This is a genomic window from Halomonas sp. BC2, from assembly GCF_002078115.1.
Lineage (GTDB): Bacteria > Pseudomonadota > Gammaproteobacteria > Pseudomonadales > Halomonadaceae > Vreelandella > Vreelandella stevensii.
Genome location: NZ_LFGT01000003.1, coordinates 1 through 55,945, shown reverse-complemented (window position 1 = coordinate 55,945; position 55,945 = coordinate 1). Strand labels below are relative to the sequence as shown.

Sequence of the window (55,945 nt, the reverse complement as noted above, 5' to 3'; positions counted from 1 at the left end):
TCGAGCAGACCGTGCCAAGCGACATTCGCTTGGGCCGCGAACTGGCACTGGACGCCCCCCGTAGTGAAGCAGAAGCCCTGGATTACCTGAGCCAGCTGGCACGCCAGAACCGCGTGGCCAAAAGCTACATTGGCCAAGGTTATTACAATACCCACATGCCCGCCGTGATTCAGCGCAACGTGCTGGAAAACCCCGGCTGGTACACCGCCTACACGCCTTACCAGCCCGAGATTTCTCAGGGGCGCCTGGAAGGTCTGCTGAATTTCCAGCAGGTGGTCATGGATCTCACCGGGATGGAGCTTGCCAACGCCTCCCTGCTCGATGAGGCCACCGCCGCCGCCGAGGCCATGGCACTGTGCAAGCGCGGCAACAAGAAGAGCAAGTCCAACACCTTTTTCGTTGCTGAAGACGTCTTCCCGCAAACCCTGGACGTCATCAAGACCCGCGCGGAATTCTTTGGCTTCGAACTGAAGATTGCACCGGCGGAGCAACTGGCAGACGAGGAGGTGTTCGGCGCGCTGGTTCAGTACCCGTCCGCCAGCGGCAACATCACCGACCTCGCGCCGCTGCTCGCCAAGGCCCAGGAAAAGGGCGTCATGACCTGCGTGGCCACGGATCTGCTGAGCCTGGTACTGCTGAAAGAGCCCGGTATCTTTGGTGCCGACATCGTGGTGGGCAGCTCGCAGCGCTTTGGCGTACCCATGGGCTTCGGTGGCCCACATGCAGCGTTTTTTGCCACCTCCGACAAGCTCAAGCGCTCCATTCCGGGCCGCATCATCGGCGTTTCAAAAGACAGCCGTGGCAAGACCGCGCTGCGCATGGCCATGCAGACCCGCGAACAGCACATTCGTCGCGAGAAGGCCACCTCCAACATTTGTACCGCCCAGGCGCTGCTGGCCAACATTGCCGGTTTCTATGCCACTTATCACGGTGCCGAGGGGCTGCGCAAAATCGCTGGCCGCGTTCACCGTCTGACCACCCTGCTGGCCACCGGGCTGCAACAGGTGGGTGTGCAGCTGGCCAACGATAGCTGGTTCGATACGCTGCGCCTTACCCAGGTCGATGCAGGCAAGATCCATGGCCGCGCCATGACCCATGACATCAACCTGCACTATTTCGCCAATGGCGATGTCGGCATCAGCCTCGACGAAACCACGACGGCCCATGACGTCGCGACCCTGTTCGATGTGCTGCTCGGCGATGAGCACGGTCTTTCCGTCGCCGCCCTCGACGAGCAAGTGGTGGAAGGCAAGCTGGCAGGCATTCCGGCCGAGTACCAGCGGGAAAGCGACTTCCTGAGCCATCCGACGTTCACGCGCTACCGCAGCGAAACCGAAATGCTGCGCTACCTGAAACGCCTGGAGAACAAGGACCTCTCACTGGCCCATGCCATGATTCCGCTGGGCTCATGCACCATGAAGCTCAACGCCACCAGCGAGATGATTCCGGTCTCCTGGCCTGCCTTCGCGCACCTGCACCCCTTCGCACCTCGCGACCAGGTGGCGGGCTATCATCAGATGATCGACGAGCTGGCCGCTTTCCTGGTGGAAGTGACCGGCTATGATCATATCTCCATGCAGCCCAACTCTGGTGCTCAGGGCGAATATGCCGGCCTGCTGGCCATTCGCCGCTACCAGGCCGCCCAAGGGGAAGCCCACCGGGATGTGTGCCTGATTCCCAGCTCTGCCCACGGCACCAACCCGGCATCTGCCGCCATGCTGAGCATGGAGGTGGTGGTGGTCGAGTGCGACGCCAACGGCAACATCGACCTGGCCGACCTGACCCAGAAGGCCGAGCAGTACAGCGAGCGGCTCTCGGCGGTGATGATCACCTACCCGTCTACCCACGGCGTATTCGAGTCCCACGTTCGTCAGGTGTGTAAGGTGATTCACCAGCACGGTGGCCAGGTCTACGTGGACGGCGCCAACATGAACGCCCAAGTGGGGCTGACACGCCCAGGCGACTTCGGCGGGGATGTATCGCACCTCAACCTGCACAAGACCTTCTGCATTCCTCACGGGGGTGGCGGTCCGGGCATGGGCCCCATTGGCGTCAAGGCGCATCTGGCTCCTTACGTTTCCAACCATGTGGTCACGCCCATCGATGGCGTACAGCCCGGTGGCGCAGTGTCTGCTGCCGCCTTTGGCAGCGCCTCGATCCTGCCCATCTCCTGGGCGTACATCAAAATGATGGGCGCGCGGGGGCTGCGCGAGGCAACGGAGATCGCCATTCTCAACGCCAACTACATCGCCAAACGGCTGGCGCCGTCCTACCCGATTCTCTATCGCGGCCAGAACGGCTATGTGGCCCACGAGTGCATCATCGACATCCGCCCGCTCAAGAGCGCCTCGGGTATCAGTGAAGAAGATATCGCCAAGCGACTGATGGACTATGGCTTCCATGCGCCGACCATGTCGTTCCCGGTACCCGGCACGCTGATGATCGAGCCTACCGAGTCCGAATCACTCTACGAGATCGACCGCTTCTGCGACGCGATGATTGCCATTCGTGAAGAGATCGCGCGCGTCGAGAATGGAGAGTGGCCGCTGGACAACAACCCGCTGGTCAATGCGCCGCATACCCAGGCCGACGTCATGGACAGCGACTGGCAGCGCCCCTATGACCGCCAATTGGGGGCTTTCCCCAGCGAAGCCGTCGCCGCCGCCAAGTACTGGCCATCGGTCAACCGAGTGGATAACGTCTTTGGTGATCGCCAACTGGTGTGCTCGTGCCCCAGCATTGACGAATATCGCCTCTAGGTAAGCCTCCCCTCGCGCCTCTGGGGCCCTGTTCAGGGTTCCAGAGGCGTCGTTTCTTGTAGCCGCTGGTCATGGAAACCCTTGAGCAGCTTCTCGTAACGCTTGGGCAACACGGAATCCTTGCGCCGCAGCAGATAGAGCACTTCGTGAATGACCTGCGGCAGTGCCAGCGGCTTCACCTGGCGCTGCCAGGGAGAAGTTTCCAATACCAGCCGTGACACAACGGTAAAGCCCAACCCCCGAGCCACAGCGTCCAGCACCATGCTGACTTCGTTGGTAAACCCCTGGTGGCGAAAATGCGTCATGGAGCGGAACTCGTCGGGGAAATTGGCCCGTAGCAGCGCGTTGGCATGGTTAATGCCATCGTAGTAATTGATGAAGCCCAACCCCATCAGTTCGGCCAAGGAACTGCCCGCGAAGTCGGCGGGCACCACCAGGCACAGGGGCTCCTTGTGCCAGACGGTGCAGGCAAGCTCGGTATGGTTGACCTGCTCGGTGACGATGCCAATATCGTAACGCCCTTCCAACAGGTCGTTGACGATCTCATGATTGAAGGCAAAGCTGTAGTTGACGGTCAGGCTGGGGTGCATCTGCTGCTGCCCCAGGATATACGGGTAGAACATCAGCCCAACGCTGCCCGGGGAGGCAATGCGGCACTCGCCGCTATCCAGCGAATCATCGTCCAGCCCATGCCTGAACTGTTCATGCTCGGCAAACAGCTTCAGCGCGTAGTCATAGGCGCGACGACCAGACTCGGTCAGCGTGAAACTGCGCCCGTGACGCTCGATCAGCGCTTTATCCAGATAGGTTTCCAGCTTTCTGACATGCTGGCTGACGCCTGGCTGCGTCATTTCAAGGCGTCGTGCGGTGCGCGTGAAACTGCCCGTCTCCACCAGCGTGATAAAGGTACGAAAGTATTGAGCGTTGAACATGGATTCCCGGCAACTTCATCATTAACGGTCACTGTCACAGTGAGGATCACCAGGGCGCCTGGAATGGATGCCTACCGGCGCCAAGCCTCTAGCCTAGCATAAAAAACGACCGCCTCGGGCACGGGTGCCCGTAGCAGGGCAAGGCAGCTGAACGTGAGAGAGCAGCATGCTAGTATGCCGATTGGTCATGATCATACTCAGGGATAGTCCATACAATGACGCAACCTTCAGCACCCCGCGCCACCATTTCCAGCATCATTTCTCCCGAAGGCAGCCTGGAAGTGCTGTCCCAGCACGAGGTCAATCGCCTCAAGAGCACCTCGAAAAGCGGGTTACATGATTTGTTGCGCCGCTGCGCCCTCGCCGTGCTCAACTGCGGCAGCCCCACCGATGACAGCCTGGCCCTCCTCGAAGCCTACAAGGATTTCGACATCGAAGTGCTGCAGCAGGATCGCGGGATACGTCTGAAGCTTACCAACGCGCCAGCGGAAGCCTTCGTTGACGGACGCATGATACGCGGCATTCGTGAGCACCTGTCGTCGATCATCCGTGACATCGTCTACGTCTATAACGAGATCCAGCACCACAATCGTTTCGACCTCAGCACTGGCGAAGGCACCACCAATGCCGTGTTCCACATTCTGCGCAAAGCGGGCACGCTGAAGCCGGGCCGCGACCCGAGCCTGGTAGTATGCTGGGGCGGCCACTCGATTTCCCGTGAAGAGTACGAATACACCAAGGACGTCGGCTATCACCTGGGGCTCCGCGACCTGGACATCTGCACCGGCTGCGGCCCAGGGGCCATGAAAGGCCCCATGAAAGGGGCCAATGTCGCGCATGCCAAGCAGCGCCGCAAGGAGGGCCGCTACCTGGGCATTTCCGAGCCAGGCATCATTGCCGCGGAAGCCCCCAACCCGATCGTCAATGAACTGGTGGTCATGCCGGATATCGAAAAGCGCCTGGAAGCCTTCGTGCGCCTGGGCCACGGCATCATCGTGTTCCCCGGCGGCGTGGGCACCGCCGAAGAGATTCTCTACCTGCTGGGCATTCTGCTGCACCCCAGCAACCAGGACATTCCCTTCCCGCTGGTCTTCACCGGCCCCGCCAGTTCCGCCGAGTATTTCGAGAAAATCGACGAGTTTCTGGTCTACACCCTGGGTGAAGAGATCCGCCGCTTCTACACCATCATCACCGGCGACCCGACGGCCGTGGCACGCACCATGCGCGATGGCATCCAGCAGATCAGCGAGTTCCGCCGCCAGCACCAGGATGCGTTCTACTACAATTGGCGTCTGACCATTGCCCGCGAGTTCCAGGCCCCCTTCGAGCCTACCCATGAGGCCATGCGCAGCCTGGCACTGCACCGCCAGCAGCCCACCCACGAGCTGGCAGCCAATCTGCGCCGTGCTTTTTCAGGCATCGTGGCAGGCAACGTGAAAGAGCCTGGCATTCGGGCCATCGAGGCCCACGGGCCTTTCGAGCTGACGGCAGAGCCCGAGCTGATGCAGCGGCTGGACGCTCTGCTCAGCTCCTTCGTGGCCCAGGGCCGCATGAAACTGGATGGGCAGCCCTACACGCCCTGCTATGTGCTCAAGTAAGCCCATGTACTCAAGTAATCTGAGTAACGCCGCATGATCGTTGCCTTTCTGACGCTGATGGCCGCGGGAATCATCAAGGGTGCCATCGGCTCTGGCGTACCGGTCATCGTCATTCCCGTGCTGACCATGCTGTACGACGTCAAGCTGGCCATTGCCGTGCTGGTGGCGCCGAACCTGTTCAGCAATGCCCTACAGGTCTGGCAGTACCGCCACCACCTGCTGCCGCATCGCTTCCTGCTCTGGTTCGGCCTCTCCGGCGGGCTGGGCATCGTGATCGGCACCTGGGGGCTGGTGGTGCTGTCGCCCACGCTGCTGTCGCTGGGCGTGGCGGCGGCCATCGTGCTCTATCTGGCCATCAAGCTGGCCAACCGCAGCTTCACACTGCCTTTCCCGCTGGCCCAGCGCATCGTGTTGCCGGTGGGGCTGGTGGCAGGCGTGCTGCAAGGCGCGGCGGGCATGTCCGCCCCGGCGTCGGTGACCTTTCTGAACGCGATGCGTCTGGAGCGCCCGGTGTTCATCGGCTCGATATCGGTGTTCTTCGTGGCGATCACCCTGGTGCAGATTCCGGCCCTGCTCAGCGCGGGGATTCTCACCTGGGAGCGCTCGCTGTACAGTCTGGCGGCCCTGCTGGTCATTCTGGCGGCCATGCCGCTGGGCGCCCGGCTGGGCAAACGCCTGCCCCATCGCTGGTTCGACAGGCTCATCATGTGCCTGCTGGCCACGATTGCCGTCAAGATCGTCGTGGATGCATTGATGGCCTGAGGCTATACTGACGGCTGTCCGTTGCCGGGCTGCGCTCGGCATCAGGTACTTATTACCTCTTACTTCAGCACCAGGGAAAGGAGCGACCCATGGAAATGATCAATCAACTGAGCGATGGCAAGGCCAAGGCGTTTGCCAAGCACTGTTTTGAAAGCTACTCCCCGGAAGAGCTGAATGCAGCAGCGGCCGGCAATCCTGACAAGGAGCAGGCCGACCACTGGGGCATTACCGAAGGGCAGTGGCAAGAGGCCGTAGCAGCGGCACTTGCCGACCACAAAGCCCAGGGCAACTAAGCACCCACGTCGCGCTAACGTTTCTGCCGCCTGCCCTTGGCAAGCGGCAGTACTCAACTCCTCCGGCGAAGGATACTTTTCTCCACCTCGACCACGCCATACACGGCCACGCTCCCCGCCAGGATGGCAAGCCAGTGGTGAGCAGCCAGCCCCTCGCTGACCAGCACGAACTGCATGAAGGGTAAATAGGTGAACCCCAGTTGCAGCAGCAGGACCAACCCGATGGCAAGCCACACCGGCCGACTGCCAAACACGCCTTTCCAGGTCAGCGTGCTGTTGAGCAAGTAGCGGCTGTTGATCAGGTAAGCGGCACTGCCCGCCACCAGCATGTTGACCGCCCCCGTGCGAGCCAGCGCTTCGCTACCCCCCTGCCCCAGAATCCAGTTGAACATGCCGAATACGCCAATCAGCAGCAGTAGCGATACGAACACCACCCGCCAAAGCAAAAAGAGGTCCAGCAGCGGCGCTTTGGGGTCCCGGGGCGGTCGCTGCATCAGGTCCTTCTCACCGGATTCGAATGCCAGCGCCAGGCCCAGCGTAATGGCCACTACCATGTTCACCCAGAGCGCCTGCAGCGGAGTCACCGGCAGGCTCGTGCCCGCCAGCACGGCCAGCATGATGGCCAGCCCTTGGGCACCGTTGGTAGGCAGGATGAAGGTAATCGTCTTGCGAATGTTGTCGTAAACCTTACGCCCCTCTTCGATGGCGTGGACGATGGTGGCGAAATTGTCATCGGCCAGCACCATTTGCGAGGCATCCTTGGCCGCTTCCGTTCCTTGAATGCCCATGGCGACACCCACATCTGCCCGCTTGAGCGCCGGGCCATCGTTGACCCCATCACCCGTCATGGCACACACGCCTCCACGCGCCTGCATGGCCTTGACCAACCGCAGCTTGTGCTCTGGTGACGCCCGAGCAAACACATCCACCTCCAGAATGATCGCTTCGAGCTGCTCATCCGACATGGCCTCCATTTCACGCCCGGTCAAGGCCCGTTCGGTGTGCTGAAATCCCAACTGGCGGGCAATGGCCAGGGCGGTGGCAGCATGGTCTCCGGTGATCATCACCGGGCGAATACCGGCGCGCTGGCAGCGTTTCACCGCCTCGATGGCCTCTTCACGGGGCGGGTCCAACAGCCCTATCAACCCCAGCAGGCGCAACCCCGACTGCACGTGAGGGTGGTCGAGCTCAGCGTCTTCTTCCATTGCCTTCTCGGCAATCGCCAGCACCCGCAAGCCTTTCGAGGACAGCGCTTCGATATGCGCCTCCCACTCGCTGGCTACCAGCGGGGCTTCGCCTTCATCGGTGATCACATGGCTGCTCATTTCGATAATGCGATCCGGCGCGCCCTTGACCAGCAGCCGCCGCCCACCCTCAAGGTCATGCAGCGTGGCCATGTACTTGTGCTCTGATTCAAAAGGAATCGCATCGAGACGCGGGTACTGCTGGCGCAACGCCAGGTGATCAAGCCCCGCTTTCTCGGCAGCCACCACCAGCGCCCCTTCGGTGGGGTCGCCAAAGATGCGATAGCGTTCATCTTCCTGGTGCAGCTCGGCATCGTTGCATAGTACGCTGGCCAACAGGCAACGTTGCAAGGCAGGTTCATGGGCCCGTCCATTGCACTGCGCCTCGGTGGCCGCTCCTTCCCGGCATAGCTTGCCATGCGGGGCAAAGCCGATACCCTCGAGCGTGAAACGGGCATCCTGCAGCCAGATTGCCTGGGCAGTCATCTCATTACGGGTCAGAGTGCCGGTCTTATCGGAGAAAATGGTGGAAATCGAACCCAGCGTTTCCACGGCGGGCAGCCGCCGGATAATGGCCCGCCGCTTGGCCATGCGCTGAACGCCCAGCGCCAGGCCAATGGTCACAATCGCAGGCAGGCCCTCGGGAATGGCCGCTACCGCCAGGCCCACGGCCGCCATGAACATCTCACCCAAGGGCTGCTGATGCAGCCAGGTACCCAGCAGCGCCGTGATCCCAGCGGCCAGCAGGATAAACACCGCCAGTACTCGGCCAGCTCTATCCAACTGCTGTAGCAATGGCGTCTTGATCTGCTCGACACTGCGCAGCAATTCGGAAATCTTGCCAATTTCCGAGCGCCCTCCGGTCGCCACCACCAGGCCCCGGGCATTCCCCTGCACGACCAGCGTGCTGGCAAACGCCATGTTCGAACGCTCGGCAAGCTCGGTATCGCGGGCCAGCGGTTCGGGCTGCTTATCGACGGGTACCGATTCACCGGTCAGGGCAGCCTCATCGGTTTTCAAGCGCCGTACTTCCAGCAACCGAACATCCGCAGGCACGCGATCCCCGCTCTCGAACAGCACGATGTCCCCGGGCACCAGCGCTTCGGCGGGCACCGTGGTGCGCTGGCCATCGCGCAGCACGTTTGCCTGGGGAGAGAGCATGTTGCGAATACTGTCCAGCGCCTGCTCGGCCTTGCCTTCCTGGAAAAAGCCGATCAAGGCAATAATCAACACCACGCCCACGATGGCGGCCGCATCAATCACGTGGCCCAGCAGAAAGCTGGCCACCGCCGCGACCACCAGAATCAGCATCAGAATATTGGCAAACTGCGCCAGCAGCCGCTTGTACCAGGGGCGCCCTTGGGCCTGCTCCAGGCGGTTTTCACCATACTGAGCCAAACGCGCCTCTGCTTCTTCGCGGCTCAGACCTTCACGGGTCGCCGACTGTTGCGCCAACGCCTCGTCTACCGACAGCCCATGCCATGCCTCGGGCGTTGCAGACTGCTTGCCTGTGCGACTCATCCTTGCCTCCTGATCGATGCGCTTGAGTAGACCTTCCACCTGCCCAAGAGCATACCGTACCCGGCTGCACAGAATGATTCCCACCGCTCAAAACTTGACGCATATCAAGAGACACCAACATGAGCCAACGAAAAAAAAGCCGCTGCAATAAATGCAGCGGCTTTTTCGATATTGGTCGGAGTGACAGGATTCGAACCTGCGACCTTTGCAACCCCATTGCGTTTACCCGGTATATTAGCAGAAACAAGCATCAACAAACGAAAGCAAATATACCCAATAAATATAGCCACTTATAATCCAACCATTAGTTTATGCTTGTTGCTGAATGTGCCTAGATATATCCTCTAAGTGTCACCTATTTGTCACCTAGAAAATGAGGCGCACCATGGCAGGCACGGAAACCCGTATAAAGCTGACCGCCAAAAGCATTGAAAAGCTGGCGCGAGAACAGCCTTCTGGTGATGTATGGGATACCGAGCTAGGCGGCTTTCATGTGCGCTCTGGTAAACGCGGCCTTACCTTTCGACTCTACTACCGCACCAAGACTGGCAAGCGCCGTATGATGACGCTAGGCACTTATGGCGCATTGACGCTGGCCCAGGCTCGTCGTGATGCTGCCGAAGCGTTGGGTATCGTGGCACAAGGTGGCGACCCCCGCGCCGCGATTGAAGCCGCCAAAGTAGAAAGCCAACGCCAGCAGCAGCAAACGCTCCGCGCCTACCTTCATGGCCCCTACACTGCCTACCAGAAGCGCCGCAAGGATGGTGCGGGCACCTTGCGCCGTATCGAGAAGGATTTTTCTAGCTGGCTGGCAAAGCCAATGGGCGATATTACCCGTGCAGATGTAGAGCGCTGGCAGGCCGAGCAGGAGAGCGCCGACAAGCCACGCGCATTTAGTACGCTTAAGCGCTCCTTTGATGCGTTGTGCGGCCTTCTCGCCCATGCCGCTGAACGTGACGTGATTCCCACCAACCCGCTGGCGCGTGTGAACTTACAGCGCCCAGCCCTGAATGATGACGACTTAGCCGAGCAGGCAAGCCAACGCCGCTACTTAGAACCGGATGAAGTCAAAGCGCTGTTTGCTGGCCTTGAAGCCTATCAACAGGAAAAGAGAGAGCAGCGCCGCAACAGCCGCGCCCACGGCAAAGCCTACCTGCCCGACCTGGATCACGTTACCTATGTGGATCATGTGATGCCTTGGGTGCTGACCATGTACTACACCGGGTTTCGACCGGGTGATATTACGGGCCTGCGTTGGGAGCACGTCAACTTGGCGTTTAAGACGGTCCGCAAGACCATAGAAAAAACCGCGCACCACCACGCCGAGCCTATGACCTTTCCGCTTTCTAGCGCTGCCGCTGATGTGCTGCGTGCGTGGCATGAACAGCAAGGCAAGCCCAAGAGCGGCTTAGTATTCCCCAACCCGCAAACAGGAAAGCGCTTTGATAGAACAGCCATGCAGAAGCCATGGGCCAGAGTGCGCACGCTTGCCGGTCTACCTGATGAATTGGTGCTTTATACCCTGCGCCACAACTTCGCTTCTCAACTGGTGATGGCGGGAGCTGACTTACTCGCCGTTTCCAAACTGATGGCTCACAGCGATATACAGACCACCATTCAGCATTACGCTCACCTGCGCCCGGATCACACCCGCGACATTGTAGAAACACTGGTGAAGCAGACGCCGAACGCTACACAAGAAACGCTGCCGACGCTTGCCGTTGTCTCAACCAACGCCTAAACTTATGAAACCTTATGACCTATCAAGTGCAATGGACGCTCAAAGCGGCCAAACAAGCCAAGAAGCTACATGCGTCTGACCGCGCCATGGTCATTAAACGGGTGGGCAACCTAGCCACTTGGCCAGAGTGTAAAGAGACTCACGACATTAAGCCCCTCACCCACCACCAGTACCAATACCGCCTACGTGTAGGCCGCTATCGGGTGCTGTTCGATGTGGAAACGGGCCTACAAGTGGTCTCTATCGAGGAGGTGAAAAAGCGCGATGAACGCACCTATTGATTACCAGATTAGCGAACAGGCAGGCCGCCGCTATGCCGTGCTGCCGTTAGAACAATTTACTGCCCTGGTAGAGCGTGCCGGGGAAGTGGATGCGTTGACGCTGCCTCACGAAATTGTCAGCCGCCACTTGGTCGATGATGTACCGCTCACCCGCTGCTGGCGCGAGTACCTTGGCGTCACACAAGCCGAGCTAGCAAGACGCTTGAACGTATCCCAGGCACAAGTTGCCCAGTGGGAAAGCGCCAGCGCCAAGCCTCGCCATACCACCTTGAAGAAGCTGGCCACAGCCATGGGTATTCATATTCGTCAGCTCACGCTAGAAGATTAACGCGACCACAGTCGCACGCTTTGGCTGGCTAGGGCCGATCACCTGAAAGCGCGGATAACTCCACCGCGTTAGCCAGCCAACCTACTTGGAGTGCGTTAGGAGTAGCGCGATGGCGTTGCAGAAACTGTTGAGAGAGCTGAAGCCCTGGTTGACGCTGGAGGAGGCCGCATCGAGGCTCGCCAACTTGGCCAGCGAAGAGGTTAGGTCCGTTGATCTCTTGAAACTTGGCATTAACGGCAAGCTACCGCTGTTCGTGGAGCTGCGCGGCTCTGTCAATGCCAGGACGGCAACCATTGAGCCCAGCGAGTCCGAATATCTCAGCGACCGACTGGTGTACGAGCCGCCCTTTCTCGGTGGGCTGCGGGGCATCTTCGAGCTCTGGGACCATGGCGGCATGCCTTGGCATTTCATCAATGTGCATGGCGAGCTGGAGTGTGAGATGGGCGGCATTCACATCTGGTCCCCAGAAACGGGAAAGGTGATTGAGCTCCTTGGGCAAGATGACTCCGGGGCCAAGACCCTGCCAAATGGGTGCAGCATCCTCGTTCGAGCTGATGACATCGACGCCCTGGTCGAAGAGCCCCAGAAGCCTGCCAGTAGCGGCGCAAGTGGTGCTGAGGAGCTGCGAGCACTGGAGGTACTGGGGCTGCTAGCCGAGGCGCTTTCGCAGCAACATCCTGGCCCGTATGCAGCAGCAGGGAGACCCAACAGGTCTGGGATCATCAGTATCATGCGAGGAGTGGTGGAGGGCTATGAGAAGCCGTCCGATCCTGATGCCGACCCAATAAACCTATATGGGTTTGGCAAAAGTACGCTCGACGAGGTTTTGAAGGCTGCCATCGGAGCCTGGGAGGCAAAGAAGGATAGCTAGTCCTGATTTTTCCAATTGGAATCTGATTTTTCCAGTTGAACCAAACCCACCAAAAGCACGTTCACCATTGTCAGCGTCAACTAGGAACAGAGAGACGCTGCAATGACTGACAGAACGCAAACCCCTACCACCCTGCTAGATAGCGCCCTTGAACGCTACCGTGCAGGTTTCGACCCTGCATTGATCGAGCTACCCGAACGCGCTGTATTCCCCCACCTGATACCTGCTCAGCCAGGCACAGCACGCAAGAGCCGTATCACTGGCTTATTGCTTGGCCGACCAGCGCCAAAATTTGTGCGTCGTGGTCGTAGTATCCGCTATCGCCTAATCGATGTGCTGGAATGGTTACGCGATGGTGACGCCGTGAGCAGCATCGCTGAGGAAAACGTAAAGCGTCGGGAGGTGGCTTAATGTTGACCTCTGCTACCAACCCCGGCTATGCTTCAAGGGCTGGCGCAAAATCGTCAGCCGACCTTGGCCGGTCGAATAAATCAAGGCGCACTAGCGCCACCAACATAGCAGGCGCTTTTTTTGTGCCCGCTAGTTATGGCGGCTGTGCGTGGGACGCTTTCGAGCGTGCCGGTTCCCTTGATTACCGGTCGGCCAACCCGCGTACAGTCGCCCCCATCCGATGCTTGGCCGCATCCGGGGACGGCTCCAATAATCAAGGAGTCACACCCATGGCACAACTACGCCTATCCAACCTCATTACCCGCAGCCTTAAAGGTCGCGCCGCTGCCCATCGTGCAATGGCGAAAGCCGCCTTGTTCGCTGATTCCAGCGCCAGCGTTCGCCTCCGCAAGTACAACCGCCACATCGAAAAAGCCCAACAGATAGAAGCGCGTGCCCTCAATGCCGTTTCCGGCAAGGGAGGTGCATCGTGAGCGACTTTCAAGCCTACGACGAAGCAAGTCAGCATCTTCATATTCTGCGTAACACCGTCGCGCTAGTGGAGATCGCGCTTAACGATGCCGCTGAAGGTGATAAGCAGGTTGCGCCCCACATCTTGGCGGCTGCTCTGCATGGAACCCAGCACCACCTTGATACGTTAGAGCGGCTTACCACCCGTCTCTTTCAAACCACTGCACACAAGCCCCAGCCAGTCCCCGACCCCGGTACCAAGCTCACTGGCCTACTTCGCACGATGCGCGAAGAGGCAGCCGATGCCGAGGAAAAGGGCCGCGAGATAATGCCCAGCGCGCTTGAGCACTACGCAAGCATGTTTGAAGAAGCCCTTGCAGCTAGCCAGATGCAATCGGAGGTATCCCATGGATAAGGCAGCCATTCAGCACATTATGCTCGACGTCGAGATTGCAGAGATTCGCTTTGAGCACGCTAGCGCGCTGTTTGACGCCATCGCAAAGATGCTTGAAAGCGGTGAACACAAGACGGCGGCACGCCTAGCCAAACTTGGGCATGAAATCACCCGGGAAGGTGCTGACGATGTAAGTGAGCTAGGCGGTTCGATTGAGCTGGAAGGGGGCAAACAATGACCACCACCGATATTACTCTGCACGCTAAAGACAGCCTCGAACTGGTAGCCCAGTTGCGCGCCATGGCTGACCAGATTGAGCAAAACGGTAGCGTCGAACTGCCTAGTGCTGGCGCTTCGAAGCGGATTTACCACGAGGGCGAATTGGCCGGCGAAATGAGCGCGCCAGCCGTTGTAAGCGTTAATGAAGCCGCTGAGTCAGCCATCATTGAGTGCGAATTAAGCGCCGATTTTATGGAGATGGCCGCAAGCGCCCAAGCCACGCTCAATCACTTTATCCGAATCAGTGAGCCTGAGTTCTTAGGCGGCCTGCTGGATGCAAGCGACCTGATCGCGATAGAGATGACCAAGCGCGCCCATGCCTTGGGCAGCCTGGTGGCTGGGGGTGAGTGATGACAGCCACAAAGCAACAAGCCCCGGCCCTCAATAGAGGAGCCGAGGCCCGTGCAAGCGTCCTGCCAACGCAAAACCAGTATAGCAGCATTGAGCAGGCGCTAGTCGATGCCTTAGCCGCTTATGGCGTTACCGGGCTGGCAATCCGCGCAGATGGTGCCCTGCACCGTTTTGATAGTGCCGACAAGCCTAAAGGCAACCGTAACGGCTGGTATGTGTGCCCTTCGCTGGAAGTGGGCGTTTATGGCTTCTGGCATACCGGAGAGCAGCACACTATCGGCATTGGCGGCGAGATTGACCCCACAGCCGCCGCTGAGGCGCGTCTAGCGGCACAGCATGCAAGGGAGCAACGCGAGGTCGAACGCCGTCAACAGCAAGACAAGACAGCTACGCAAGCCCGCCGCTGGTGGGCTGCTGCTCGTGCCGCTGATTCTGGCCACCCTTACCTAGCTAAGAAGCGACTACATCCGCATGGTCTACGCCAGCGCGGCAACGTGCTGCTGGTACCGCTGTACTTCAATGGCGAGCTAGTCAACCTGGAGCGCATCTTTCCTGACGGCAGCAAACGCCCCTTGCAGGGAGGTCGCGTCAAAGGCGTGGCGAGCCTGATAGGCCGCCTAGAGGGCGCCGAGCGCGTGCTGGTGGCCGAGGGCTGGTCAACGGCTGCCGCCTTGCATGAGGCCATGGGCTGCCCGGTCGTGGTCGCCCGCAACGCCGACAACCTGGCCCTAGTTGCCCGTCGCCTGCGCCAGCGGCTCCCCGAGGTGGGCATCACCATCTGCGGTGACGATGACCGGCATCTACCGGCCCAGGGGCTCGCCAACAAAGGGCGAGTCGCTGCCCGCCACGCTGCCCTGGCTATCGACGCCACGCTGCTGATGCCGAGCTTCTGCGAGGGCTGCGAGACCTGCACCGACTTCGCCGATATACGCCTTTGCCGGCAGGGAGGTGGCCGTGACTAGCCCAGCACACACCTTACTTGATGTGTCCCATGTGTCCCACCTGTCCCAGCCCAGCAACCACGCGCCTTCCAGCAGGGACAGCATCGAGACACCACCTGTCCCGATGTGTCCCATCGGACACGAAGTGGACCCTGCGCAACAGGCCCATGACAGCGAGCCAGAAGAAGCAAGGGAGCCGCGCCGCCCAGCCTTTGCCACCTACCTGACACTCACCCGCTACGGGCCGCCTGGCCTTTACTACCACGGCCAGCGACAGCCAAGGGGTGACGACGATCCCGAGTCGTTCGACGTATGGGTGTGCAGCCCCATTGAGTGCCTGGCTGCCACTCACGATGAGCGCGGCGACAACCATGGTCTGTTGTTGCGGTTCAAGCCGCCGTATGGAGGCTGGCGCCAGTGGGCAATGCCACTACGTTTGCTCAAGGGTAGCGGCGAGGAGTTGCGCGGCGAGCTGTTGGACATGGGGGTCAGGATCAATCCCGACGCCCACAAGTGGCTGAACAAGTGGCTGGCTCAGTCTGCACCCGAGGACAAGGTGATAGCGGCAACCCGTGTTGGCTGGCACACCCTGGAGGGAGGTCGGGCGTTTGTCATGCCGCGGCGCACCATCGCCCGGGGTGAGATGGCCCGCCGGGTCTCTTTCCAGTCCGAGTTCGCCTCTCATGACGACTACGCCACAGCCGGCACTCTGGAGGGCTGGCGCGACAACATTGGCCAGCTATGCAGCGGCAATCCACTAATGGTTCTCGCTGTGTCCACCGCCCTGGCCGGCCCGCTGCTGTACTTGACCCACCGGCAGGCCGCCGGCATCCACCTGGTGGGCGATAGCAGCAACGGTAAGACTACGTTACTGGAAGTCGCGTCCAGCGTTTGGGGCGCGCCCGACTTCAAGCGAACCTGGCGAGCCACCGGCAATGGACTAGAAGGCATCGCTGCGGCACTAAGCGACACGGCGCTGGTGCTGGATGAGATCGGCGAGGCCGATGGCCGGGAGATCGGCGCCACCGTCTACGCATTGGGAAATGGCGTCGGTAAAGCCCGCGCCAGCCGCAACGGCACCGCCCGTCGCCCCCATCGCTGGCGCATCGCAGTGCTGAGCAGCGGCGAGCGCACCTTAGCCGCCCACATGAGCGCGGCAGGCAAGCGCCCCCACGCTGGGCAGGCTGTCCGACTGCTGGACATACCCGCCAAGCGCAAGCATGGCGCTTTCGACCACCTGCACCGCTTGGACGATGGCCGCGCCTTCGCAGACCACCTGAAGAGCGAGGTCACGCGCCACTATGGTCGCGTTGGTCCTGCCTTCATCGAAAAGCTGGTGAGCGAGGAGCGAGACCTGGCCGGCGAGGTGGACCGCTTCGCTCAGATTCCTGGCTTTGAAGCGACCCGCCCGCTGCAAGGCCGGGCTGCCAAGGCACTAGCACTGATAGGGCTGGCCGGGGAGTTGGCAGCCGAGTATGGGCTGGTCGGCTGGAAGCAAGGCGAAGCCATGGCCGCAGCTGTTGACGCCTTCCAAGCGTGGGCTGCCGAGCAAGGCGGAGCGCGGACCGAGCATGAGCAAATCTTGGCCAATGTGTTCGGCTTCATCGAGCGTCACGGCGATGCCCGCTTCAGCAACGTAGATGCAGACCCAGCCCACGGCCCTGTAGTTCACAACCGTGCCGGCTGGTGGCGTGACGATGCCGATGGACGAGCCTTCCTGTTCAACAGGGAGGGGCTGAATGAGGCGCTAGGTGGCTTCGACCTGAAGCGCGGCACCGAAGCCCTGGAGGTCGCTGGTTGGATAGTCGGACGAGAGAGCGCGGCTCGCTCCATTCGAATCTACATCAACGGCACCCGCCGCCGTGTCTACGTAATCCGCCCTGCTGAAAGCGAGGAGATCCAAGCATGAGCCTGGATGACGTTTACCGTGCCTTCGCCGGGACACCACAGGACACCACCTGTCCCGAAGGTGTCCCGCCGCAAACCCGCATGGTTGAGCCATTGGGACACATGGGACATGTAGGACACCATAAAGATGAGGGACAGCAAGAAGAGGCCGGACCACTTCGCGAAATAGACACCCTGCTGGCCGCCCTGTCCGAGGCAGGCCACAACCTTGGGCACGACCTGGAGGCCAGGCTACGTCGCGCCATGGACAAGATGAGCCGCCAGGCACGAGCAGAGCTGGCCGCCGCCATCGACGATGCCTTCGAGGCTGGCGCCAGCATCGAGCAGGCCCGGCTGAGCATCAGCCGGCACCTGTCGGGAGGAGGCGACCTTGGCCCCGCTTCAGCCGAGCGGTGGGTGGAATGGATCGCGACACGCTGCCCGATCAACCGCGATGACCGCCGCTTCATCGGCGACCTGCTGCGTCTGTTGCCCGCCCGTCGACGGGCTACGGCGGCATGCTGGTACTCACGAGCCTGGCTTCAAGCTGCTGATGCCGAGCCCCTACCCACCGCCGCAACAATGTCGGCAGGAGAGCCGCCAACGCCACGCTGCGGCCCGTTCGGCGAGGGGGTGGCCAGTGATCGCGATAGCCGCTAACAACGAACTACGGGGAGGTAGCCGCCATGCTGGATGAAGCCACTACCGAAGCACGACGCCTTGCAGCCAGCCTGCACGGTATCGACCGCGACATAGCAGAGAGCGCCTACATGGTATGGATCTCACTGGGATCTGACCCCGACGAAGAAACGCTGATGGGCTGCGCGGCCACACTGGAAACTATCGAGCAGCGACTACCGCCGGGAACACTGGCCGCCCTGGTACGTGTACGCCTGGCCAGCCTGCAAAAGCTGGTGAACGCCATGCTTGATGATGACCTACCCCCACCCGCCGCGTAAGGAGCCGACACTATGACCATCACACGCGAATCACTGAACCAAGCCGCTACCCATGGGCAACCGCTGGATCACTTAACCGCCGGGCAGGTATGGGCCGCGCATAAGCTGGCAATCCCACCTGAGCGCCTGCAACGGCCACTGGCCAGCCATATCGGCACTCTACTGGAGAGCGTCGAGCGTAAGGCCCAGCGCCGATTCTTCGGCGACGTGGCCCCGGGCGATGCCGAGGCGATGATCCACCGCGCCCATGACGAGGATCACCCCATGTTCCTGCGCCTGCCGATCCTGGAGACACTACGGGAGGGGATGAACGAACTCTTCCCCGATCTGAAGCCGTCAGGCGTTGATGAAGAGGGCCGGCAGTTATTCAACCTAGCCGATCTTGCCGAGGCGCTGGGTGCAAGTGAGGAGGACTTGCTGGCCCATGCCGAGGAAGCCGGCTTTGCCGTTCAACTACGCACCACGCCACCCAAGCCGCTGCACTGACAACATCGCTTGCTTGGCCCTTACACCCCGCTTCGGCGGGGTTTTTCATGCCCGGAAAACTCGCCAAGAACCGGAAACCCAAGGCGCTAAGCTGAAGGCTCCACCAACCGGAGATACCTGATGCGCCAAGACGAAGTGGCAGAGATTGCCGAGGACCTGGAGGAGCTGCGGGATGCCCTGTGCGATGTGGCAGAGGGCGAGACTATGCCTGCCGACGCCGCGATGCGCGGCCATGCCGCCCTGGATCTGCTGATCAACCACCTGGAGAACCTGGCCGATGACTGATACCAACCTGGTAGCGCGAGCGCGCCGACTGGATGACTTCAACTCCCCCGAGTTCAAGGAGTGGCTTGGGCTGACCCGCCAGGCTGACCGCCTGCGCCGCGACCTGAGCAACGTCCGCACCTTGGGCCGATTCACCGCCGCCGTCGCCCGGCACGGCAGCCCCGCGGAGGCGCTGCGCGCCCTCCAGTTCGAGGTCGAGGCACTGGCCGAACGGCTGGAAGAGGCCGCTGCTGCCGACATGGAGGTCGGGCAGGATCGCGGCGAGCTCGATGCGCTGCTGAATCCCATCACCTCCGCGTTGATCTCCAAGGGTCGCCAGCTGCGTGAGCGCAAGTTCGCCCTGGAGGGTGACCGGGGTGAGATCGAGCGCAGCCGTCGTCGGCGCGAACAGGCCATCAACGACCTGATGGAGGCGGGCCTTCCGCGCCGCATGGCGGACCGCCAGGCCAAGCCCAACCTCGCCGACATTGAGGCCCTGGAGCACGAGCTGGCCGAGATCCCGGGCGAGATCGAGCGCAACGGCACCCTGCTGACCAGCTACGCGGGCCGGGTGGAGCTGTACCTGGCCGAGACCACCCACGAAGAGGAGGCCGCGTAAGCGGCCCCAGACACGGGAGACGGGACATGGCCAACAACGTGACGCCACTGCCGGTCGAGCTCCACGCCGCCGCCAGTCGTGCCGTGGATGATGCCCTGGCCGAGCTGGCCAGCATGCCGGCAACAGCACGCTATCAGGTCGACCTGGAGCGGTTCGGCACGCCGGAGAAGGCGCTCAAGGCGGTGGCGATGCGCGCCCGCGATGCGCAGGCCCTGCTGGAAGCCGCCAAGGACATAGTGAAGCAGGAGGGAAAGTGACATGACTATGGTAGTCACTGGTGCCGCGCCGGGTGAGGTAGGCCCGAAAATGGACGGCATCAACGAAACGCTGGTCGCCTCAATCTACGAAGTGGACCACCACGGGGAAAAACTGTACGAGAACGGTGCCGTCCTGCGCTGCCTGTTCGTCGACGACGCCAACCTGGAAGCGACCTTCAACTGGCAGTCGCCGTTCGAAAGCGCCGGAGCGGGTGGCCTGACACCCACCCTTAGCGCGATGTTGCAGTCCGGCATGATTCAGCCAGTCGTTGAAAGCGTTCGCGGCATGCTGTCCAGCGAAGAGCGCAAGAAGTTCGACCGCTCCACGCCGGGTGGCTGGGCAGACAGAACCGCCGGGGCCGTCGAACACGCACGTGGCCGTACGGGTATTACCAAGCTCAACAGCACGCAGGTATTCACCGGCATGGCGCCGATCAAACTCACGGTCAACATCATGTTGCGTGCCTGGCAGGATCCGGAGGCCGAGGTGGAGGACGCCATCAATCTGCTGATGGACTGGGCACTGCCGCGCCACCTGGCCGCCGAGGGAACACTGCTGACTGCAGCGCTCGACTGGGCGGGATCGAACAATAGAACGGCGGAGTCCCTGGTCGAAGCCGCGTTGCCTTCCGAAGTGCCCGCCCTGCTGGCGATCCAGTACAAGAAGCGAACCTTCGCCCCACTGGTCATCGAGAGCATCGGTATTCCCCTCAACTCGCCGTCCGACCATCACGGGCGCTTCGTCCAGCTCCAGATTCCCGTCACGTTCAGCACCTTGACCGCGTGGGACGGCGCGAGCTGGGAAGGGGCGCAGCCACCGAACGGCTTCTAAAAGACACAGACACGCTTAGCGCAGGTGATGATATGGCAGCGAAGATGACCACGAGGCAGTGGCAGAAAGCCCGCAAGCTGTGGGAGGCGGATTCCCGCGAGGGCTTCGCCTGGTTGGTTCGAGAGCTATCGCTACCTGTATCGCGGGTGGCTGTTAGCAGGCGTGCCAAAGCGGATGAATGGCAAAAGCGGGCACAGCCTACAGACCCTGCCAGCAACACAGAGGAGGAGGTTACGCACGGGGTTACGGTTACGCCCCAGGTTACGCAAGAGGTTACGCCCGTAACCAAGGGGCGTGGCCGGCCTAGCGAGTACCGCCCGGAGTATGCCGAGCAAGCCGAGCGCTTGATGCTGCTGGGCTTCACGCGGGAGAAGCTGGCCAAGTTCTACGAGGTGGACGAGCGAACCATCTACCGCTGGCAGCAGCAGCACGAGGACTTTCGTCATGCCATATGGCGGGGCGGCGCCCTGGCCGATGCCGAGGTGGCTCATGCGCTGTTCCATCGAGCAAAGGGGGCCGTGGTACCAGAGACGCACGTGGCCCAGCACCAAGGCCAGGTGATCCTGACGGACATGGAGCGCCACTACCCGCCCGAGACCGCCGCCGCGCGGCTGTGGCTGAAGAACCGTCAGCCGGAGTTCTGGAAGGACAAGGTGGAGCTCGAGGAGAAGCCAGCCATTGCGCTGGTAGACAAGGAGGCCATGAGAGGGCGCATCGAGGCCGCGCTGGAGAAGGCTGCGCAGGTCGAGCGAGAGATGAAGGGGCGCGCCGAGCGGCTGGGGCTAATGTTGGACGATGGTACGTATCCCGACACCGGCAGCACCTACGTCGCCGACTACATACGGAGCCAGGACGATGAGTGATATTTCTACCAACCGCCATGTGCTGGCGCGGGAAACTGCCCGAACGCTGGCGCTGTCGGTTGAAGGTGCGCTGATGCAGCGCCTTGCCGAAGGCGACGTTGATGTCGAGCGGCTAAAAACCTCGCTGCTGGCTGTTGCCTCCGGCATCGCACCAACCCGGCGTCGCCTCATCAACTGTGGGATGAGCAAGGAGTTTTGGCAGGAGGTTCGCAGGCGCTGGGAGGCCGACCCCCGCGACGGCTATGCCTGGCTGTCGAAGGAGCTAAACGGCAAGGTGAGCAATACAGCGATCCGCAAACATGCCATCGAGGAGGGGTGGGCCAAGGCTTGAGGAGCCTGGCTGGGTGGCGTCCGCCGTGTCTGTGGTAGGCATCTATTCCTGTGAAACCTATGAGAGCGATTATACGGAGCTAAGCGGGAATGATGCAGAGATGGAGCAATGAGGATGCTCTCCGTTGGGGGTATCGTCACACTGAAGTGCTGTGTTCGACGTGGCCCTTCTCTTGTTCTGGAGAGCTTAGAAAAGCCGAAAATTTCAGACGGGTGTCACCTATATGTCACCTAGAACGCTAGGCAATAAAAAACGGCCACTGCATGATTCGCTAAGTGGCCGTTTTATATGTCTTTTTTGGTCGGAGTGACAGGATTCGAACCTGCGACCTTTGCAACCCCATTGCAACGCGCTACCAAGCTGCGCCACACTCCGATGCCCGTTGGCTTTCGCTTCAGGACGGTGCGTATACTAGCGCTTTATTAGCCAAATGAAAAGCCCTTTTTGCGCTTTCTTTTCAAATGCTTGCCGTGTTGCGTTGAAAAGCACCCATCAGGCTAGCGATCCGCGTTTGCCAGCAGCGTCGCCATGGCATCGTAAACGCCGGGGGCGGTTACCAACAGCTGCTCTGGGAAAAGGTCGGCAGGAATGCCTTCCGGCACCTCGACCAAATGCCCCACGCGTGCCCCGGCTTCCCGGGCGATCACCCAGCCTGCCACAAAATCCCAGGGGGATACGCTTTCGTAATAGGCATCCAGGCGCCCACAGGCAATGTCGCAGATATCCAGCGCCGCGGCACCGTTGCGCCGGATGTCCTGGCAGTGGGTCAGGACGGCTTCGAGCCGTGGCAGCAGGGCCTTGCGGGCCTGCTTGTCGTAGGGAAACCCGGTACCGACCAGCGTGCTGGCCAGCGATTCGGCACCGCTGGGCTGAATACGCCGCTGGTTGCAGTAAGCCCCCAGCCCCTGGGCTGCGCTGAAGGTCTCATTCAGGAACGGTGCATGAACGACGCCTACCTTGCCCACGCCCTGCTCGATCCAGCCAATGGACACCGCCACATGACGCTGGCCCTGGGCAAAGTTCACCGTGCCATCGATAGGGTCCACGACCCATAGCTGTTCGGCGGGATGGTAGAGCGCCTGTTCAGGGCTCAGCTCTTCGCTCAGCCGAGCCTCACCGGGAAAATGCTCTTCCAGCCGCTGACTGATTCGCTGGTCGACGGCGACATCGACATCGGTGACCAGCTCAACGCCCTCTTTCAAGCGTTGGGCGAAGTTCTGCTGCTCACGCGCCTCGCGGATCATCTGCCCCGCCTCTTCGGCGATGGTGATTGCCAGCGCCAGGCGCGCTTCCAGGGTATACGCTGCCATCAAGTTGCCTCTTCTAACTAACAATGGATGAGTGACAATGGGTGAATTAATAATGAATAGAGCAGCATAAGCGTTAGCCGATGGCATTACCATGACAGCCCAAGGCGCTACCGACAGCACTGGCGAAAGGGCATGTATTTAACGTAGGGCGTCTACCAATACATCGACGACCACCCGCGTAGCGGCTTCGATGAGCACCACATCTGCCCCGACGCGCTCCCACTCATAGCCCGGGTAGCGTGGCAGCTGCTGTGCAATGGGGCCATCGAAGCGCTTGGCAATCCCCGGCGGTAGCGGCTTGCCCCGCTCCAGGCGGCGCTGTATGCCGGGCGGCAGCGGCTCGGCGCGGGGGGCTTCGTACTGGCGCAGCAGGCCAAGTAGCTCCCGCTCGTTGATACGCGGCAGATCGATATAGCGCTCCGAGCGCTGCTCACGATCACGGCGATATTCGTGGCGATGTTCCCGCTGATATTCCTGGCGATGCTCGCGACCATTCTGGCCCGCCTGATGCTCCTGGTGGCCACGGGCACCATGGGCGGGTGCATGCGCAGGCTGAGCACTTGCCAGGCCGTGCCAGCACAGCGTGCCAAGGAGCACTGCAAGCGAAAGTGATTTCATGATGGGCTCCCGGAAGTATTGTTGCCTGAAGAAGCCACTAGTGTATGAGGGAATTACGCAGGGAGTGTGTAAAATTCGCGAACTTGTATGAAGAGCCAGCTTGGTAACGCACCTTCATAATCAAGGTGTGACGACGCGCTCGACCATGCCTTGGCTCGTGATGCGAGCCTGAACGCCTGAGCGCTGGGTATCCAGCACAAGCTCCGTGGCCTCGCCCTCGAATACGCCGCGTAAAGCATTCGCAACGGCTAACTGGGTAGGTTGGTTGCTTTCACCCACGAGCGGTATGGCTCAAGGGCATCATCCAGGTGATCCGTCGCCAATACGCGAGCATTAGCTCTTACTGACAGGCGCTGAAGGCGGAACGGTCCAGGTAAGCCAAGTACGCGGGCCGACTCATTCCTGACAAAAGGGCTATCACCGCTATCATGATTAACAGCTCGATCAGGCTAAAACCGCTGGCTAGAGTTCGCATACAGTACTTCACATGATACAGTGAAAAGGCCGCTCTTGAAGAAGCGGCCTAGTGCGTAATATATCGCCTATCAACTATTAGTTAACCATCACCACCAGTGCCCGCAACAATACGTCCAGTCTCTGTGACCGTTACAACTACTTCACGGCTCCCAGTTGTGACTGTTATTGGGCCGGGGTTCTCTTCTGAAGTACTTGTAAATCGGTCGACAAGTGCTGTCTTATTTGTGCCCTCTTCACACGACTGAAAATTAAAGGCCTCAATTTGTGAATTATCAGCATCGACGGATGAGGCAACAGCCAACGATCGGAAAGAGTTTAGTTCTGCAATACAGGCACTTTGCTCAGAACGATCCAAATAATTTCCGTACTGCGGCACACCCACCGCCGCCAAAATACCAATAATCGCCACCACAATCAGCAGCTCGATGAGGGTGAAGCCCGGCTGCTTGAAGCGGCGGGGTTGGTTGGGTTGGGTCGTTTGCATTGCGGAGTTCCCTTGCGGTGTAAGAGTCATCGTCAGGCCAAATCTTACTGAACATCAGCCTTGATTGCTGATTAAATTAGCTTAACCACCCCCCATTGGCAACCAGCTTTATCTTCCTGACATGCCCCGATAATCGGCCTATTTCACGGTATGGAGCCTGTACGTGGCTGGTACCTCGGGAACAGTAAATATGGTACAACCCTCAGCATTACATTCCGTTTCATTTGCCCGCTGCCGAGTATGCCATGAGCCAACCTGCCCCTGAGTCTACGCTGAGCCATGCTGCCCTGAACGGGGGGCTGCGCGGCATCGCCAAACGGTTGGTCAAGCACGGCCTGCTCACGGATGCCCAGGCCGCCATTGCGGAAAACACTGCCACTCAGCTGGAAATATCGCTACTGCAACACGTGGTGGACAGCGGCCTGGTGTCTACCGATGAGGCGGCGGTGGCGGCTGCCTGGGAGTACGGCCTGCCGGTAGTAGACCTGGAAGCCATACGAGTGGCCGCCCTGCCTGCTGCCAGTGACTATCCGGTCAAGATTCTTGAGCGACTGGGTATTTTGCCTTTGGCGCGCCATGGCCACCGACTGACCGTGGCGGTCCCTTACCCCGCCACGCTGACCCAGCTGGACGAGCTGCAGTTTGCTACCGGGCTGAGCGTGGACGGCGTGCTGGCCCCTGCCGATCAGCTGCGTGACACGTTAGTACAGTACCTGGCGCAAAACGAACGCAGCATGCTGGATGACCTGGACAACATTGACGATGCGGTCAGCGCATTGAATATCGTTCAGCATGCTGACGGCGATGAGGCCTCTATTGAAAAGGCCGAGCAAAATAGCGAAGACGCGCCAGTCGTCAAATTTGTCAATAAAATTCTGCTGGATGCCATTGGCAAGGGAGCGTCGGATATTCACTTCGAACCCTACGAAACACAGTACCGGGTGCGGTTTCGTATCGATGGCATGCTGGTGGAGATCGCTCGCCCACCGTTTGCCCTGCGTGACCGCATAGCCGCTCGCCTGAAGATCATGTCGCGGCTCGATATCTCCGAGCGTCGACTGCCCCAGGATGGCGCCTTGAAGCTGCAGCTGTCACGCACCCGCTCGATCGACTTCCGCGTCAACTCGCTGCCCACGGTGTGGGGCGAAAAGGTCGTGCTGCGTATTCTCGACCCCACGTCTGCTCAGTTGGGCATCGACCAGTTGGGGTTCACCCCTGAGCAGCAAGCCGCCTACGAAAGCGCCCTCAAGAAGCCCCAAGGCATGATTCTGGTCACGGGCCCCACCGGTAGCGGTAAAACCGTGACCCTGTATACCGGCATCAATATCCTCAATCAGGTGCAGCGCAATATCTGTACAGCGGAAGACCCGGTGGAAATCAAGGTGTCCGGCATTAGTCAGGTCAACGTATTGCCCAAAATCGGGCTCAATTTCGCCAGCGCCCTGCGTGCCTTCCTGCGCCAGGATCCGGACGTGGTGATGGTCGGCGAGATCCGCGATCTGGAAACGGCGGAAATTGCCGTCAAGGCAGCGCAAACCGGGCACCTGGTACTCTCCACCGTGCATACCAACTCCGCCGCCGAAACCCTGACACGCCTCTCGAACATGGGGGTGGCTACCTATAACATTGCCAGCTCCGTCAGCCTGATCATCGCCCAGCGGCTGGCGCGTAAGCTTTGCCACCTGTGCAAAGCACCTGCCGACATTCCCGCCGAGGCGCTGCGCAAGGCGGGCTTTAGCCAGCAGGAGATTCGCAATGCCACCATTTATCAGGCAGTAGGCTGCAAGCAGTGTACTCAAGGCTACAAGGGCCGGATTGGGGTATACGAAGTCGTGCCCATCAGCGACGACATGCGCCAGTTGATCATGCGTGACGGCAACGCCATCGAGATCGACCAGCAGGCCAGACGTGAAGGCCACCCCAGCCTCTATCAAAGTTGCCTTGGCCGTGTGCTGGATGGCAGCACTAGTCTCGACGAAGTTAACCGTATCAGCAAGGAGTGACCCCTCGCATGGCCAAAGCCAAGGCGCGCAGCGCCAAACCGGCCCCGTTGCACCGCTGGAAGTGGTCGGGGAAAGGCCCCCAGGACCGCCCAATGAAGGGGGAGCTGATCGGCAGAACCAAGGCCGATATCGTCGATCAGCTCGCCAGGCAACGGATCGTCGCCGGCAAGATCCAAAAACGCAGCAGCTTTAGCGGCCGGGGCAAGGTCAACAATGTCGATATCATGGTGTTTGCACGGCAAATGGCTACCATGGTACGCGCAGGCATCCCCATCCTTCAGGCCCTTCAAGCGGTCTCCGAGAGCCTCAAGAAGCCCGCCATGGTGGCGCTGACTCAGCAGATCATGGAAGACGTCTCTTCCGGCGACAGCCTCTCCACGGCCATGGCCAAGCATCCAAAGCAGTTCGACCGTCTGTTCGTCAACCTGGTGGATGCTGGTGAACAGGCCGGTGCGCTGGACCAGATGCTGGAGCGTATTGCCAGCTACAAGGAAAAGGTCGAATCGCTGAAAAATCGTGTCAAGAAAGCGCTCTGGTATCCCACGGCGGTCATGGCCATTGGGGTTGGGGTGACCATGTTGCTGCTGATCAAGGTGGTTCCCGAGTTCGAGAGCATGTTCCAGGGGTTTGGTGCCGAGTTGCCAGCGCTGACGCAGTTTACCGTCAATCTCTCCGATATGGCCCAGCGCTACTGGCTGCATGCCATCGGCGGCCTGGTGGGCAGTGTGATGCTGCTCAAGGCGGCAGCCCGGCGCTCTCCAAAACTCGCCTATCGGCTGGATGGCCTGCTGCTCAAGCTGCCGGTGATCGGGGACATCATGCACAAGTCCGCGGTGTCTCGTTTTACCCGGACGCTGGCAACGACCTTTGCTTCCGGGGTGCCGCTGGTAGAAGGGCTGGAAACGGCGGCGGGTGCCGCCGATAATCGTGTTTACATAAAGGCCATCAACGAAGTGCGTCAGGACGTGACTACCGGCCAGCAGCTGCACTTTGCCATGCGCATGACCAATCGCTTCCCTGCGCTGGCAGTGCAGATGGTGAGCATTGGTGAAGAGGCGGGCTCACTGGATGCCATGCTCAACCGAGTGGCCGACTATTATGAAGAAGAAGTCGATAACAAGGTCGATGCACTGACATCGCTGATGGAGCCGCTTATCATCGTGGTCCTGGGCGCCCTGGTAGGCGGTGTCGTGGTCTCCATGTATCTGCCCATTTTCGAAATCGGCACGGCGCTTTAATCGCTCGGCCATCGACACGCTTATTTCACTTCAGGATCTCCATGGGTTTATCGCCAACCTTACTGCTCGCTATCTCGCTGATGCTGGGGCTGTGCTTCGGCAGCTTCTTGAACGTCGTCATCACCCGGCTGCCCGTCATGCTGATGCGCCAGTGGCGCAACGAAGCCCTGGTCGCGCTGGAACAGCCAGCCGAAGCGCACCCCCGCTTCAACCTGGCATACCCTGCTTCACTGTGCCCTTCATGCCAGCACGCCATTGCCTGGCATGATAACCTGCCCCTGCTGGGCTGGTTGAAACGCCGTGGACGCTGCGCCAACTGCCGCACACGAATCAGCCCCCAGTACCCGGTCGTGGAACTCATGGGTGGGCTGCTGGCGGTAGCCGTCATGCAGCTGCATGGCCCAACGCTGACCAGCCTGTTTCTGTACGCGGCCTGCTTGACGCTGCTGGTACTGGCGGTCATCGACCTGCGTACCTATCTGCTGCCGGACATTCTCACCCTACCCCTGCTGTGGATGGGGCTACTGTATCAGCTGCTGTTTCAACCGCTGATGCTGCCCAGTGCCGTGATTGGCGCCATGGCGGGTTACTTGATCCTTTGGAGCTTCTACTGGCTGTTCAAACTACTCACCGGCAAGGAAGGCATGGGGTTTGGCGACTTCAAACTACTGGCAGCGCTGGGTGCCTGGCTGGGTTGGGAAATGCTGCCACTACTACTGATCGTCTCAGCTGGCCTGGGCGCGATCATCGGGCTGACGCTTCAAGCGACGATGCCCAGGCTGCGTGGTCAACCGATGCCCTTCGGGCCTTTTCTCGCCCTGGCGGGCTGGTTAGGGCTTTTGGCGGGCAATGAGCTGATGGCCCTTTATCTCTCACTCTTCTGACCGGAGGCGATGATGATCATCGGATTGACAGGCGGTATCGGCTCCGGCAAGTCGACCGTGGCACGCGCATTTGGCGAACTAGGGGTGGGCTGGGTAGATGCCGACGATATCGCCCGCGAAGTGGTCATGCCCGGAGAGCCAGCGCTGGCGGCGATTGCGCAACGTTTTGGCCAACAGGTGCTCGATGCCGATGGTGGCCTGAACCGCGCCGCGCTGCGTCAGATCGTTTTCAGCGACCCCGAGCAGCGCCGCTGGCTGGAAAGCGAAACCCACCCGCGCATTCGTGAGCGCCTGCAGTTGCGGCTAAAGGCGCTTGCCCTGAACTCGCCTTATGTTCTGTTGGTATCGCCACTGCTGTTCGAGTCGGGCCAGGATGCGCTGGTGCAACGCACACTGGTGGTCGATGTAACGGAGGAGCTGCAGCGATCGCGCACTTTAGCGCGCGACGGGGTGAGTGAAGCCCAAGTGCGTGCTATCCTCGCCGCCCAGCTATCGCGCCAGGAACGGCTCAGCCGTGCCCATGACGTGATCGATAACAGCGGCAGCCTGGAACACCTGCAGCATCAGGTCGTCACGCTGCATCGACGCTACTGCACGATAGCGCACGATTGAGTAATGCACGATTGAGTCATGAGAGGAGAGATGCATGAAGAGCGCTGCTAATGACGCCCCCCTGGAAGTCGCCTGCCCACAGTGTGCCGCGCCGGTGGTGTGGAGCACACAGAGCACCTATCGACCGTTTTGCAGCCAGCGCTGCCAACTACTCGACCTGGGTGCCTGGGCCGATGAGTCACACCGTATTTCCGGCGAGTCGGCCATGGATGAAGCGGATATGGACGCTCTGCTGGCACAGGCGGATCGCGATGCCCCACTCTCCTGAGGCCTGACCCACGATGTCGTCCTCGCCCGCCTACCGCCTGCTGCATGAACTGGATGACCGTTTCGATCGGTTGATGCAAGCCATTGAACAAGCCGTTTCGCTTTATGAAACCCAGCCGTTGCCCATGTGGCGCTTCGATGGCCTCAGCGACCCCGGCTGGCTACGCCATGCGCTGCTGGACATGTGGCATCAGCAAGCCCAGGATGGGCGCGAAACGCGCAATTACATTGGAGTCATCGCGGCGGACGAAGCACTACTGGAGGCCTTTCATGACGTCAATCATGCCAAGCAGGCGATCAGTGACTGGCTCAGGCACATCAAACAGGCTCACCCTACTGCATTGAGCGAAGCCAGGCAGCGGCTCCCTCGCCGTCACCCTGACCTGGACAGCGTGCTGCGTCAAAGCGGGTTGGCCAGGCTACATTTGAAGCAGTGCTGGCGACTGATCCCTCTCGCCGAAGCCCCCGTCGCCAGAATTCGCTTTGCCTGGTATACCAGCGGCCGCTCCATCAAACGCATAAGCGTTCAGGAAGCGGAGCAGAAGCTACTGCAACTGGACACCGACGCGCCTCATGTACGCATCCAGTTGCGCAAGTTAGCCAGCCTACCCAGTCAGGAAGTGCTGGCCCAGGTACAGAATCAGGCACCGCTGATGCGCGCCAACCTTTTCTACACCGAACCGCTGGCAGATGGCCACACGCGTCGAGCGCTCAACGTGGCCATGCCCCTTGTGGTCCCTGCGCCAGAGGGGCGTCTACCCGATATCAAAACGCCACCACAAATAGCGCCCATAGCCCGCACCCGCGCAAAGCGACGGGATGAAAAGCTGGAGAGCGAGGTGTTTCTGCCCAGCCTGCGGGTCTTCCGCTACCGTTAGCAGCCCCCTTCACTCACCGGGTATTTCCTCCAACGCCCACACATTGTACTTGAGCAACGTATCGATCAACTCGCGCAACGCCCCTGCCGATTGGTCGTACTCGGCCATCAGCGCATGCAGGCGCTCGCCGAACAGCTCATCACGCCGCTTCTGTTGGTCCGCCTGATCTTCTGCCTCTAGCTCTGCCAGAGAGCGCACTGGCGGCCCGGTGGGAATATCGAAATCACTGTCAGGGTCTTCCAATTGACGCAGCGCCTGGGCAAAGGCGTCATCCAGCTCACGAAACTTGCGTAGCTTTTCACGCTCATCCAGCTGTTTAGAAACCTTGTGATATTTCATTGATGTTTCATCTACACCCTACTGAAAATGGTCGACATGCCTGAGCAACAGGCCATTTTAATCAAAAACTGTGCACAAACGCGTATTCTTCAGGAGCAAACTTGCCTTTGCTACCGCTTGGAAGCATAAAGACAGCAACGCGATGATCTCACCATCGGTAACAATGACTAACCGAACAGGTGATTTATGCTAATACCTTTTACGTCATCGCTGGCAAGGTACGGCCACTCTGTCTCTTTCCATGCCCCGGCACGCACTGCCACCAGAGATGGCCTACCAAGTCATGAGTCACCAAACGCACCGGGAGAGTGCACAGGCAGGTCAGTCGCAAGCTACCTGTTGAACCCGCATAGGAGGCCAGATAGTGTTCAATGCAATGTCACGAGCTGAAATCTGGCTACAAGATTCGCTTGATCAACCGCTGAGTATCGAAGATCTCGCCAGGCAGTTGGGATATTCAGCCTCACAGGTACGGCGACAGTTCCGCCAGTGCTTTAACATGTCACCCCGAGCATACCGGGAGCAGCGCAGACTGGAGCGTGCCGCTGTACTGCTATCGCTGACCCAGCAAAATATAGCGCATATCGCCGCGCAGTGCGGCTATGTAAATCACTCATCCTTTTCACGCGCCTTCCAGCGACGCTACCAGCTGTCGCCCAGGCATTATCGCCAGGCTCTCAACGATAGGCATCAACTGAAGCCGCCACTAAAGTCATTTACCACGGATATAAAGCAAGGCGGCCCCCGCCAAGCCGTCTATATGCGTATCTACAAGGCGGCACACGCCATCAGCGGCTTGGGTAATCATAAGCGCCATACCAACCATCTTCCATGTCTGGAAGCTCAACTCGGCGGTTCTACCCCCGCCGTGGCCCTCCCTGACCTGCTAGCAGACAAAGTATTGGCACTCGACAGCACGACCAAGCAGTATAAACTACGCACCGATATCGGGCTGCATATCGAAAACCAGGCGAGCACCGACAGTGTGGCTTTACCGGTTGAATATCGGCGTATCGACATTCCCTCACAACACTATGCGGTAACGCTGTTTGATGACTTTAGCGAGCTCTCGGATGCGCTGACGGCAACACTGTGCCAACTGCACTACCACCAGAGCCTTTATCACGTTAGCGGGGACACACCCCATGTGCTGTGGCGCAAGGGACGTCTGGAACTCAAAGTACCGTTGCAACGCCTGACATAATCACTGCTCAATACAGGGAGAAGGCTGGGAAATTGTGGAGAGCATTACCTGGCCGGGGTGGCAACACTTCGATACTGCTAAAACAAAACCGGCACTTCTGGGGAGAAATGCCGGTTGTTAACTTAATCTTCCAGGCGCACGAGCCAGGATTCGACGGTGTCATCGCCGTGCTCGTCTTTCCAGCTACGCAGGCCTTTGTGGTTACCACCGCGGGTTTCGATCACTTCACCCGTGTTCGGGTTCTTGTAGATCTTCAGGCGACGCTTGCGGCGAGTAGCGGCAGCGGCTGCCTTGGGTGCGCTACGCTGATCGGCAGCAGGATCCAGCAATGCAATGACGTCGGACGGGCGCTTGCCAAACTCGGTCATTAACGCTTCCAGTTTAGCTTTAAATTCAAGCTCACTTTTCAGACGCTGGTCATTTTCCAAACGCTGCAGCTCTTCCTGGAGCTGCTTAAGCTGCTGTTCTTTTTGGATGTAATCATTTAACAGAGACATGGGAGGTCCTTTTAGAAAAAAGATAACTGCATTGGCACTGAGCCGGGAAACTCAACACCGACTACTTCAGGATACGGGCACATTATTGCCTTAAATCCACTGATTGACAATAGTCTAGTTGATTTTAGCGCCTTTACTAAACAATTTTATACACTCTAACGCCATTAAAGGCGATGTGACAATTGCGCATACCACTTATAGCAACGCTTGCACCCCCTTAACAACAACCTATTTCAAGCAGACAGAAACAAAAACGCCGCCCCAAAGGGCGGCGTTTTCCGAGACAAGACTGGTATTAGTCTTGGCCCATCTGCTGCTTGATCAGATCACCGATCGTGGTCGGACCACCGGCAGTTTCCGGCTCTTGCTCACGCAGTTTCTTCAGGTTCTGACGCGTGTCGTCCTGCTCTTTGGCCTTGACGGACAGAGCAATCTGACGGCTCTTGCGGTCAACGCTGACGATACGCGCTTCGACGCTGTCGCCTTCGCTCAGTACGTTACGTGCATCTTCAACACGGTCAGCACTGATTTCAGAAGCCTTCAGAACCGCGATGACGTCAGTGGCCAGCTCGATGTGAGCTTCCTTGGCGTCAACTTCTACGACGCGACCCGTCACGATGCTGCCCTTGTCGTTGACAGACAGGTATTCGGCAACCGGATCGGAATCCATCTGCTTGATGCCCAGAGAGATGCGCTCGCGCTCAGGGTCGATAGACAGGATAACGGCTTCTGCCTCGTCGCCTTTCTTGAAGTTGCGAACCGCTTCTTCACCGGTTTCCGTCCAGGAGATGTCGGACAGGTGAACCAGACCGTCGATACCGCCTTCCAGGCCGATGAAGATACCGAAGTCCGTGATGGACTTGATGGTACCAGAAACGCGGTCGCCCTTGTTGTACTCGGCGTTGAAGGTTTCCCACGGGTTAGCAGTGCACTGCTTGATACCCAGGGAGATACGACGACGCTCTTCGTCGATATCGAGCACCATGACGTCAACATCGTCGCCCACTTGAACGACTTTAGACGGATGGATGTTCTTGTTGGTCCAGTCCATTTCAGACACGTGAACCAGACCTTCGACACCCTCTTCCAGCTCAGCGAAGCAGCCGTAATCGGTCAGGTTAGTAACCACAGCCTGCACTTTCATGCCTTCCGGGTAACGGTCTTTGATGTTGACCCACGGATCTTCACCCAGCTGCTTCAGACCCAGAGAAACGCGGTTGCGCTCACGGTCGAATTTCAGCACTTTGACGTTGATCTCGTCGCCAACGGCAACGATTTCAGACGGATGCTTGATACGCTTCCACGCCATGTCGGTGATGTGCAGCAGGCCATCGACACCGCCCAGATCTACGAAAGCACCGTAGTCGGTCAGGTTCTTGACGATACCCTTGATTTGCTGACCTTCTTGCAGCGTGGCCAGCAGCGCTTCACGCTCGGCGCTGTTTTCAGCTTCAAGCACGGCACGACGCGATACAACGACGTTGTTACGCTTCGGATCCAGCTTGATGACTTTGAAGTCCAGCTCTTTGTTTTCCAGGTGCGCAGTGTCGCGAACCGGACGAACGTCAACCAGAGAGCCCGGCAGGAAGGCACGGATGGAGTCGACGTCGACAGTGAAGCCGCCTTTGACTTTACCGTTGATCACGCCTTTGATGATTTCGTCTTTCTCGAAGGCCGCTTCCAGAATCTTCCAAGCTTCTGCGCGCTTGGCTTTTTCACGGGACAGGCGAGTTTCGCCGAAGCCATCTTCTACGGCTTCCAGCGCAACGTGCACATCGTCACCGATCGCGATGGTCAGCTCACCATTCTCGTCACGGAATTGTGCCGCAGGGATCTGACCTTCGGATTTCAGACCAGCGTTAACGGTAACCCAGTCACCGTCGATGTCGACAACTTGAGCCGCAACGATGGCGCCCGGCTCCATGTTGATGTCGTTAAGGGACTGTTCAAACAGTTCAGCAAAGCTTTCGCTCATGGTTTTCCTACGTGATCAACGTTGTTGAGGCATAACTGCCTTCTCCGTACCACCAGCGAGTACGGGCCTAATGTCATTCAGCTTCTGGAGGTGTTAGCGCTGGTTGGACCTGACCGGGCTCACTAAGATATTACTGTCGCCCTGCCACGTCGTGACACCTTTCCAAAAACGCCGCAAGGGAGAATCAAGCGCCGTCAAACATGCCCCGTTGGGCAAGCAGCTCGGTTAGCCGATCAACCACTTCCGGTATACTCAGGCGCGTGGTGTCAAGCGTGATGGCATCATCTGCCGGCTTGAGCGGAGCCACACTGCGCTGCGTGTCGCGTGCATCGCGTGCCTGAATCTCCTTCAAAAGACTCGACAGACTAGCATCCACCCCTGCTTCCTGCAACTGCAGATGCCGTCTACGCGCCCTTTCCTCGGCACTGGCAGTCAAAAAAATCTTCAGCGGCGCCTCTGGAAACACCACTGTGCCCATATCGCGTCCATCCGCCACCAGGCCAGGGAACTGGCAAAAATCACGCTGTCGCTGCAGCAGCGCAGCGCGTACCTTTGGCAATGCGGCCACCTGGGAAGCACGCTCGCCCGCTTGCTCGGTACGAATGAGCCGACTGACGTCTTCGCCTTCCAGCAGCGTGCGTGGCTGACCCTCTTCCACCGGGAAAGCAACGTCCAGGGTTGCTGCGATATCGGCCAGCGCCGCTTCGTCATCCAACGCCACGTGATGCTTGACGGCCGCCTGGGCCGTCAACCGATAGAGCGCACCGCTATCCAGCAAATGCCAGCCCAGTCGTTCAGCCACCAGGCTGCTGATCGTGCCTTTACCGGCACCGCCGGGGCCATCGATGGTCAGCACAGGAGCGTTAGCGGTCATGGACGCCCTCCACATCGACACGCATACCGATACGCTGAGCCAGCGTCACGAAGTCAGGGAAGGACGTTGCCACGTTGGCGCAATCGTCGATGACGATCTCAGCACCCGCGCGCAGGGAGGCAATCGCAAACGCCATGGCAATGCGGTGATCGCCGAGGCTATCGATGCGGCCACCGCCGTAACTCGGCACGCTCTCGTCACCGTTACCGATGATGTCGATGCCGTCTTCCACGACCGTATGCTCGACCCCCAGAATCGCCAAACCATCTGCCATGGCCTGAATACGGTCCGACTCTTTGACGCGCAGCTCTTCAGCTCCGCGCAGCCGCGTGGTGCCTTGTGCATTGGCCGCCGCAATGAACAGCGCCGGGAATTCATCGATGGCGAGCGGCACTTGATCGACAGGAATATCGATACCCTTCAGCGGCGCATAGCGAATACGGATGTCCGCCACGGGCTCACCGCCTACCTCGCGCTGGTTTTCAAGCGTCAGGTCAGCGCCCATCAGGGTCAGAATATTGATGACACCGATACGCGTCGGATTGATACCCACGTGCTCCAGCGTGATGTCGGAACCTGGGGTAATGGCCGCGGCGACCAGGAAGAAGGTAGCCGAAGAGATATCGGAGGGCACGTCAATCGGCCCCGCCGTCAGTTGACCGCCTCCCTGCAGCCAGCAGGTGTCGCCCTCGCGAGAAACGGCGTAGCCAAACCCGTTGAGCATCCGCTCGGTATGATCGCGAGTCGGCGCTGGCTCGCGCACGCGGGTCTCTCCCTCTGCGTAGAGCCCTGCCAGCAGCAGGCACGACTTCACCTGAGCACTGGCCATGGGCATATCATAATGAATGCCTTTCAGCGCAGCGCCGCCATGAATCCTCAATGGCGGACGACCACCCTCTGCCGTATCGATGGTCGCTCCCATCAGTCGCAGCGGGTCTGCCACACGCCCCATGGGGCGCTTGGTGAGTGACTCATCACCGGTCAATTCGCTATCGAACGCCTGACCCGCCAGCAGCCCGGCAAACAGGCGCATGGCAGTGCCAGAGTTACCTACATACAGCGGGCCTGCCGGCGCCTTGAGGCCGTGCATGCCAACCCCATGAATGGTCACACGCCCCTGGTGCGGGCCTTCGATGGCTACCCCCATTTCACGAAAGGCCTGCAAGGTGGCCAGACTATCTTCGCCCTCCAGGAAGCCTTTGACCTCGGTCACCCCTTCGGCCAACGCGCCAAGCATGATCGAGCGGTGAGACATGGATTTATCGCCCGGCACCCGCAAACGCCCCTGCGCCTGGCCGCCTGGCTGCACGCGATAAGTCACTTGACCGTGTGGTTGCATATGATATTCCGCCTGATAACTGGTTTTATTCAATAACGTATCAAAATAGTGGCGAGCATGACTGGCCCGATCGAAGGTGGCAATCATCGCATCGCTGTCGGCACTTTCTACCGCTTGGCGCAGCCGCTTGAGCCCCGCTTCGAAATCATCCAGAGAAGAAAGCACGGCGTCACGATTGGCCACGAAAATATCGCGCCACATGACCGGGTCGCTGCCTGCAATACGGGTAAAATCACGAAACCCGCCCGCGGCATAGCGGAAGATATCCAGCCGCTCGTCCTGCCGCGCCAGCGTGTCCACCAGTGAAAATGCCAACAAGTGGGGCAAGTGACTGGTGCGCGCCAGCACCTGATCATGGCGCTCGACGCTCATTTGCAGCACGTCGGCGCCACAGGCTCTCCACAAGGTTTCTACTCGCGCCAGCGCTACCGGGTCGACATCCGGCTCCGGCGTCAGGATCACCTTGTGATTAACGTACAGCGATGGATTGGCGGCTGCCACACCGCTTTTCTCGGAGCCCGCAATAGGATGACCCAGCACGATATTGGGCATGACACGGCCGAATACGCGCTCGGCACAATCACGTATGGTGGCCTTGGTACTGCCTACGTCGGTGATCACGACATCGGGAGCCGCCTGATCGAGAGAACGCGACAGCGTGCTCATCACGCTTTCCATGGCCAGCACCGGCACCGCCAGCACGACCATGGAAACGTCTTTCAAGCAGTTGGCAAGCTCGACACCGCCGGCATCCACCAGCCCCAGCTCGATGCCCAATGCCACTTCCTGCTCATTGGGGTCGCAGGCGATGATCTGGCCAGCGTAGCCCGAGGCACGCAATGCGGCAGCCAAGGAGCTGCCGATCAGACCAAGGCCGACAATCAGAATGCGCGGTTCGACACACGCCACCCGAGGTGCAAGAGAAGGTGAAACCGTCACAGCACACCCTGAGGGTAGGAACCCAGCACCCGCAGTTCAGAGGCGCGCAGGCGAACTTCTTCCAGCACCGCAGCCACCTGGGGCTCGTCACGGTGGCCCTTGAAGTCGATGAAGAAGACGTAGTTCCACACACCGGTGCGCGAGGGCCGCGTTTCGATACGCGTCAGATCGATCTTGTGGCGGTGGAAGGGCTCCAACAAATCGTGCAGCGCACCGGGCTGGTTACGCATTGCCACGACGATGGAGGTCTTGTCTTCGCCCGACATGGGCACGTCCTGATTGCCAATGATCAGGAAGCGCGTGGAGTTGTCCGGCCGATCTTCGATTTTGTCGGCAATGCGCTCCAGGCCATAAAGCTTGGCGGCCATGTCGCCGGCAATCGCGGCGCTGTGCCACTCGGTTTTCACCAGCTTGGCGGCTTCGGCGTTGGAAGAGACCGGCACCCGCTCGGCATGAGGGTAGTGAGCATCCAGCCACTTGCGGCACTGACCGAACGACTGAGGGTGCGAATAGATGCGTGACACCTTCTCTTTACGCGTGGTTTCACTGATCAAGAGATGGTGGTGAATGCGCAGCACCACTTCACCACAAATCCTGATAGAGGAGTCCATGAACGTGTCGAGGGTGTGATTGACCACCCCTTCGGTGGAGTTCTCGACGGGAACGACGCCATAGTTGACGGCCCCCGCCTCCACTTCCCGAAACACTTCATCGATGGCCGCCATGGGCAGGCTGACGGCGCTTTCACCGAAATGCTTCAACGCGGCCTGCTGGGTGAAGGTGCCTTCAGGCCCGAGATAAGCCACCTTGACCGGCTGCTCAAGCGCCAGGCAGGCAGACATGATTTCGCGAAACAGCCGCGCCATTTCTTCGGAGTCCAAAGGCCCCTTGTTCAACGCCATGATACGACGCAGCACCTGGGCTTCGCGCTCCGGACGGTAGAACACCGCATCCTTGTCCTGAGCCAGCTTGACGTGAGCCACCTGCTGGGCACAGTTGGCCCGCTCACTGATCAAACGCAGAATATCGCCATCCAGCTGGTCGATACGTTGACGCAAGTCGTCGAGATTGATCGGCGTATCGGACATGGGGGTTAGCCTCTTCGTTGTTCGAAATCTGCCATGAAGGCAATTAACGCATCCACCGCATCTTCCGGCACCGCGTTATACAAGCTGGCACGCATGCCGCCGACGCTGCGGTGACCCTTGAGATTCAGCAGTCCGGCCTCGTCGGCCTCCTTGAGGAAGGCACCATCCAGCCGGTCATCCGCCAGCACGAACGGCACGTTCATGCGCGACCGATTGGCTGTGGCGATAGGATTGCTGTAGAAGTCACTGCCATCGATGGCCGCGTAAAGTTTTTGCGCCTTGCGCTGGTTCATGCGGTCCATGGCGTCCAGCCCGCCAATGTCGTTTTTCAACCACTGAAACACCAGGCCCGAGAGGTACCAGGCGTAGGTAGGCGGGGTATTCACCATCGAGCCTGCGTCAGCCAGCATCTGGTAGTCGAACAGCGAAGGGACGCTTGCAGGCGCCTTGCCCAGCAGATCATCGCGGACGATCACGATGGTCAATCCCGCCGGACCGATGTTCTTCTGCGCCCCGGCATAAATCACCCCGAAGTCGCTGACATCGACAGGCCCCGACAGGATATTGGAGGACATGTCGCAGACCAGGGGCACGTCGCTGCCATCGGCACGGGTGACGTCTGGCACGTAGTCGAACTCAAGCCCTCCAATGGTTTCATTGGAGGTGTAATGCAGGTAGGCCGCGTCGCTGCTGAGCGACAGGGAGGCTTCGTCAGGCACCGCCAGATGTCCATTGGACTCGCTGCTGCCCGCCACATGGCAGGCAAAACCGAGTCGCTTGGCTTCGCTCAGCGCCTTCTTGCCCCAAATGCCCGTCTGGATGAAGTTGGCACTACCGCCCCCACCCAGCAGGTTCATGGGGAGCATGGCAAACTGCATGCTGGCACCGCCCTGAAGAAACAGCACCTTGTACTGATCAGGGATGGCCAGCAGAGACCGCAGATCGGCTTCTGCCTGCTCGGCAATGGCAATGAACTCATCGCTGCGATGACTCATTTCCATCACCGACAAACCGCGCCCCTGATAGTCGAGCAGCTCACTGCGAGCACGCTCCAGTACGGCAACAGGCAGGGCCGCGGGCCCTGCGCAAAAATTATAATGACGTGTCATCGGTTCCCGGTTCCTGTGCGCCATTGTCTTGTTCGTCTGGCTCGACCGCCTCGGGCGCTCCCGTATCTTCGGGCTCATCGACACGCACGGTTTTCACCAGCTGCTCTTCTTTGCCCAGGCGAATCAGCATCACGCCCTGGGTATTACGCGACGTGATCGACACTTCTTCCACCCGCGTACGCACCAGGGTGCCACGGTCGGTGATCAGCATCATTTCATCGCTGTCATACACTTGCATGGCCGCCACCAGGGCGCCGTTGCGCTCACTGGTCTGCATGGCAATCACACCCTGCCCACCGCGACCACGCAGCGGGAACTCTTCGAGGCGCGTGCGCTTGCCATAGCCCTTCACACTGGCGGTGAGGATGTAGATCTGACCATCGCTCTGCGCCAGCTCGGCGGCATCTGCCGAGGCTTCCTGCTCGGCATCGGCGTCCGCTTCAGCATCGATTTGCTGGCTCTTGGGAATGATCAGGCTGATCACTTCCGCGTCGTCCAGCAGGCGCATGCCGCGCACACCGCGAGCGGTACGGCCCATGGCGCGCACGTTGCCTTCCTCGAAACGAATCGCCTTGCCATTGGAAGAGAGCAGCATGACGTGGTCGCTGCCCGAGGTAATCGCAGCCCCCACCAGGCGGTCGCCCTCTTCCAGATCGATGGCAATCAAGCCCACGCTGCGCGGGCGAGAGAACTGCTCGAGACTGGTGCGCTTGACGGTACCGTTGGCGGTGGCGAAGAAAATGTAGTGTTCGGGGTCGTAGTCACGCACAGGCAGGATGGCGTTGACCGACTCGCCCTCTTCCAGCGGCAGCATGTTCACCAACGGCTTGCCGCGTGAACCACGGCTGGCGTTGGGCATCTCGTACACCTTCAGCCAATACACCTTGCCACGGTTGGAGAACAGCAGCACCGTGTCATGGGTCGAGGCAACCAGCAGATGCTCGATGACGTCCTCGTCCTTCATGGCCGTGGCGGACTTGCCGCGACCACCCCGACGCTGGGCCTGATAGTCCGAAAGCGGCTGCGTCTTGGCGTAGCCCGAACGCGACACCGTGACCACCATGTCCTCTTCGGCAATCAGGTCTTCGATGGACAGGTCCAGGTGGCTGGCCTGAATTTCCGTGCGACGGTCGTCGCCGAACTGGTCGCGCACCGCATGCAGCTCTTCCCGAATCACCTCCATGAGGCGGTCGGCAGAGGCAAGAATTTCTGTGAACTCGGCAATCTTTTCGAGAATCGACAGGTACTCATCCAGCAGCTTTTCGGTTTCGAGGCCGGTCAAGCGGTGCAGACGCAGTTCCAGAATCGCCTGAGCCTGAGCAGGCGAAAGGCGATACTCGGTGGCCGAGGGATTCAGTCCAAACCCTTCATCCAGGTCTTCGGGCTTGCAGGAAGTGGCTCCGGCACGCTCCAGCATGGCCGTCACCTGGCCCGGCTGCCATACCTTGTCCAGCAGCTTTTCGCGGGCTTCGGCGGCATTGGGCGATGCCTTGATCAGCTCGATGACTTCATCGATGTTCGAGATGGCGACGGCTAGGCCTTCCAGCAGATGGCCGCGCTCACGCGCTTTCTTGAGTTCGAACAGGGTACGCCGCGTGACGACTTCCCGACGATGGCGGATGAACGCCTCGAGCATCTCTTTCAGATTGAGTGTGTGCGGCTGGCCATTTTCCAGCGCCACCATGTTGATACCGAAGACGTTCTGAAGCTGGGTCTGGGCAAACAGGTTATTGACCACGACCTCGCCAGACTCACCGCGCTTGACTTCGATCACCACACGCAAGCCATCCTTGTCGGACTCGTCGCGCAGTTCGGCAATGCCCTCGATCTTTTTCTCTTTGACCAGCTCGGCGATCTTCTCGATCAACCGCGCCTTGTTCACCTGATACGGCAGTTCGGTGACGATGATGTGATCACGCCCGGTCTTGTCATCGTGTTCGATGGTGTGACAAGCGCGCACGTAGATGCGTCCACGCCCGGTGCGGTAGGCATCCAGGATACCGGCACGACCATTGATGATGCCGCCGGTGGGGAAATCAGGCCCGGGGATGTACTGCATGAGGTCATCGACGGTCAGGGTGTAGTCGTCGATCAGCGCCAGGCAGCCATCGATCACTTCCCGCATGTTATGGGGAGGAATATTGGTGGCCATGCCCACGGCAATGCCCGAGGAGCCGTTGATCAGCAGGTTCGGCACTTTGGTGGGCAGCACTTCGGGGATACGTTCGGTGCCGTCGTAGTTATCGACCCAATCGACAGTATCTTTTTCGAGATCCGCCAGCAGCTCGTGGGCCAGGCGCGCCATGCGCACCTCGGTGTAACGCATGGCAGCCGCGTTATCGCCGTCGATGGAACCAAAGTTACCCTGACCATCGACCAGCACGTGACGCATGGAGAAGTGCTGTGCCATGCGAACGATGGTGTCATACACCGCACTGTCACCGTGGGGGTGGTACTTACCGATGACATCGCCGACGACACGCGCCGACTTCTTGTACGGTTTGTTCCAGTCATTCCCCAGCTCATGCATGGCAAACAGCACACGGCGATGAACCGGCTTGAGGCCGTCGCGCACATCGGGGAGCGCACGACCAATAATGACACTCATCGCATAGTCGAGGTACGACTGCTTGAGCTCGTCTTCAATATTGACGGGCAAGATTTCTCTGGCGATGTCACCCATGAAAGTCAGATCCTTTGCACTGCATTGGCACTGCGAGAGTTGAAAGCGCTTGAAAATGCCGCCTTTAGCTAACCAGCAAGGCGGCGCGCAGAGTCGCTCACATCATACCACTGCATACGCATCAAGGGCAGTCGGTGACACCTCCATTGCTATTTAAGCCAAAAAGGCCTCTTTGCCGACCTGTAGCCCCATGAGCGCTTCACGCACGTCGCCCTCGATGGTCGCCGCGCGATTTTGCTGCATGTCCAGCAGCACGAAGGTCAGATCCGCTTGGGCGACCACGCTGCCATCCTGACGCACGATGCGGTGATGGCAAAGCGCGCTGCGCTCACTCACGTCGATGATGCCGGTCTGCACCGTGAGATCGTCCCCTTGCAAGGCTGCCGCACGGTAATCGATATTCAGATTCACCACGACGAACGCCCGCTTCGCCTGATGCAGCTGCTTCATCAATTGCGGGTGCTCATCGAAAAATGCCCAGCGCCCCTCCTCCATGAACTCCAGGTAGCGCGCATTGTTGACGTGGCCATAGCCGTCCAGGTGGTAGCCCCGCACGCGCATGGTAACGCTGGAAATCGCTTCAGACATGACAACCTCTTTTATTGATGACAGTGATCAGCAGGCGCAGGCACCTGCCAGTGACAGGCAACATGCCCCACGCAAATCAAACACAAGTTTAAAACTTGTGCAACAGCATGACGGCACACCAGAGTGCTGGCAGGAAAGGCCTGCTTTCGACATAATGTGCCACCTTTTAAACAGGATTGGTGACATGTGGTTCAAGCACCTGCATCTATATCGCCTGCACGGCGCGCCCGAGCTCGACAGCCACACCCTGGCCAACGCGCTGGATGAACACGCCGCCAAGCCATTGGGCAATGCGGATGCTCGCCGACTAGGCTGGACCGCGCCCGCAGGCCGTCTGGGCGGCGGGCAGCGCCTGCACGAGATCCAGGGACATCGGCTGCTGTCGGCACTGCGCCAGGAACGTCTGCTGCCTGCCTCGGTGGTCAAGGAAGAGGTCGATGAGAAAGTCGCCGACATCGAAGCCAGCGAAGGACGCAAGGTGACGCGCAAGGAAAAGACGGCTCTCAAGGAGCAGGTCACCGAAGAGCTGATGCCTCGCGCCTTCGTGCGCAGCCAGAAAATCGACCTCTGGTGGGACACCCAGCATCAGCTGATTGGCATCAATGCCAGCTCGCGCACCCGCGCCGAAGACGTGCTGGACCTGCTGCGGGAAACCCTGGGCAGCCTCAAGGCAACGCCGCTCAGCAGCCAGACGTTGCCGATACGCGCCATGACGACCTGGCTGGGTGACCCCGCCAGCCGCCCCGCCGACCTGCAGCTGGGCGACCAGGTAGAGCTGAAGGCGAAAGGCGATGACGGCGTACTGCGCGCCCGCCAGGTGGACCTGGATAGCGACGAAATACAGCAGCTGCTCGAAAGCGGCCGTCAGGCCAGCAAGCTGGCCATGCAGATAGAGGGCCGCTTGAGCTTCGTGCTGCATGACGACCTTGCTCTGAAATCTCTACGCTTTGGCGATGCGCTGATCGAAGAGGCCGACCACGCTGATGATGGCGACGATGCCCTGGCACGCCTGGAAACCGATTTCATTTTGATGGCCCAATCGCTGTCCGAGGACATTCGCCGCCTCATGGCGTGGCTGGGCGGTGAAACCGAGCGGGAACCGAGTGCGCTCTCCGGCACCCAAGATGGGCACGCCCAACCTTCTCGGTGAATCGATCACTTACTTGCTGACACGTTACGGATCGCATGACTCAACACAATAACGCTCCTTACGCAGACACCACGAGTGACCCTTGGGCCGATATTCGCCCCTATACGGATCATGAGGTTCCTGAAGTTATTGCTCGACTTTCTCACGACACAGAGCTGCTGGATGCGCTGACCCGATTTCGCCTGCCACGCATGGCCAAGTGGGCACCGCCACTGGCCAGGGCGCTGGCTGGTCACGCGGTGCGTCGTGAGGTCAAGGGCGTGACCAGCGTGCATGAATTTCAGATGCGCATTGCCCGTTACATGGAGCGAATGATACGCACCACCACGACGGCTTTTGACGTTTCAGGCCTGGACAAGCTCGACGAGCACAGTGCTTATCTCTTCATCGGCAACCACCGTGACATTTCGCTGGACCCGGCGTTCGTCAACTATGCGCTCTACCAGGCGGGTCGTGATACCGTGCGTATCGCGATTGGCGACAACCTGCTGAAGAAGCCTTACGTCACGGACCTGATGCGCCTGAACAAGAGTTTCATCGTGCCGCGCAGCGCCAGGGGCAAACGTGCCATGCTGGCTGCCTACCAGCAGCTGTCAGGCTACATTCGTCACTCGATCACCGACGACAACCACTCCATCTGGATGGCCCAGCGGGAAGGTCGCGCCAAGAACGGCATCGACCGCACCGACCCCGCCATCATCAAGATGCTGATCATGGCCAAACGGCTTGCCGAGCGCGATATCGTCTTTGGTGAAGCAGTAGCGGAACTCAAGCTGGTGCCCGTTTCCATCAGCTATGAATACGACCCTTGTGACGTGCAAAAAGCCCAGGAGCTGCACGACATCGCTACCCACGGTCGCTATGCCAAAAGCGAATTCGAAGACATTCGCTCCATCGTCTCCGGCATCACCGGCTCCAAAGGCCGCGTTCAGCTGCGCTTTGGCAGCCCGGTAGGCTCGGACATGGAGACCCCTGATGAAGTCGCCGCCGAGATCGACCGCCAGGTCATCGGAGGCTATCGGCTTTTCCCGAGCCACTACCTGGCCCTGGAAGCGCTGGGCGAAGCACCCGAGCTGGTGGCACGTAAGTCGATCACCCGCCAGGACCGCGAACGCTTCAAGGCGCGGCTTGCCGAGGTCCCGGAAGCACTGCGACCCTATTGGCTGGAGCAGTATGCCAACCCCGTCAAGCATAAGGCTGGCAGGCTGAGCCTGTAATCCGGTTGCTCATCGGTCGTGTTGGGCAGGTCATGTGACTTTGCATGCTCAACATGCAAAAAAGTGCTATGGTCAAGGCATTCATTGGTCTCGCTAGGGCACCTGCTCTGGCGTGGTCTTAAGGAGACTCCCATGTCCGCATCAGAAATCCAAAAAACTCGTATTATCAACGAACTGCGTGGATTCATTCGCAAGCTTCTTCAGGATCCCAAAATCCTCGAACAGTCGCTGACCATCGCCCGTCAGCAGCTGTCGGAAGGAAGCAGCCCCGCCATCATGGCGCGCATTGCCAATGAAATTTCCGACACCACCAGCGTGCACATCCCTGAAGACCCTGCCGAGCACTCCGATGCCGACAAGCTGTTTCTGGAACTGCTGCGCGAAGTGGTTCAGGAAGAGCAGGCACTGTACTAGTTGTCGCTGACTGCATGCCAGGTGGCGACACACGTTTATCTCACTCCATTTATTTGTTTTGCCAAGACGGAATCAACCTTCACCATGTCCAACACTGCTCCACGCAACATTCTGGTGACCAGCGCACTGCCCTATGCCAACGGTGCCATCCACCTGGGTCATCTGCTTGAGTACATCCAGACCGACATCTGGGTACGTTTTCAGAAAAGCCGTGGCCAGCAGTGCTACTACGTATGCGCCGACGACGCCCATGGCACGGCCATCATGTTGCGAGCCGAGCAGGAAGGCATCTCCCCGGAAGCGCTGATCGAAAGAGTCTCTCAGGACCATCAGCAAGACTTTGCTCGCTTTGGCGTGGGCTTTGACAACTACCACTCCACCCACTCCGAAGAGAACCGTCACTACAGCGAGCTGATCTACAAACGCCTGCGCGACAAGGGCCATATTGCGACCCGCGACATCGAGCAGATGTACGACCCCCAGAAAGGCCTGTTCCTGGCGGATCGGTTCATCAAGGGCACCTGCCCCAAATGCCATGCTGACGATCAGTACGGGGATAACTGCGAGAAGTGCGGCGCTACTTATACCCCTGCTGATTTGATCAATCCGGTGTCCGCCATTTCCGGCGCCACGCCCGAGGTACGTAGCTCGACCCACTACTTCTTCAAGCTGCCGGACTTCGCCGAGTTCTTGCAACAGTGGATCAACGACGGTCACGTTCAGCCCCAGATTCGCAACAAGCTGATGGAGTGGTTCGAATCCGGCTTCAATGAGTGGGACATTTCTCGGGACGCGCCCTATTTCGGCTTTGAGATCCCGGATGCGCCCGGCAAATATTTCTACGTCTGGCTGGATGCCCCCATCGGCTACCTGGCCAGCTTCAAGAACCTGTGTGACCGCCAGGGCATCGACTTCGACAGCTTCTGGCAGCCGAACTCCAACGCGGAGGTCTACCATTTCATCGGCAAGGATATCGTCTACTTCCACGCCCTGTTCTGGCCGGCCATGCTCCATGGGGCAGAGTTCCGCACGCCCACGGCGGTCAACTGTCACGGCTTCCTGACCGTGGATGGTGCCAAGATGTCCAAGTCCCGTGGCACCTTCATCAAGGCCGCCACCTATGCCGAGCACCTCAACCCCGAGTATCTGCGCTACTACTTTGCCGCCAAGCTGACCTCCAAAGTCGACGACCTCGACCTGAACCTCGATGACTTTGCCGCGCGCGTGAACTCGGATCTGGTCGGCAAGGTCGTGAACATCGCCAGCCGCTGTGCAGGCTTCGTCAAAAAGCTCGGCGGCGGAACGCTCTCCGAACATTGCGCTGAACCGGCCATGGTTGCCCGCTTCATCTCGGCCGGTGAGGATATCGCCGCCGACTTCGAAGCGCGGGAATTCAGCCGCGCCATGCGCAAGATCATAGAGCTGGCCGATGAAGCCAATACCTACATCGCTGACAAAGCGCCCTGGGCACTGGCCAAGCAGGACGGACGCGAACAGGAAGTGCTGGAAATCTGCTCGGTGGGCATCAACCTGTTCCGCCAGCTGATGGTCTATCTGGCGCCGGTGGTGCCGAGCATGGCAGAGCAAGCGCGTGAGTTTATAAATGTTGACACTTTGAATTGGGAGAGTCGTGGTAACGTTCTGGTGAACCACGCTATCAACAAATTCAAACCGCTGATGACTCGGGTAGAGCGAGACAGAATCGACGCCATGATCGACGCTTCCAAGGAGGACCTGGTGGAAGAGCAGAAACTCAAGAATACGCCCAAAGGCCCGCTGGCCGAGGATCCCATCGCCGCCGAGATCAGCTTCGACGATTTCGCCAAAGTCGACCTGCGGATTGCGCGTATCGCCAAGGCACAGTACGTGGAAGGCGCAGACAAGCTGCTGCAGCTGACCCTCGACCTGGGCGGCGAGACCCGCAACGTCTTTTCCGGCATTCGCTCCGCCTACTCTCCAGAAGCGCTGGAAGGACGACTGACCGTGATGGTCGCCAACCTGGCCCCGAGAAAAATGCGCTTCGGCCTGTCAGAAGGTATGGTGTTGGCGTCCGCCAATAACGACGGTATCTATCTGCTCTCCCCGGACTCCGGCGCTGAGCCCGGTCAGCGGGTAACCTGACCAGCGCACCGTACGCAGAGCACGGACCGCCTCAAGGGGCATGGCCAACCGCCTGCCCCTTGTTATTTAGGGCGATGAAATTCAGCGACCATGACAGCGACTCTATATCCATATCGAGCGCCGTCCATCGCGACAACAGAACTGAGTGTACCCATGGTTCATCGCTGGGCTTTGTCATTGCGCTTTGTCGCTGGGCTTTCGCTTTCTCGCTTTGCTGGGTAGCGAAAAGGCGCAAGGCAGACACCGCGCCGTTCGATTTGCATCTCCGCTAGCCAGCGACGCCAGTTCCACGCACAATACGCCGCCATGAACGAACTGTTTGTCATTCTGATCAGCACCGCGCTGGTCAATAATTTCGTGTTGGTCCAGTTTCTTGGCTTATGCCCTTTCATGGGTGTCTCCAACAAGCTGGAGTCGGCCATGGGCATGTCGTTGGCCACCACCTTCGTGCTTACCCTGGCCTCGGCGGCCAGCTACGTGGTGTACCACGGCCTGCTGGTACCGCTGGACATTACCTACCTACGAACGATCAGTTTTATCGTGGTCATTGCTGCCGTCGTACAGTTCACCGAGATCATGGTGCGTCAGCTGAGCCCGCTGCTGCATCAAGTTCTGGGTATTTTCCTGCCCCTGATAACCACCAACTGCGCCGTGCTCGGGGTGGCGCTGCTGTCGCTCAACCGCGAACTGAGCTTCTTCCACACCACCCTCTATGGCCTGGGCGCGGCAGCAGGTTTCTCGCTGGTGCTGGTGCTGTTCGCCGCCATGCGTGAACGGCTGGCCGGTGCCGATATACCAAAGCCGTTCCAGGGCGCCGCCATTGCCATGGTGACCGCCAGCCTGATGTCGCTGGCGTTTCTGGGCTTTTCCGGCCTGGTGCAGGGGGCATCGTGATGGGCGAATCATTGTCATGGTGGGGGGTCGCCAGCGCCGTGGGCGCATTGACCACTCTGGGCCTGCTGTTCGGGGCGCTGCTGGGTTTGGCCAGCGCGCGCTTCAAGGGGGATGAAAATCCCCTGGTGGAGCAGATCGATGCGCTGCTGCCACAAACCCAGTGTGGCCAGTGCGGCTACCCCGGCTGCCGCCCCTACGCCGAAGCGATCAACCAGGGCGATGCCATCAACAAGTGCCCGCCCGGCGGAGACGCCACGGTAGTGGCCCTGGCCGAGCTGCTGGGCCGCGAACCAGCGCCCCTGGATGGCGAAGCCCCCAGCGAAGATCGCGTGGCCTTCATCCGCGAAGCCGAGTGCATTGGCTGCACCAAATGCATTCAGGCCTGCCCGGTGGATGCCATCATCGGCGCGGCCAAACAGATGCACACGGTCATCGAAGACGAATGTACCGGCTGCGATTTATGCGTCGCCCCTTGTCCGGTGGACTGCATCGACATGCTGCCACGGCGCAAGCCGTTGAGTCAGTGGGAGCCCATTATCAGCGACCGCGCAACGCCAGGGAGTGCTCATGTCCCGTCATGATTTTCCCGGCGGCATTTATCCGCCCGAGCGCAAGCGGCGCTCACTCACCGCGCCGCTGAGGGCGGCCCCGCTGCCTGCTCAAGTGGTGTTGCCCCTCGATCAGCATGTCGGCAAACCCGCCCTGCCCTGCGTGGCCGCAGGCGAGCGCGTGAAGGTGGGCACTGTGGTGGCCCGCAAAGGTGGACTGGTATCGGCCAATGTGCATGCCAGCCTGAGCGGCACCGTGCGTGAAGGTCAGCCCTCAGTCGGTGACGATCGTAGGCGACGGCGACGATGAGTGGCAGCGGCTGGCCCCGCTCGACTGGCAGCGGGCGGAGCCTTCAGCGCTGGTGGCACGCCTGGACGACAGGGCCTGGCAGGGCTGGGCGGGGCTGGCTTTCCGACTCACGTCAAAGCGCAGGTCAGTCTGCAGCACCCCATCGATACGCTGGTGGTCAATGCCGCCGAATGCGAGCCCTACATCACCGCCGACGACATGACGCTGCGCCACTATGCCGCCCAGGTGCTGGAAGGCGCGGCAATTTTGGCCACCCTGTGTGCCGCGTCGCGTATCGTCGTGGGTATCGAGGATAACAAGCCCGAGGCACGGCAAGCCCTGCAGGCGGCGCTGCCCCAGGTGCCATCGCCGCTTCCGGTGACGCTCGAGGTGATCGAAACCCGCTACCCCAGCGGGGGCGAGCGACAGCTGATCAAAAAGCTGCTGGGCAGAGACGTGCCCAGCGGCGGCCTGCCAGCGGATGTGGGCGTTCTGTGTCACAACCCGGGGACGCTGCTGGCGGCACAGCAGGCCATCTGTGAGGGCACACCGATGGTCGAGCGCATCGTCACCCTGACAGGCGAGGCCATCGAACGGCCAGGCAACTACTGGGTACGTCTGGGCACCCCGATAAAGGATCTGCTTGAGCAGGCAGGGCTGGCGCCGGATGCCCTGCATCAAGTGGTGGTGGGTGGGCCCATGATGGGGAAATCGCTGGCATCGCTGGACGTTCCGGTCCTCAAAACCACTAACTGCCTGATTGCCGCCACGCGCCAGGAACTGCCCCCAGCGCCAGACGCTTCTCCCTGTATTCGCTGCGGTGCCTGCGAAACCGTCTGCCCGGTGCAGCTGCTGCCCCAGCAGCTGCATTGGCACGCGCAAAGTGGCCATGACGCGGCTCTGGAAAAACAGCACCTGTTCGACTGCATCGAATGCGGTGCCTGCAGTTTCGTATGCCCCAGCCATATCCCGCTGGTGGCGGAATACCGTACGGCCAAACAGCGGATCCGTTTGAAGCGTATCGAAACCGCCAAGGCAGAGCACGCGCGCCACCGCTTCGAGTTCCGCCAGGCCAGGCTGGCCCGAGAAGAGGCGGAGAAGCAGGCTCGCCGCCAGGCGCGGCTTGCCCAGCAGCGTCAGCCGTCGTCATCGGGTGCCGAGCCCCGCAACGCAGAGCTGCCAGCCGTTGACCTGCGCAGCTTGCGTATCGCACAGACCGCGGCCAGGGCGGCGGTCAAAAAAGCCGAGAAGGCGCTGGCCCGCGCCGTGGCAGAAGACCCTCAACAATCCCAGGAGGATCTGGAGATGCAGCTGGCCACTGCCCAGGAAAACCTGCTCGCCGCGGATGCCCGACTGGCCGATGCCAGGGCCCGCGAACGGGAGCACACGACACCATGAGCATGCTCCAGGCCTCGACGCTGGGCCTTGCCCCTCCTCGGCATCGATCATGCGCTGGGTCATCCTGGCAACCCTGCCGGGGCTACTGGCCATGACCTTCTATTTTGGGCTGGGGGTGCTGACCAACGTGGCAGTGGCCGCCGGCGTTGCCATGCTGGCAGAGGCCGCCATACTCGCCCTGCGCCGTCGCCGCGTGGTTGCTACCTTGACCGACGGCAGTGCCCTGCTGACGGGCGTTCTGCTGGGCGCCTCGCTGCCCCCCGGTAGCCCCTGGTGGCTGCTGGCGGTAGGGGGCCATCGCCGCGGTGGTGGTCGCCAAGCAGCTGTATGGAGGGCTGGGGCACAACCCCTTCAATCCGGCCATGGTGGGTTACGCCCTGCTGCTGGTATCGTTTCCAACCTACATGACGCTGTGGCCAGTGCCGCACCAGGCAGGTTCGATGGCGACACTCTGGGCCCAGGTCAGCGGCACCCTCTCCGCTGCCGAGCTGGACGCGCTGAGTGGCGCCACGCCATTGGATGCCTTCAAGCATAAAGGACTGACAGGGGCAGATGAGTTCTGGGCGGCGGCTGCGCTGGAAGACACGGTACAGGCCTGGCGCATGATCGCGCTGGCGTGGCTGGCAGGCGGGTTACTGCTGTTGTTCAAACGAGTGATCAGTTGGCATATTCCGGTTGCCATGCTGGGTAGCATGGCACTGATAGCGGCACTGCTCTACGGCCTGGACAGCGACCACTACGCCTCTCCGCTATTTCATCTGACCATGGGGGCTGCCCTGTTTGGTGCCTTCTTCATTGCCACAGACCCGGTATCGGCGGCGACCAGTCGGCGCGGCAAGCTGTTGTTCGGCATCGGCATTGGGTTGTTGGTCATGATCATCCGCACCTTCGGCGGCTATCCGGATGCCGTCGCCTTTGCCGTGCTGCTGATGAACCTGTGCGTGCCGCTGCTGGATCTTTACAGCGCTCCTGTTCCTACAGGGCACCGACCCCAGGCGAGGCGCCCATGACGCTCTATCAAGCCATGTGGCGTGGGGCGCTGGCGCTGGGCACCTTTGCGCTGGTAACGGCAGGCAGCGTAGCATTGACTCGGGCGCTGACCGCCGAACGCATCGAACAGCACCAGTTGGCCTATCAATATCGCCAGCTGCAGGCAGTGCTGCCAGCTTCGTTGGTCACGGACTCACAGGCATCGCTGCTGGAAGACACCTTCGAGCTGCCGGAGCCCGAACGGCTGGGCCACCGCACGCCCACACACGGCTGGTATGTTCACCACGCAGACGAAGCTGCCGTCGTCCTGCCGGTGATCACCCACCAGGGCTACAGCGGAGCCATTCACCTGCTGGTGGGGATTGACCATGAGGGCCGTATCAGCGGCGTTCGGGTCACTCGGCACCAGGAAACGCCAGGGCTAGGCGATGCCATCGAACGCCAGCGCAGCGACTGGATCACTCGCTTCGATGGCCTGACACGTCACAGTCTACCCCCAGAAAGCTGGGCGGTGCGACAACAGGGCGGCGCGTTCGATGGCTTCACTGGGGCCACCATCACCCCAAGCGCGGTCATTGATGCCGTTCACGATGCCCTGCGCTATGCCCATGAGGTCCCCTTGCCCATCACCATCGAGGAGCCCGAGACATGACGCCATGGCAACAGCTGACCCAGGAAGGGCTCTGGCGCAACAACCCTGCCCTGGTGCAACTACTGGGGCTCTGCCCGCTGCTGGCCGTGAGCGCCAGCGTGGTCAACGCACTGGGGCTGGCGCTGGCCACCCTGCTGGTCATGGTCGGGGCGAGTACGACCATCTCGTTGATTCGCCATCAGGTGCCCAGCGCGGTGCGGCTACCGGCCTTCGTGATGATCATTGCCGCCTTCGTGACCTGCGCCGAGCTGTTGATGGCTGCCTTTGCCTATTCGCTCTATCAGATTCTGGGCATTTTCATCCCCTTGATCGTGACCAACTGCGCCATCCTGGGACGCGCCGATGCGTTTGCCTCGCGCCAGCCGGTGCTGCCTGCGGCGCTGGACGGGTTCATGATGGGGCTCGGGTTCGGCTGGGTGCTAGTCTTGCTGGGGGCGATCAGAGAGCTGCTGGGCCAGGGGACGCTGTTCCACAACATGCATCTGCTGCTGGGCCCCAGGGCCGCCGAGTGGCAGATAACGGTGATGGACGACTATCAGTTTCTGTTTTTCATGCTGCCGCCAGGGGCCTTTTTCGTTGCGGGCCTGCTGATCGCGCTCAAGAATGTACTCGACAAGCGCCAGCGCCGTGCACAGCCCGCCCCCACCCACGAGCGCAGCGAACGCCGCGTCCGGGTCACTGGCATCATCAAATAGTCTGGAGAAACGTTCATGAATGCCCAGAAACGACAGGAGATTTTTGCTCGCCTGCAGGCGGAAAATCCGCACCCCACCACCGAGCTGAACTGGAGCACCCCCTTCGAGCTGCTGGCTGCGGTGCTGCTCTCGGCACAGGCCACCGACGTGGGCGTCAACAAAGCCACCGACCGACTGTTTCCGGTGGCCAACACCCCCGAAGCGATCATTGCGCTGGGCATCGAGGGACTCAAGGAGTACATCAAGACCATCGGCCTGTTCAACACCAAGGCTGAAAACCTGATGAAGACCTGCCATATTCTGGTGAACCAGCATGGCAGCGACGTGCCGCAAACCCGCCAGGCGCTGGAAGCCTTGCCGGGTGTCGGGCGCAAGACCGCCAACGTCATTCTCAACACCGCCTTTGGGCAGCCCACCATCGCCGTGGACACGCATATCTTCCGAGTCTCCAACCGAACGGGCATCGCCAAGGGCAAGGACGTGGTCGAAGTGGAGCAGAAGCTGTTGCGCCATGTACCCAAGGCTTTCAAGCAGGACGCCCATCACTGGCTGATCCTGCATGGCCGCTATACCTGTATCGCTCGCAAGCCACGCTGCGGTAGCTGTATCATCGAGGATCTTTGCGACTATAAAGACAAAACCGAGCTGACCTGAACGTTTGGGCCGCCCCAGGGAGCTGACCAGCAAGATACGACCTCACACGGCCGTGGTGCACTGGCCGACCAGGCGCCTGGACCTGCTTCAGTCCAACAACTGACGATACGCCTCGCGCCACTGGGGCCACTCCCAAGGCGACGTATCCAGCCGCTCAGGGGCGGCCACCGCACCTTGTAGCCACGCGGCAAGGCGCTGATAGAGCCCCTCCCGTGTTCCATCGTAACGGTAGGCGTCAGGATAGAGTTCCGGAAAGCAGAGTCTGTCCGGCACCAGCGGCCACGCGCCACGCTGAGCGGCCTCCATGATGGCCAGCCCCTGAAACTCATGCCAGGTGGTCGACACGACGATACCACCGCCGTTCAACAGCGCCTGATACTGCTCCTCTGGCTGAGGCCCCCAACAGACGAGATGCTGCGCCAGCCGCACCTGCGCCTCGGCAAAGATGGCGGGCTCGTCACGAAACCGTTGGCCCATGACGGCAAGCTCGAAAGGCACGCCCTCCTCACTCAGCCTGAACAACACCGCAAAGAAGTCCTCAGGGTTCTTGTCGTACTCCCAACGGTGGTTCCAGACGATGCGCCGTGGTGGCGGTGCAACGTCGGGCCCCTGCGCCAGCGGCTGCAAGGGCACCGGCAGCACTTTTGCCGAACGCCTCAGCCGCTCCAGCGGCGCGGCGGCCGGCAGGTTCTCGGGCATTTTTTTCAGAAATTGCCTGACGCCCGTAAAAAAGGAGTCGCGGTTATAGGCGGTGTTGAATACCAGGGTATCCGCCGCCAGGGCCGCATAGAGATTGACCATTTTGGCTTCGACCTGGGGCACCTGCTCGCTGGACTCCGGGTAGGCAAACTGGTTCTCGTGGAAATAGACGATCTTGCGGGCCTGGCCCAGGTGCGGAAACAGCCCGACCAGCGTAGCCATGTCTACCATGGAGGTGGCCAGCACCACATCGAAGCGCTGGCTGAGGGTAGCGTATTCCTTCAACCACCAGCTCAGCGGATTACCGCGTATGCGCCAGGCAAAATGGCGCGGTGGCAAGCTCAGCAATGTCCATTCCACATCCGTCAGTTCAGCCATCAAACTGTTTGCCCAGTAACGATGGCTGACCGCCTCGTAGGCGGAAAGCAGCAATACCCGCATTAAAATCCTTGCTGTTCAAGCTGGGCAGCCAACTGCTCCAGCACCTCAATACCTTGTACATCCGTCGGCAGCCAGGGTAGCACGGGGCGCGGCAGGTGGCGAAAATGTTGTTCGATGCGCGCCAGATAAGTGGCCTCCTGCTGCCGCCTGGCTGCCAGGAACTCGCCGTCGGCGTCTGCGGGAATCACCCGATTGATGAGCACCCCCGCCACCGGGATACGCACCTCTTCCAGTGCTTTCACCGCACGATCGGTTTCCAGGATCGGCAGCCGCTCGGGGGTCATGACGAACAAGAAGCTGCACGCGTTTTCATCCTCGATACGTCGTCGTGCCTGGTGAAACAGGCGGCGGCGCTCGATCAGCGTGCTGGCCACATCGCGGGTGCGTTCATCCAGGTCTTCCAGCGGGTCCTGGGTGGGGTCGTCAAAGGGCGTCGCCACGTCCCTGCCTCGCTTGGGGGTCAGATGCTCCAGCACCTTGCCCAACTCGGCGGATTTGCGGTTATGGGCCAGCAGCCCGTCGGTCCACGCGGCCATGGCCTCGGGCAGAGTCAATAGCCTTAGGGTATGCCCCGTGGGCGCCGTATCGAAAATGATCACGTCATAGGGGGCCTCATCGTCCACCATCAGACGAGCCAACCGCTCCAGCAAGGCGGCCTCCTGAGTGCCGGGAGACTGACGTGTCAGGCGCATCTGCCGCTCCAGCTCCTGCATCATTTCTGGC

At 60.2% G+C, this 55,945-nt stretch carries 60 protein-coding genes, 1 tRNA gene and 1 pseudogene (1 of these 62 cut by a window edge); 43 read left to right on the top strand and 19 right to left on the bottom strand.

The window, feature by feature from the left end; genetic code table 11:
• A protein-coding gene (gcvP, locus tag B7L71_RS01670) for an aminomethyl-transferring glycine dehydrogenase (protein WP_081135527.1) crosses the window boundary here: on the top strand, window positions 1-2,759 show its 3' portion. It extends 133 nt beyond the left edge of the window; 2,759 of the gene's 2,892 nt are visible here — the last part of the coding sequence; its start codon lies off the left edge, out of view; it ends in the stop codon at window positions 2,757-2,759.
• Window positions 2,760-2,791: 32 nt separating this feature from the next.
• Here gcvP and B7L71_RS01665 read toward each other — a convergent pair whose 3' ends face one another.
• Window positions 2,792-3,691, bottom strand: a complete 900-nt coding sequence (locus B7L71_RS01665; protein WP_081135525.1) for a LysR family transcriptional regulator — start codon at window positions 3,689-3,691, stop codon at window positions 2,792-2,794.
• Between the two features lie 215 nt (window positions 3,692-3,906).
• On the opposite strand from B7L71_RS01665, the gene ppnN reads away from it, so the two are divergent.
• The 3 genes from ppnN (at window position 3,907) to B7L71_RS01650 (ending at window position 6,344) form a co-directional block, all read left to right on the top strand.
• On the top strand, window positions 3,907-5,289 hold the full coding sequence (ppnN, locus tag B7L71_RS01660; protein WP_016913772.1) for a nucleotide 5'-monophosphate nucleosidase PpnN: 1,383 nt from the start codon (window positions 3,907-3,909) through the stop codon (window positions 5,287-5,289).
• A 33-nt stretch (window positions 5,290-5,322) separates the two neighbouring features.
• Window positions 5,323-6,051 carry a sulfite exporter TauE/SafE family protein gene (locus B7L71_RS01655; RefSeq protein WP_016913771.1) on the top strand — a complete coding sequence of 243 codons (729 nt, stop codon included), beginning with the start codon at window positions 5,323-5,325 and terminating at the stop codon, window positions 6,049-6,051.
• An 89-nt stretch (window positions 6,052-6,140) separates the two neighbouring features.
• Window positions 6,141-6,344 carry a hypothetical protein gene (locus B7L71_RS01650; RefSeq protein ID WP_016913770.1) on the top strand — a complete coding sequence of 68 codons (204 nt, stop codon included), beginning with the start codon at window positions 6,141-6,143 and terminating at the stop codon, window positions 6,342-6,344.
• A gap of 53 nt (window positions 6,345-6,397) precedes the next feature.
• On the opposite strand, the gene B7L71_RS01645 is transcribed toward B7L71_RS01650, so the two are convergent.
• Together B7L71_RS01645 and B7L71_RS16885 are read right to left on the bottom strand one after the other, a co-directional pair.
• Entirely contained in the window at window positions 6,398-9,109 is a 2,712-nt protein-coding gene (locus B7L71_RS01645; protein WP_081135522.1) for a cation-transporting P-type ATPase, read from the bottom strand.
• A 104-nt stretch (window positions 9,110-9,213) separates the two neighbouring features.
• A complete protein-coding gene (locus B7L71_RS16885) occupies window positions 9,214-9,399 on the bottom strand; it encodes a hypothetical protein (protein ID WP_139790014.1) in 186 nt (61 codons plus the stop codon).
• Between the two features lie 95 nt (window positions 9,400-9,494).
• Between B7L71_RS16885 and B7L71_RS01640 the strand changes: the two genes are divergently transcribed.
• From B7L71_RS01640 to B7L71_RS01550, 19 genes are all read left to right on the top strand, one after another.
• Window positions 9,495-10,850: a site-specific integrase gene (locus B7L71_RS01640; RefSeq protein ID WP_081135520.1), complete on the top strand. Its 1,356-nt coding sequence runs from the start codon at window positions 9,495-9,497 to the stop codon at window positions 10,848-10,850.
• A gap of 14 nt (window positions 10,851-10,864) precedes the next feature.
• The gene (locus B7L71_RS01635; protein ID WP_054641742.1) at window positions 10,865-11,131 is read left to right on the top strand and encodes a type II toxin-antitoxin system RelE family toxin; all 267 of its coding nucleotides are present in this window, start codon (window positions 10,865-10,867) and stop codon (window positions 11,129-11,131) included.
• Window positions 11,115-11,459 carry a helix-turn-helix domain-containing protein gene (locus tag B7L71_RS01630; RefSeq protein ID WP_081135517.1) on the top strand — a complete coding sequence of 115 codons (345 nt, stop codon included), beginning with the start codon at window positions 11,115-11,117 and terminating at the stop codon, window positions 11,457-11,459. The genes B7L71_RS01635 and B7L71_RS01630 overlap by 17 nt, the downstream gene beginning before the upstream one ends.
• Window positions 11,460-11,568: 109 nt before the next feature.
• On the top strand, window positions 11,569-12,330 hold the full coding sequence (locus B7L71_RS01625) for a hypothetical protein (RefSeq protein WP_081135515.1): 762 nt from the start codon (window positions 11,569-11,571) through the stop codon (window positions 12,328-12,330).
• Window positions 12,331-13,010: 680 nt separating this feature from the next.
• A complete protein-coding gene (locus B7L71_RS01615; RefSeq protein WP_081135510.1) occupies window positions 13,011-13,214 on the top strand; it encodes a hypothetical protein in 204 nt (67 codons plus the stop codon).
• Complete coding sequence (locus B7L71_RS01610) at window positions 13,211-13,606, top strand: hypothetical protein (protein ID WP_081135507.1); 396 nt, start codon at window positions 13,211-13,213, stop codon at window positions 13,604-13,606. Before B7L71_RS01615 ends, B7L71_RS01610 begins: the two co-directional genes overlap by 4 nt.
• Window positions 13,599-13,823 (top strand): hypothetical protein, encoded by a 225-nt coding sequence (locus tag B7L71_RS01605; RefSeq protein ID WP_081135505.1) that lies wholly within the window; start codon window positions 13,599-13,601, stop codon window positions 13,821-13,823. Before B7L71_RS01610 ends, B7L71_RS01605 begins: the two co-directional genes overlap by 8 nt.
• Entirely contained in the window at window positions 13,820-14,215 is a 396-nt protein-coding gene (locus B7L71_RS01600; RefSeq protein WP_081135502.1) for a hypothetical protein, read from the top strand. Before B7L71_RS01605 ends, B7L71_RS01600 begins: the two co-directional genes overlap by 4 nt.
• Window positions 14,215-15,177: a toprim domain-containing protein gene (locus tag B7L71_RS01595; RefSeq protein ID WP_081135500.1), complete on the top strand. Its 963-nt coding sequence runs from the start codon at window positions 14,215-14,217 to the stop codon at window positions 15,175-15,177. The genes B7L71_RS01600 and B7L71_RS01595 overlap by 1 nt, the downstream gene beginning before the upstream one ends.
• Window positions 15,170-17,065 (top strand): DUF927 domain-containing protein, encoded by a 1,896-nt coding sequence (locus B7L71_RS01590; protein WP_139790013.1) that lies wholly within the window; start codon window positions 15,170-15,172, stop codon window positions 17,063-17,065. The genes B7L71_RS01595 and B7L71_RS01590 overlap by 8 nt, the downstream gene beginning before the upstream one ends.
• Entirely contained in the window at window positions 17,062-17,703 is a 642-nt protein-coding gene (locus B7L71_RS01585; protein ID WP_081135494.1) for a hypothetical protein, read from the top strand. The genes B7L71_RS01590 and B7L71_RS01585 overlap by 4 nt, the downstream gene beginning before the upstream one ends.
• Before the next feature lie 26 nt (window positions 17,704-17,729).
• Window positions 17,730-18,002, top strand: coding sequence for a hypothetical protein (locus B7L71_RS01580; protein WP_081135492.1), 273 nt, complete (start codon window positions 17,730-17,732; stop codon window positions 18,000-18,002).
• A 12-nt stretch (window positions 18,003-18,014) separates the two neighbouring features.
• Window positions 18,015-18,488: a hypothetical protein gene (locus tag B7L71_RS01575; protein ID WP_081135489.1), complete on the top strand. Its 474-nt coding sequence runs from the start codon at window positions 18,015-18,017 to the stop codon at window positions 18,486-18,488.
• Window positions 18,489-18,608: 120 nt separating this feature from the next.
• The gene (locus B7L71_RS17235) at window positions 18,609-18,773 is read left to right on the top strand and encodes a hypothetical protein (protein ID WP_170919413.1); all 165 of its coding nucleotides are present in this window, start codon (window positions 18,609-18,611) and stop codon (window positions 18,771-18,773) included.
• Window positions 18,766-19,371 carry a hypothetical protein gene (locus B7L71_RS01570; protein ID WP_081135487.1) on the top strand — a complete coding sequence of 202 codons (606 nt, stop codon included), beginning with the start codon at window positions 18,766-18,768 and terminating at the stop codon, window positions 19,369-19,371. Before B7L71_RS17235 ends, B7L71_RS01570 begins: the two co-directional genes overlap by 8 nt.
• 26 nt (window positions 19,372-19,397) lie before the next feature.
• Window positions 19,398-19,628, top strand: a complete 231-nt coding sequence (locus tag B7L71_RS01565) for a hypothetical protein (RefSeq protein ID WP_081135484.1) — start codon at window positions 19,398-19,400, stop codon at window positions 19,626-19,628.
• Between the two features lies 1 nt (window position 19,629).
• Complete coding sequence (locus B7L71_RS01560) at window positions 19,630-20,460, top strand: hypothetical protein (RefSeq protein WP_081135482.1); 831 nt, start codon at window positions 19,630-19,632, stop codon at window positions 20,458-20,460.
• A gap of 32 nt (window positions 20,461-20,492) precedes the next feature.
• Window positions 20,493-21,323 (top strand): hypothetical protein, encoded by an 831-nt coding sequence (locus B7L71_RS01555; RefSeq protein WP_081135479.1) that lies wholly within the window; start codon window positions 20,493-20,495, stop codon window positions 21,321-21,323.
• The gene (locus B7L71_RS01550) at window positions 21,316-21,654 is read left to right on the top strand and encodes a hypothetical protein (protein WP_081135476.1); all 339 of its coding nucleotides are present in this window, start codon (window positions 21,316-21,318) and stop codon (window positions 21,652-21,654) included. Before B7L71_RS01555 ends, B7L71_RS01550 begins: the two co-directional genes overlap by 8 nt.
• Before the next feature lie 298 nt (window positions 21,655-21,952).
• Here B7L71_RS01550 and B7L71_RS01545 read toward each other — a convergent pair.
• The 5 genes from B7L71_RS01545 to B7L71_RS17830 form a co-directional block, all read right to left on the bottom strand.
• A tRNA-Pro gene (locus B7L71_RS01545) sits at window positions 21,953-22,029 on the bottom strand.
• 122 nt (window positions 22,030-22,151) lie between these two features.
• Window positions 22,152-22,964, bottom strand: coding sequence for an inositol monophosphatase family protein (locus B7L71_RS01540; RefSeq protein WP_081135474.1), 813 nt, complete (start codon window positions 22,962-22,964; stop codon window positions 22,152-22,154).
• Between the two features lie 138 nt (window positions 22,965-23,102).
• A complete protein-coding gene (locus tag B7L71_RS01535; RefSeq protein WP_081135471.1) occupies window positions 23,103-23,582 on the bottom strand; it encodes an anti-virulence regulator CigR family protein in 480 nt (159 codons plus the stop codon).
• A 340-nt stretch (window positions 23,583-23,922) separates the two neighbouring features.
• Entirely contained in the window at window positions 23,923-24,057 is a 135-nt protein-coding gene (locus B7L71_RS17510) for a prepilin-type N-terminal cleavage/methylation domain-containing protein (RefSeq protein WP_139790012.1), read from the bottom strand.
• Between the two features lie 81 nt (window positions 24,058-24,138).
• Window positions 24,139-24,543, bottom strand: coding sequence for a pilin (locus B7L71_RS17830; protein ID WP_081135469.1), 405 nt, complete (start codon window positions 24,541-24,543; stop codon window positions 24,139-24,141).
• A gap of 245 nt (window positions 24,544-24,788) precedes the next feature.
• Here B7L71_RS17830 and pilB point away from each other — a divergent pair, with 245 nt between their 5' ends.
• The 6 genes from pilB to B7L71_RS01495 are packed head-to-tail and all read left to right on the top strand — an operon-like array spanning window position 24,789 to window position 30,425.
• On the top strand, window positions 24,789-26,546 hold the full coding sequence (pilB, locus tag B7L71_RS01520; protein ID WP_081135466.1) for a type IV-A pilus assembly ATPase PilB: 1,758 nt from the start codon (window positions 24,789-24,791) through the stop codon (window positions 26,544-26,546).
• An 8-nt stretch (window positions 26,547-26,554) separates the two neighbouring features.
• Window positions 26,555-27,784, top strand: a complete 1,230-nt coding sequence (locus B7L71_RS01515; RefSeq protein ID WP_081135464.1) for a type II secretion system F family protein — start codon at window positions 26,555-26,557, stop codon at window positions 27,782-27,784.
• A 41-nt stretch (window positions 27,785-27,825) separates the two neighbouring features.
• Window positions 27,826-28,668, top strand: a complete 843-nt coding sequence (locus B7L71_RS01510) for a prepilin peptidase (protein ID WP_081135461.1) — start codon at window positions 27,826-27,828, stop codon at window positions 28,666-28,668.
• A 12-nt stretch (window positions 28,669-28,680) separates the two neighbouring features.
• Entirely contained in the window at window positions 28,681-29,280 is a 600-nt protein-coding gene (coaE, locus tag B7L71_RS01505) for a dephospho-CoA kinase (protein ID WP_081135458.1), read from the top strand.
• Window positions 29,281-29,314: 34 nt separating this feature from the next.
• The gene (gene yacG, locus B7L71_RS01500; RefSeq protein WP_081135456.1) at window positions 29,315-29,548 is read left to right on the top strand and encodes a DNA gyrase inhibitor YacG; all 234 of its coding nucleotides are present in this window, start codon (window positions 29,315-29,317) and stop codon (window positions 29,546-29,548) included.
• 13 nt (window positions 29,549-29,561) lie between these two features.
• Entirely contained in the window at window positions 29,562-30,425 is an 864-nt protein-coding gene (locus B7L71_RS01495) for a DNA replication terminus site-binding protein (RefSeq protein WP_081135453.1), read from the top strand.
• Window positions 30,426-30,434: 9 nt separating this feature from the next.
• Here the strand turns inward: B7L71_RS01495 and B7L71_RS01490 are convergent, their stop codons facing one another.
• The gene (locus tag B7L71_RS01490; RefSeq protein ID WP_016913758.1) at window positions 30,435-30,764 is read right to left on the bottom strand and encodes a hypothetical protein; all 330 of its coding nucleotides are present in this window, start codon (window positions 30,762-30,764) and stop codon (window positions 30,435-30,437) included.
• 364 nt (window positions 30,765-31,128) lie between these two features.
• Between B7L71_RS01490 and B7L71_RS01485 the strand changes: the two genes are divergently transcribed.
• Window positions 31,129-31,968, top strand: a complete 840-nt coding sequence (locus B7L71_RS01485; RefSeq protein ID WP_081135451.1) for a helix-turn-helix transcriptional regulator — start codon at window positions 31,129-31,131, stop codon at window positions 31,966-31,968.
• A 122-nt stretch (window positions 31,969-32,090) separates the two neighbouring features.
• Here the strand turns inward: B7L71_RS01485 and B7L71_RS01480 are convergent, their stop codons facing one another.
• The 8 genes from B7L71_RS01480 to B7L71_RS01445 all read right to left on the bottom strand — a co-directional run bounded on the left by B7L71_RS01480 (window position 32,091) and on the right by B7L71_RS01445 (window position 43,060).
• Complete coding sequence (locus B7L71_RS01480) at window positions 32,091-32,465, bottom strand: histone-like nucleoid-structuring protein, MvaT/MvaU family (RefSeq protein ID WP_016913756.1); 375 nt, start codon at window positions 32,463-32,465, stop codon at window positions 32,091-32,093.
• A gap of 295 nt (window positions 32,466-32,760) precedes the next feature.
• Complete coding sequence (rpsA, locus tag B7L71_RS01475; protein WP_016913755.1) at window positions 32,761-34,440, bottom strand: 30S ribosomal protein S1; 1,680 nt, start codon at window positions 34,438-34,440, stop codon at window positions 32,761-32,763.
• A 184-nt stretch (window positions 34,441-34,624) separates the two neighbouring features.
• Window positions 34,625-35,314, bottom strand: a complete 690-nt coding sequence (gene cmk, locus B7L71_RS01470; RefSeq protein ID WP_081135448.1) for a (d)CMP kinase — start codon at window positions 35,312-35,314, stop codon at window positions 34,625-34,627.
• Entirely contained in the window at window positions 35,304-37,592 is a 2,289-nt protein-coding gene (locus B7L71_RS01465) for a bifunctional prephenate dehydrogenase/3-phosphoshikimate 1-carboxyvinyltransferase (RefSeq protein WP_249273149.1), read from the bottom strand. The genes cmk and B7L71_RS01465 overlap by 11 nt, the downstream gene beginning before the upstream one ends.
• Entirely contained in the window at window positions 37,589-38,680 is a 1,092-nt protein-coding gene (pheA, locus tag B7L71_RS01460) for a prephenate dehydratase (RefSeq protein ID WP_081135443.1), read from the bottom strand. Before pheA ends, B7L71_RS01465 begins: the two co-directional genes overlap by 4 nt.
• Before the next feature lie 5 nt (window positions 38,681-38,685).
• Window positions 38,686-39,789, bottom strand: a complete 1,104-nt coding sequence (gene serC / locus B7L71_RS01455; protein ID WP_081135440.1) for a 3-phosphoserine/phosphohydroxythreonine transaminase — start codon at window positions 39,787-39,789, stop codon at window positions 38,686-38,688.
• A complete protein-coding gene (gyrA, locus tag B7L71_RS01450; protein ID WP_081135438.1) occupies window positions 39,773-42,472 on the bottom strand; it encodes a DNA gyrase subunit A in 2,700 nt (899 codons plus the stop codon). Before gyrA ends, serC begins: the two co-directional genes overlap by 17 nt.
• 153 nt (window positions 42,473-42,625) lie before the next feature.
• Complete coding sequence (locus B7L71_RS01445) at window positions 42,626-43,060, bottom strand: acyl-CoA thioesterase (protein WP_081135436.1); 435 nt, start codon at window positions 43,058-43,060, stop codon at window positions 42,626-42,628.
• A gap of 184 nt (window positions 43,061-43,244) precedes the next feature.
• Here B7L71_RS01445 and B7L71_RS01440 point away from each other — a divergent pair, with 184 nt between their 5' ends.
• From B7L71_RS01440 to nth, 13 genes and pseudogenes are all read left to right on the top strand, one after another.
• Complete coding sequence (locus B7L71_RS01440; protein WP_016913748.1) at window positions 43,245-44,210, top strand: recombination-associated protein RdgC; 966 nt, start codon at window positions 43,245-43,247, stop codon at window positions 44,208-44,210.
• 35 nt (window positions 44,211-44,245) lie between these two features.
• Window positions 44,246-45,427: a 1-acyl-sn-glycerol-3-phosphate acyltransferase gene (locus tag B7L71_RS01435; RefSeq protein WP_081135434.1), complete on the top strand. Its 1,182-nt coding sequence runs from the start codon at window positions 44,246-44,248 to the stop codon at window positions 45,425-45,427.
• A 132-nt stretch (window positions 45,428-45,559) separates the two neighbouring features.
• Entirely contained in the window at window positions 45,560-45,841 is a 282-nt protein-coding gene (locus tag B7L71_RS01430) for a hypothetical protein (protein ID WP_039178116.1), read from the top strand.
• Window positions 45,842-45,925: 84 nt separating this feature from the next.
• Complete coding sequence (metG, locus tag B7L71_RS01425; RefSeq protein ID WP_081135431.1) at window positions 45,926-47,962, top strand: methionine--tRNA ligase; 2,037 nt, start codon at window positions 45,926-45,928, stop codon at window positions 47,960-47,962.
• A 306-nt stretch (window positions 47,963-48,268) separates the two neighbouring features.
• Entirely contained in the window at window positions 48,269-48,856 is a 588-nt protein-coding gene (gene rsxA, locus B7L71_RS01420; protein WP_016913743.1) for an electron transport complex subunit RsxA, read from the top strand.
• The gene (gene rsxB, locus B7L71_RS01415; RefSeq protein WP_039178126.1) at window positions 48,856-49,437 is read left to right on the top strand and encodes an electron transport complex subunit RsxB; all 582 of its coding nucleotides are present in this window, start codon (window positions 48,856-48,858) and stop codon (window positions 49,435-49,437) included. The genes rsxA and rsxB overlap by 1 nt, the downstream gene beginning before the upstream one ends.
• Window positions 49,424-49,714, top strand: coding sequence for a hypothetical protein (locus B7L71_RS17940; protein WP_446497336.1), 291 nt, complete (start codon window positions 49,424-49,426; stop codon window positions 49,712-49,714). Before rsxB ends, B7L71_RS17940 begins: the two co-directional genes overlap by 14 nt.
• The gene (rsxC, locus tag B7L71_RS01410) at window positions 49,715-51,091 is read left to right on the top strand and encodes an electron transport complex subunit RsxC (RefSeq protein ID WP_446497335.1); all 1,377 of its coding nucleotides are present in this window, start codon (window positions 49,715-49,717) and stop codon (window positions 51,089-51,091) included.
• Window positions 51,039-51,326 (top strand): annotated as a pseudogene (locus B7L71_RS17935) (RnfABCDGE type electron transport complex subunit D); the annotation flags it as partial. The gene rsxC and the pseudogene B7L71_RS17935, both read left to right, overlap by 53 nt.
• A gap of 70 nt (window positions 51,327-51,396) precedes the next feature.
• On the top strand, window positions 51,397-52,101 hold the full coding sequence (locus B7L71_RS01405; RefSeq protein WP_446497334.1) for an RnfABCDGE type electron transport complex subunit D: 705 nt from the start codon (window positions 51,397-51,399) through the stop codon (window positions 52,099-52,101).
• A complete protein-coding gene (locus tag B7L71_RS01400) occupies window positions 52,098-52,733 on the top strand; it encodes an RnfABCDGE type electron transport complex subunit G (RefSeq protein WP_081135428.1) in 636 nt (211 codons plus the stop codon). Before B7L71_RS01405 ends, B7L71_RS01400 begins: the two co-directional genes overlap by 4 nt.
• Window positions 52,730-53,428: an electron transport complex subunit E gene (locus tag B7L71_RS01395; RefSeq protein WP_081135426.1), complete on the top strand. Its 699-nt coding sequence runs from the start codon at window positions 52,730-52,732 to the stop codon at window positions 53,426-53,428. The genes B7L71_RS01400 and B7L71_RS01395 overlap by 4 nt, the downstream gene beginning before the upstream one ends.
• Before the next feature lie 15 nt (window positions 53,429-53,443).
• Window positions 53,444-54,082: an endonuclease III gene (gene nth / locus B7L71_RS01390; protein WP_081135423.1), complete on the top strand. Its 639-nt coding sequence runs from the start codon at window positions 53,444-53,446 to the stop codon at window positions 54,080-54,082.
• 87 nt (window positions 54,083-54,169) lie between these two features.
• Here nth and B7L71_RS01385 read toward each other — a convergent pair whose 3' ends face one another.
• Window positions 54,170-55,222 carry a tRNA-queuosine alpha-mannosyltransferase domain-containing protein gene (locus B7L71_RS01385; protein WP_081135420.1) on the bottom strand — a complete coding sequence of 351 codons (1,053 nt, stop codon included), beginning with the start codon at window positions 55,220-55,222 and terminating at the stop codon, window positions 54,170-54,172.
• On the bottom strand, window positions 55,222-55,945 hold a 724-nt coding region (locus tag B7L71_RS01380), incomplete at its 5' end, for an ArsA family ATPase (protein WP_081135418.1). The genes B7L71_RS01385 and B7L71_RS01380, both read right to left, overlap by 1 nt.

Coding starts and splice junctions, on each gene's coding strand:
- serC (WP_081135440.1), bottom strand. CDS start 39,789: ATGACACGTCATTATAATTTTTGCGCAGGGCCCGCGGCCCTGCCTGTT.
- B7L71_RS01605 (WP_081135505.1), top strand. CDS start 13,599: ATGGATAAGGCAGCCATTCAGCACATTATGCTCGACGTCGAGATTGCA.
- coaE (WP_081135458.1), top strand. CDS start 28,681: ATGATCATCGGATTGACAGGCGGTATCGGCTCCGGCAAGTCGACCGTG.
- B7L71_RS01570 (WP_081135487.1), top strand. CDS start 18,766: ATGACTGATACCAACCTGGTAGCGCGAGCGCGCCGACTGGATGACTTC.
- pheA (WP_081135443.1), bottom strand. CDS start 38,680: ATGTCCGATACGCCGATCAATCTCGACGACTTGCGTCAACGTATCGAC.
- metG (WP_081135431.1), top strand. CDS start 45,926: ATGTCCAACACTGCTCCACGCAACATTCTGGTGACCAGCGCACTGCCC.
- B7L71_RS01575 (WP_081135489.1), top strand. CDS start 18,015: ATGACCATCACACGCGAATCACTGAACCAAGCCGCTACCCATGGGCAA.
- B7L71_RS01595 (WP_081135500.1), top strand. CDS start 14,215: ATGACAGCCACAAAGCAACAAGCCCCGGCCCTCAATAGAGGAGCCGAG.
- B7L71_RS01635 (WP_054641742.1), top strand. CDS start 10,865: ATGACCTATCAAGTGCAATGGACGCTCAAAGCGGCCAAACAAGCCAAG.
- B7L71_RS01435 (WP_081135434.1), top strand. CDS start 44,246: ATGACTCAACACAATAACGCTCCTTACGCAGACACCACGAGTGACCCT.
- B7L71_RS01650 (WP_016913770.1), top strand. CDS start 6,141: ATGGAAATGATCAATCAACTGAGCGATGGCAAGGCCAAGGCGTTTGCC.
- rsxA (WP_016913743.1), top strand. CDS start 48,269: ATGAACGAACTGTTTGTCATTCTGATCAGCACCGCGCTGGTCAATAAT.
- yacG (WP_081135456.1), top strand. CDS start 29,315: ATGAAGAGCGCTGCTAATGACGCCCCCCTGGAAGTCGCCTGCCCACAG.
- B7L71_RS01445 (WP_081135436.1), bottom strand. CDS start 43,060: ATGTCTGAAGCGATTTCCAGCGTTACCATGCGCGTGCGGGGCTACCAC.
- B7L71_RS01400 (WP_081135428.1), top strand. CDS start 52,098: ATGACGCTCTATCAAGCCATGTGGCGTGGGGCGCTGGCGCTGGGCACC.
- B7L71_RS01550 (WP_081135476.1), top strand. CDS start 21,316: ATGAGTGATATTTCTACCAACCGCCATGTGCTGGCGCGGGAAACTGCC.
- cmk (WP_081135448.1), bottom strand. CDS start 35,314: ATGACCGCTAACGCTCCTGTGCTGACCATCGATGGCCCCGGCGGTGCC.
- rsxB (WP_039178126.1), top strand. CDS start 48,856: ATGGGCGAATCATTGTCATGGTGGGGGGTCGCCAGCGCCGTGGGCGCA.
- nth (WP_081135423.1), top strand. CDS start 53,444: ATGAATGCCCAGAAACGACAGGAGATTTTTGCTCGCCTGCAGGCGGAA.
- B7L71_RS01560 (WP_081135482.1), top strand. CDS start 19,630: ATGACTATGGTAGTCACTGGTGCCGCGCCGGGTGAGGTAGGCCCGAAA.
- B7L71_RS01515 (WP_081135464.1), top strand. CDS start 26,555: ATGGCCAAAGCCAAGGCGCGCAGCGCCAAACCGGCCCCGTTGCACCGC.
- B7L71_RS01615 (WP_081135510.1), top strand. CDS start 13,011: ATGGCACAACTACGCCTATCCAACCTCATTACCCGCAGCCTTAAAGGT.
- B7L71_RS01580 (WP_081135492.1), top strand. CDS start 17,730: ATGCTGGATGAAGCCACTACCGAAGCACGACGCCTTGCAGCCAGCCTG.
- pilB (WP_081135466.1), top strand. CDS start 24,789: ATGAGCCAACCTGCCCCTGAGTCTACGCTGAGCCATGCTGCCCTGAAC.
- rpsA (WP_016913755.1), bottom strand. CDS start 34,440: ATGAGCGAAAGCTTTGCTGAACTGTTTGAACAGTCCCTTAACGACATC.
- gyrA (WP_081135438.1), bottom strand. CDS start 42,472: ATGGGTGACATCGCCAGAGAAATCTTGCCCGTCAATATTGAAGACGAG.
- B7L71_RS01625 (WP_081135515.1), top strand. CDS start 11,569: ATGGCGTTGCAGAAACTGTTGAGAGAGCTGAAGCCCTGGTTGACGCTG.
- B7L71_RS01535 (WP_081135471.1), bottom strand. CDS start 23,582: ATGAAATCACTTTCGCTTGCAGTGCTCCTTGGCACGCTGTGCTGGCAC.
- ppnN (WP_016913772.1), top strand. CDS start 3,907: ATGACGCAACCTTCAGCACCCCGCGCCACCATTTCCAGCATCATTTCT.
- B7L71_RS01490 (WP_016913758.1), bottom strand. CDS start 30,764: ATGAAATATCACAAGGTTTCTAAACAGCTGGATGAGCGTGAAAAGCTA.
- B7L71_RS01430 (WP_039178116.1), top strand. CDS start 45,560: ATGTCCGCATCAGAAATCCAAAAAACTCGTATTATCAACGAACTGCGT.
- B7L71_RS01585 (WP_081135494.1), top strand. CDS start 17,062: ATGAGCCTGGATGACGTTTACCGTGCCTTCGCCGGGACACCACAGGAC.
- B7L71_RS17510 (WP_139790012.1), bottom strand. CDS start 24,057: ATGCGAACTCTAGCCAGCGGTTTTAGCCTGATCGAGCTGTTAATCATG.
- B7L71_RS01540 (WP_081135474.1), bottom strand. CDS start 22,964: ATGGCAGCGTATACCCTGGAAGCGCGCCTGGCGCTGGCAATCACCATC.
- B7L71_RS01645 (WP_081135522.1), bottom strand. CDS start 9,109: ATGAGTCGCACAGGCAAGCAGTCTGCAACGCCCGAGGCATGGCATGGG.
- B7L71_RS01440 (WP_016913748.1), top strand. CDS start 43,245: ATGTGGTTCAAGCACCTGCATCTATATCGCCTGCACGGCGCGCCCGAG.
- B7L71_RS01480 (WP_016913756.1), bottom strand. CDS start 32,465: ATGTCTCTGTTAAATGATTACATCCAAAAAGAACAGCAGCTTAAGCAG.
- B7L71_RS01640 (WP_081135520.1), top strand. CDS start 9,495: ATGGCAGGCACGGAAACCCGTATAAAGCTGACCGCCAAAAGCATTGAA.
- B7L71_RS01510 (WP_081135461.1), top strand. CDS start 27,826: ATGGGTTTATCGCCAACCTTACTGCTCGCTATCTCGCTGATGCTGGGG.
- B7L71_RS01495 (WP_081135453.1), top strand. CDS start 29,562: ATGTCGTCCTCGCCCGCCTACCGCCTGCTGCATGAACTGGATGACCGT.
- B7L71_RS01665 (WP_081135525.1), bottom strand. CDS start 3,691: ATGTTCAACGCTCAATACTTTCGTACCTTTATCACGCTGGTGGAGACG.
- B7L71_RS01630 (WP_081135517.1), top strand. CDS start 11,115: ATGAACGCACCTATTGATTACCAGATTAGCGAACAGGCAGGCCGCCGC.
- B7L71_RS01655 (WP_016913771.1), top strand. CDS start 5,323: ATGATCGTTGCCTTTCTGACGCTGATGGCCGCGGGAATCATCAAGGGT.
- B7L71_RS01385 (WP_081135420.1), bottom strand. CDS start 55,222: ATGCGGGTATTGCTGCTTTCCGCCTACGAGGCGGTCAGCCATCGTTAC.
- B7L71_RS17235 (WP_170919413.1), top strand. CDS start 18,609: ATGCGCCAAGACGAAGTGGCAGAGATTGCCGAGGACCTGGAGGAGCTG.
- B7L71_RS17830 (WP_081135469.1), bottom strand. CDS start 24,543: ATGCAAACGACCCAACCCAACCAACCCCGCCGCTTCAAGCAGCCGGGC.
- B7L71_RS17940 (WP_446497336.1), top strand. CDS start 49,424: ATGTCCCGTCATGATTTTCCCGGCGGCATTTATCCGCCCGAGCGCAAG.
- B7L71_RS01600 (WP_081135502.1), top strand. CDS start 13,820: ATGACCACCACCGATATTACTCTGCACGCTAAAGACAGCCTCGAACTG.
- B7L71_RS01555 (WP_081135479.1), top strand. CDS start 20,493: ATGGCAGCGAAGATGACCACGAGGCAGTGGCAGAAAGCCCGCAAGCTG.
- B7L71_RS01395 (WP_081135426.1), top strand. CDS start 52,730: ATGACGCCATGGCAACAGCTGACCCAGGAAGGGCTCTGGCGCAACAAC.
- B7L71_RS01565 (WP_081135484.1), top strand. CDS start 19,398: ATGGCCAACAACGTGACGCCACTGCCGGTCGAGCTCCACGCCGCCGCC.